We start from the raw sequence: 57,671 nt of genomic DNA on the forward strand, positions 1-57,671 counted from the left end.
AAATAATGATTGATGCGGTCTAAATCGTATCCATTCCACACGGCAAAAACCAATACATGCGAACATTCTGTCAATTGCGATTGGTTGTAAGCTGCTTTTTGCAATTGTGCTTTTACCTTGGGATTGGAAACCACAAAAACCTCAAAGGGCTGAAGACCCGATGAGGTTGGTGCTAATCGAATGGCTTCTAATATCGCTTGAATTTTTTCATTAGCCACCTCTTCTCGATTCATCTTTTTGGTAGCGTATCGCCATTCTAAATCTGGAATGATCGACATATTTTTGTGTTATTTGTTATAAGTTGCTAAAAACGCATTTACATTTTTCTCGATTCGCTCGTGAATATTTGACACATCGGCTTTTTCAAATTTTTCTCCTGAAATATTTTCGTACAATTCGATGTATCTATCCGAAACTGTTGCAATGTATTCGTCGGTCATTTCTGGAATTTGTTGTCCTTCTTTTCCTTGAAATCCGTTAGAAATCAACCATTGACGTACAAATTCTTTCGACAATTGTTTCTGAGCTTCGCCCTTGTCTTGTCTTTCTTGATACCCTTCGCTATAGAAATATCTCGATGAATCTGGAGTGTGAATCTCGTCTATCAATACGATTTTTCCGTCTTTTGTTTTTCCAAATTCGTATTTTGTATCCACCAAAATCAATCCGCGAGAGGCAGCGATTTCTGTTCCTCTTTGAAACAATGCTCTGGTGTATTTTTCCAAAATTTCATAATCCTCTTTCGACACAATTCCCTTTGCCAAAATGTCTTCTCTCGAAATATCTTCGTCGTGAGTTCCCACCTCGGCTTTTGTCGATGGAGTGATGATAGGCTCTGGAAATTTATCGTTTTCTTTCATTCCCTCTGGCAAAGCTACTCCACACAATACGCGTTTTCCAGCAGCATACTCTCTGGCTGCGTGTCCTGACAAGTATCCACGGATAACCATTTCCACTTTGAAAGGTTCGCACAAATGCCCCACAGCTACATTTGGATCTGGAGTTGCCACCAACCAGTTAGGTACGATGTCTTCTGTCAATTGCATAAATTTCGTTGCAATTTGATTTAATATTTGTCCTTTGTAAGGAATTCCCTTAGGCATGATTACATCAAACGCAGATAATCTGTCGGTTGCAATCATTACCAATAAATCGTCGTTTATGTTATAAACTTCGCGTACTTTCCCTTTGTACAATGATTTTTGTCTTGGGAAATTGAAATTTGAGGAAGTAATTGTATTCATTATATTTTTTATTTTAACCACGAATTACACTAATTAACACAAATTATATACTTTGTGTAAAGTAAAGATAATTTACTAAACGCTCACAAACTTCTCAGAAGTTCATACAGGTTTTGTTATTAACTTCTGAGAAGTTGAAAACCTGTAAACTTTAGCGTTTTGATAGAGTTTGACAAAGTTTTGAGACTTTGTCAAACTTTAAAATACTATATATCTATTTGTTTAAAAAGATTAATATTCCATCAACTGGATTAATGCTTGTTCAAATCGTTCTTTTGGCAAATATTGATTTTCCAAATTTTTCATAAAAGGAATAGGCGATTCGATACTTCCTACTCTTTTTACGGGCGCATCTAAATATTCAAAACATTCTTCCATAATAAAAGCAGAAATATCACTTCCTACCCCACCGAAAAGAGTGTCTTCATGTAAAACAATTGCTTTTCCTGTTTTTTGCACCGATTTTTTTATGGCATCGTAATCCAAAGGTTGTAATGTTCGCAAATCTATCAAATCGGCTTTGATGTTTGGATGCTTAGCCAAGGTTTCCATTGCCCAATGTACACCAAATCCAAACGATATAATCGTTACTTGCTCACCTTCACGAATCAAACTCGCTTTTCCAAACGGCGTCGTATAATAGTTGGTCGGTACCTCGCCAGTTATCGAACGATACAAATTTTTATGCTCAAAAAACACCACTGGATTTGGGTCGTTGATAGCAGTATTCAACAATCCTTTGGCATCTGCTGGAAAAGCTGGGTACACCACTTTCAAACCTGGGGTTTTGGTAAACCACGCTTCATTGGTTTGCGAGTGGAAAGGTCCTGCACCTGAACCTGCACCTGATGGCATACGCACCACTACATCGGCTTTTTCGCCCCAACGGTAATGCTGTTTTGCCAAAAGATTGACAATAGGATTGAATCCCGTAGAAACGAAATCTGCAAATTGCATTTCTACAATTGCCTTAGAATTATTGGCAGACAATCCCGCCGCAGTAGAAACAATGATACTTTCGCAAATTGGCGTATTTCTCACGCGTTCTTTACCAAATTTATCCACAAAACCTTCGGTAACTTTAAACGCTCCTCCGTATTCTGCAATATCTTGTCCCATGATTACCAAATTGTTGTGGCGTTCCATAGATTGCGACAATCCTTGCGTAATGGCATCGATAAAACGGATTTTTTCTGTAGTTTCTTTCGCTGGAAAATCCTCAAATTGATACGGAGCATACACATCGTTGAGTTCGCCTTCGTAAGTTGGCACGATGTCTTCCTCTGCTATGGCTTGTTTCCAATCGGTATCAATCCACGCTTTCAATTCTTTGGTAATTTCCTCTTTTTCGTATGGAGACAACCAATTTTTCTCTTCCAAGAATTTTTCATAACGAAGAATTGGGTCTTTTTCTTTCCACAAATCAAACAATTCTTGCGGAACATATTTAGTACCACTCGCTTCTTCGTGTCCTCTCATGCGGAAAGTTTTCATTTCAATCAACACAGGACGAGGATTTTTACGCATACTTTCGGCAATTTCGTTCAATTTTGTAACCACTTCTACAAAATCGTTTCCATCCAAAATATGACTTTCTATGCCATAACCAACACCTCTATCGGCAAGGTTTTCGCATTTATATTGTTCGTTTACAGGAGTTGACAAACCATATCCGTTGTTTTCGATAATAAACAATACAGGCAAATTCCACACAGAAGCCACATTCAAAGCTTCGTGAAAATCCCCCTCCGAAGTTGCCCCTTCGCCTGTAAAAACAGCTGTAATTTTTTCTTCCTTTCTCAGTTTATGAGCCAACGCAATACCATCAGCCACTCCCAATTGAGGACCTAAATGCGAAATCATACCCAAGATTTTATATTCTTGCGTACCAAAGTGAAACGAGCGATCACGACCTTTTGTAAAGCCCGACGCCTTTCCTTGCCACTGAGCAAATAATCTGTGTAATGGAATTTCGCGTGTGGTAAACACTCCTAAGTTTCGGTGCATTGGCAACACATATTCGTCTTGGTGCAAAACAGAAGTAACCCCCACAGCAATAGCCTCTTGACCAATTCCAGAGAACCACTTCGACACCTTTCCTTGACGAATTAAAATCAACATTTTTTCCTCTATCAAACGAGGTAAAATCAATCTTCTATAAAGTTGTAACGCTTGTTGTTTTTCTTGAAAAAAATTCATTGTTTCTAAAGTACTTTTTACAGCCGATAAAGGTACAACATTTTATTAAAATATTCGTACCTTTGTAAAACAAATTAATATGTAAACCATGAACAAAACTCATTTCAAAACCAACCTCAACTGTAGTGGTTGCATTTCTAAAGTGCAAAATGATTTAGATGCTCTATTAGGGAAAGATAATTGGAAAGTTGACACAGAACATTCAGATAAAATTTTGACTGTTTTTTCTGACATATCTACTGAAAAAGTAGAAGAAATAGTAAAAAGTAAAGGATTTTTGATTGAAAAAATATAATTCGTATAAAAATTCAACGATTATCTTACAACCAAATAAAAAATAACGTACTTTTGCAAAAAATTAAATAAAATGGCAACTAACAGAACATTTACAATGATCAAGCCTGACGCTGTAGAAGCTGGGCATATCGGAGGAATCATCAACATGATTACAGAAGCTGGATTTAAAATTGTTTCAATGAAATTGACTCAATTGACTGTAGCTGACGCACAAAAGTTTTATGCAGTACACGCTGAAAGACCTTTCTACGGTGAATTGGTAGAATTTATGTCAAGAGGTCCTATCGTTGCAGCTATCTTGGAAAAAGACAACGCTGTAGAAGATTTCCGTACTTTGATTGGTGCTACAAACCCTGCGGAAGCTGCTGAGGGTACTATCCGTAAAAAATATGCAAAATCTATCGGAGAAAACGCTGTTCACGGTTCTGACTCTGATGAAAATGCTGCAATCGAATCTGCTTTCCACTTTGCTGGTAGAGAACAATTCTAATCATTGCATTTATAAAAAACAAAGGCTGTCCTTTGCAGGACAGCCTTATTTTTTTATCTCTTCTTAAACATTTTAGCATAAATGCTACTACAGCTACTCCTAAATTGATTTGCAATAAAATCAAATAATTACTTTTATCTTTTATCAATAGAAAACTCAAAATGGTTGCAATAATTATCAATAGTGGTAAAATGATGATTTTCCTTTGAAATAAAATCACATATCCTCGTATTATCAATAGTGTACATACTATCAAAAAAGTATAAAACATCCACATTTCCCTACTCCTCTAGCGCATATTGTGCTTCGTGCAATTGATAATAATAGCCTTTTTGAGCAATCAGTTCGTCGTGATTTCCCTGTTCTACTACTTTTCCGCCGTGCATTACCAAAATAATATCGGCGTGAACAATCGTTGCCAATCGGTGGGCAATAATAATCGAAGTTCGTCCTTTGGTAATTACATTTAATGCTTTCTGTATCAATTCTTCCGAATGGGTATCGATACTCGAAGTAGCCTCGTCCAGCACCAAAATACTCGGATTACTAATATAGGCTCTCAAAAATGCAATCAACTGTCGCTGACCTGTGGATAGCATAGCTCCGCGTTCTTTTACCACATAATCAAATCCTTCTGGCAAACTATTGATAAAACTATCAATGCCAATTTGCTGAGCCGCCGTTTGTACTTGCTCTTTGGTAATGGCTGGATTGTACAAGGCTATATTGTTGAAAATGGTATCGTTGAACATAAATACATCTTGTAAAACCACTGAAATTTGTTTTCGCAAACTTTCCAATGTATAATCGTTGATGTTCTGATTGTCGATGCGAATTTCTCCTCCTTGTATATCGTAAAATCTATTCAACAAATTGACAATCGTCGATTTTCCTGCTCCCGAAGCTCCTACAATTGCTACGGTTTTTCCTTTTGGAATGGTCAAATTGAGGTTATTGAGTACTTTTTCGCCTTCTTTGTAACCAAAAACTACATTTTTCAACTGAATATCTCCTTCAAAATCAGGGGCATCAATCGTGCCTTGTGGCTGTGTATGTTCGTCTTTGTTTAAAATTTCAAATACGCGTTCAGCTGCAATGATTCCCATTTGCATGACATTGAATTTGTCAGCAATTTGTCGCAAGGGATTAAACAACATCGAAATCATCATCGTATAGGCAAACAAATCTCCCGTTGTGGTGAGTCCGTCGAATTGTAAAATGCTAAATCCCCCGTAAATAATCACACACCCCAAAGTAATCGACGATAAAATATCGGCTACAGGAAAGAAAATCGAATTGTACAAAATATTCTTTTGCCAAGCGTCGTTGTGCTTTTTGTTGATTTCTTTAAACTTTTGATAATCTGCTTCTTCCTGTGCAAACAACTGTACTACTTGTATCCCCGTTAATCGCTCTTGAATGTAGGTATTGAGATTGGCTACCTGTGTGCGAACTTCCTCAAAAGCGACTTTCATTTTTTGTTGAAAAACACGAGTGGCATAAAGCAAAACAGGCATAAAAATCACCACGATAATGGTCAATTTCGAATTCATATACAACATCATAATCAGGATAATCAGCATACGCAGGGCATCGGCAATAATCATAAACAATCCTTGACTGAAGATACTTGATATGTTTTCTATATCAGAAATATTTCTGGTGATGAGTTTTCCTACGGCTTCGTTGTCGAAATATTTTTGATAAAAGCCCATTAACTTATCAAACAATTGTCGGCGAATATCTCGTATAATATTCTGTCCCAACCAGTTGGAAGTATAGGTAAACAAAAACTGACCTACAACCTCAACCACTAAAACCACAACCATCAACACTGAATACCAAAACAATCCGTCGAGGTCTTTGGTTTCGATATACGAATCTATCACATTTTTGACCATATACGGTCTGATGGCACCGAAAATAGATAATGCCAACAAACTCAAGACCACCGCCAAAATTTTATTTTTGTATGGCAAGGCGTAGTCAAAAACTTGCTTGAGGGTTTTTATGGTGAGAGTTTTCATTTTTTTGAATTATTATTTAATTTACAGGACAAATAATATTTTATCCTTACACATTTTTTTATCTTTTACCACATAAACACATAGTTTTTTTACCTCGGAGAACCAAAGGCACTTCGCTTTTTATAGAAAACAGAAACGCTTCGTTTTAAAAAGAAAACATAGACTGTTGTGTATATTTCAGGGTAAAAAATATTTTAAAAATAATATCATCTGTAAGGACAAAAAATATTTTGTCCCTACGGTTGGATTATGGAATATACGGATATTTCACATCAATCAAATACAAACCGTGGGCGGGTACTGAAAAACCTGCTTTTCCTCGGTTTTTGCTTTGGATAATGTGGTGCATATCTTCGGGCTGTAATTTTCCCATACCAATATTTATCAATGTTCCTACGATAGCTCTGACCATATTTCGCAAAAAACGATTGGCTGAAATGGTAAATATCAATCGGTCGTTTTCTTGTTTCCAATAGGCTTGGTAAATTTCGCAATTGAAGGTAAAAACATCAGTATGTGTTTTACTAAAACATTCAAAATCTGTGTAGTCCAATAAGATTTTCGCTGCTCGATTCATAGCTTCAATATCCAACGAATGAAAATGATAACAGCTCAAGTCTTTGAGAAAACTGTTTTTGAAAGTGTGTATGTGATATTCGTAGGTTCGCTCGGTGGCGTCAAATCGTGCGTGTGCATCTGCTGCGACTTCAAATATTTTGTAAACCGTAATGTCTTCTGGTAAAAACGAATTGATTTTCTTTATACATTTAACATCTGTAACCTCTAAGTCATCTTTTTCCAAATCGAAATGTGCATACATTTTTGTTGCGTGTACACCTGCATCGGTACGCCCTGCTCCTACTATTTCAAAGGACTCACGAAAAAGCGTGTTGAGACAGTACGTCAGAGTTTCCTGCACACTACTCGCATTGGGTTGCACTTGCCAACCGTGGTATTTTGTGCCGTTGTAGGCAAATTGTATGAAATATCGCATTTTTTTTAGTTAGCCACGAATTACACAAATTATCATAAATTATTTAGCATGAATATTACATTTGATATGCATTATGTAGCCCATATTAAAAAGGACAGGTATTTGTAAAATGTATTCTGTAATTTATGGGACAATTATTTACATATTTCATCACAATGAAAAAATTGCACAATGAAATTGAAAAACATTAAACTGGGTAACAATTAGCATTATACAATAACCTGTCCCGAGAGATTCGGACTACAGAAATACATTATACAATATTTCACGGAACATTATTTTCTCAAAATCGCCTGATTAATTTTTTTTATCAACCTTGGTCCTTCATAGATAAACCCTGTATAAATCTGAACCAAATCTGCTCCTGCTTCTAATTTTTCCAATGCATCTTCGGCTGAATGTATTCCTCCTACTCCAATAATTGAGAATGATTTGTTGCTCTTTTCTGCCAAAAAACGAATAACTTCTGTCGAACGGTTTTTCAACGGTTTTCCAGACAATCCTCCTACTTCTTTTTTGTTTTCCGAACGCAACCCTTCTCTCGAAATCGTTGTGTTGGTAGCAATTACCCCAGCAATTTTGGTATCGTTTACAATGTCAATAATATCCAACAATTGACTGTCTGTCAAATCTGGAGCTATTTTCAACAAAATTGGTTTTGCTTTGGGCTTTTCGTTGTTCAACGATTGCAAGGTTGATAACAACTCTGTCAATGGTTCTTTATCTTGCAATTCACGAAGATTTGGCGTATTTGGCGAACTCACATTTACCACAAAATAATCGACATAATCATACAACGCATAGAAACAAATTTTGTAATCTTCCACCGCTTTGTCATTATCCGTTGCTTTGTTTTTACCAATATTTCCACCAATCAACACCCCTTGATTTTTCTTCAATCGCTCTACGGCTACCGCTACTCCTTGGTTGTTAAATCCCATGCGATTGATGATTCCGCTGTCTTCTCTCAAACGAAACAATCTTTTTTTTGGATTTCCGTCTTGAGGTTTGGGAGTCAGCGTACCGATTTCGATAAAACCAAAACCAAAATTTGACAATTCGTTGAAAATCTTTGCATCTTTGTCCAATCCTGCTGCCAATCCCACTGGATTTTTAAATTTCAATCCAAACAATTCTCTTTCCAATCGAGGATCATTTACCTGATAAATAGATTTTATGATGGATTTTACTCCTGGAATTTTATGGATAAATTTTATCATAGAAAAAGTAAAATGATGCACTTTTTCTGGGTCAAATGAAAATAATATAGGTTGAATGAATGATTTGTACATATAGTGTATTTTTTAACAACTGCAAAAGTAGTGAAAAATGTTGAATAGACAGACTTCCAACTTATAGTAAAAAATTAAAAAACTCCGCTAATTATCAATGAACTCATCTTGACTTTTTTTCTCATGCGGATTTCACAGATAATCACAGATTTTTGTGAAATGATTTAAGAAAACTATGAAGTCATCTCGACTTTTTTTGTTTAAATTTTCTGAGTCCTAAGACGATAAAAGCAAGGTAATTAAAACCTATCCAATTACTTAGGGCAGTATCAAAACGATTTAAAACCGAACGAAAACTGTCCATCTAAGCGTTGCTTCTTTCAATGGCGTAACGCTCTCTGTAGAGTTTTTTATCAAAATAATGTTCCGTTTCAGAGGGTGACTTTTGGTTTCTTTTGTTTTCAAAAATATTGGCTATGATACCTTCTGAGGCGGTTATTTTCCGAAGATTTTCACTGTCAAAACCTGCATCAAAATTCACAAATAAACCCTCTGTGGAGATTTCAGCTTTTTTCAAAACGGATGTAATTTCTTGAAAATGAGTCTCTATATTATACAAGTCGTGATGTTCGCCAGATATAGGCTGAGACATTGCTAACATCAAACCTTGCCTGTCGGACAAGAACAAACTATTAGTTGTTTTTGCTTTTTTACGAGATTGATATCCTACTTGTTCGCCTCCTTTTTTTGCTGGTGTTTGGCTACCGTCAAAGTCGCAACTTGAACAATCTATTTTCGATTTGTTTTTCTTTAAAATTTCTACCCAACAAACCTCCCAAGCACTTTCCTTGCACCATTTTCGGTAATGCCCAAACACGGTTTATAGCTCGGAACTACCTCTGAAAATAATTGTTCCATTGGTAAAAGTGCCCATTGAATACCTGTTTTCAATTTGTATAAAATACAGTTAATTATCTCACTAATAGGTGATTTTGGTTTAAACCCTCTTTTTCTTTTAGGTAAATGTAGGATAATTTCTTCTACTATCGTATCTTTGCCCAGTACTACAAACAAGGTCTTAGGTTTTTATGTTTCACACCACAAAAATCATAATTCCTTGTTTGTTTTCAAAAAGTCAAGATAGACTCTTAGATTCATTGTGTAGAGAGCAAATATTATTAACCACTTAAAAAATAAAAGAAATGGGAATCTCCAAATTTTTAAGAATAACTGTTTATTTTGCTATTGCATTAGTAACTTCTATAGTTTTCAGACTGCAACCTTTTGAATTGCCAAAATTCATTTATAGTGATTATGTTTATGGTCTGTTAGGAGGATGTGGTCCATTTTTAGGGGCAATTACAGTATTAGCACTATTTAAAGACCAAATTAAAAGCGAAATGACACACAAAGGTTTCTTTAATTGGAAAACAATATTATTGCTTTTAATTCTTCCATCCTTACTTTTCGGAATAATAGGGAGCACGAGTAAAAGTCATATTGAAGGATTTTTATTGGGGATATATATTGCTATTTATGCTATATTGGAAGAACGAGGATGGAGAGGATATTTGCAATCCGAGTTTAGCAATACTAAACCCATTGTTAAATATTTTATTGTTTCAACCCGTTGTGCATTTTAAATTATACTTGCTTTAATTTTATTTATTTCCTTTTTTAATACAAATTTGTTAATGTATTGAATTAAGGTTAAAGCAGTTATTTTACTGATAATTCGTGTTTTAAAACCGTTGAATGATTTAGCATAATTCCTTTTAATCATAAATTGATCACAAAGTTGAGAAAATAGAGTTTCGATTCTTTTTCTCTTCTTTTTGAATAAATAAAATTGAGGTTTGTAATCTTTTTGATTTATTCTTTTAGGTGTATCTAACTGAATAGTAGCAGTGTTAAACAAATCTAATTGATATTGTGACGATATATAACCTCTATCACCAATCAAAACGCAATTTTGAATTTGAGAACTAACATCTTTTAAATAATGAACATCGTGAACAGATGCTGGAGTCATATCTAAACTTTGTACAATACCTTCTATTGAACAGATTATGTGTAATTTATATCCAAAATAATGTAACTTCTGACTAGCACAAAAACCATAATCAGGATATGAAAAACTTTCGTCTCTACAAATTTTACTTCTCATTGCTCTAGCATTTTCACATATTTTCAAAGGCATACTATCAATTACAAAATAACTCTCCTCTCTATTAAAACACATTGCAAGTTTTTCCCTAATCTGATTTATATAATAAAAAAGATTTCGTTTTCTTTTGTTATAAACACTTCTTTCTATTTTGTTTTTCAAAGAATTAGGTATTTTTCTAAAGAGTTGTAATTCACTATCAATACTTAAATATTCTGCTGTTAAATTTAAACTCACCAATTCTAAATCACTCATTTTTGGCTTTCTCCTTTGATAAGGTAAAAGTTGATGAGGAAAAAAATCTTCTAAAACTTCTAAAATTCTTTCGTATATTTGCTCTAAGTTGTTCATTTTTTATTTGTTTTAGCGAACTAAATATACTGAATTTCAGTTAAATGAACAACTTTTTTTATTTTATTTCATAATGCACAACAGGTTTGTTTCAATATTTTGGTATTTATGGCATTTGACCTTTTTGGGAGGAACTTCTTTACAAAATGAACTAATTATTTTTGGAATTCTGTTTTTAAGTAGTATAGGTATTGGAGTAATTGCGGACAGAACAAAGTCTATTCTTTTTGTAGCATGTTTTCATATGATTGGTAATATATTAGCATTTTCTTCAAAATTGTCTATTCATTTAGAAAAAAGCACCCGAATTTTGACTGTTGCTATTTCTCTTGTAGTTTGGCTGATAGTTTTCTTTATAATTAGAAGAAAAAAAGGAGTCATCGTCAACAGCACATTTTCATTAACTAAATGTAAAAAGGATAACATTTAGCATATAATTTTTTTTCATTTTCTCACATACATTTTCGCTGTTATCAGCGAAGAGTTTATATTCTACAATAGAAACATCGGTCTTTTGTATCGTAATTTTCTTAAAAACTAAACGGTTAATTTGTGTTTTTTAGCAGAACTCATCTCGACTTTTTTTGTTTAAATTTTCTGAGTCCTAATACGATAAAAGCAAAGTAATTAAAACCTATCCAGCTACTTACGGTAGTATCAAAACGATTTAAAACCGAACGAAAACTATCCATCCAAGCGTTGCTTCTTTCAATGGCGTAACGCTCTTTATAGAGTTTTTTATCGAAATAATGTTCCGTTTCAGAAGCGGATTTTTGGTTTCTTTTGTTTTCACAAATATTGGCTATGATACCTTCTGAAGCGGTTATTTTCCGAAGATTTTCACTGTCAAAACCTGCATCAAAATTCACAAATAAACCCTCTGTGGAGATTTCAGCCTTTTTCAAAATAGATGTAATTTCTTGAAAATGAGTCTCTATATTATACAAATCGTGATGTTCGCCAGATATAGGCTGAGACATTGCCAATATCAAACCTTGCCTATCGGATAGGTACAAACTGTTGGTCGTTTTTGCTTTTTTACGAGCTTGATATCCTACTTGTTCGCCTCCTTTTTTTGCTGGTGTTTGGCTACCGTGAAAGTCGCAACTTGAACAATCTATTTTCGATTTGTTTTTCTTCAAAATTTCTACCCAACAAACCTCCCAAGCACCTTCCTTGCACCATTTTCGGTAATGCCCAAACACGGTTTTATAGCTCGAAACTACCTCTGAAAATAATTGTTCCATCGGTAAAAAAGCCCATTGAATACCTGTTTTCAATTTATACAAAATACAGTTAATTATCTCATTAATAGTCGATCTTGGCTTAAACCCTCTTTTCCTTTTAGGTAAATGTGGGATAATTTCTTCTACTATCGTAACTTTGTCCAGTACTACAAACAAGGTCTTAGGTTTTTATGTTTTCCACCACAAAAATCATAATTCCTTGTTTGTTTTCAAAAAGTCAAGATAAGTTCAATATATTAATTTAATTCATAAAAGAAAATTTTATGAATATTAAACAGTTTAAATTTTTCTTTGTGTTCGTAAAGAGAAGAAAAATTTTGTTTCATTTAAGATATGCAGACTTGGAAAACCATTTGGGAGCAAGATGCAACACTGAATCGTGCCTATCAGTACGATTTTGAAGTGTATGGCGAAAAATCACAAAACGGTAGTGAGTCCGAGGTGGAGATTTTTATCAGCGTAAAATAAACACCTACATCACACTTATTAAATGCCTTTATAGCCAGTGTATCATAAAAAAAACCGCACATATATTGAGAAGGCAAATTTAAATTTGTAAAAAGTACCTCCTCATATAAAATATATAAATTGTTTAATTTTTAAAAAGAAGATAGTATGACACACGAAATACAAAACCGAAAGGGAGCAACAAAACTTGAGAATATTCCACAACAAGTGTTGGAATTATTAAACGCAGGTAAAATTGTAAGTGTAAATCTGACCGAGTGGCTTGCCGTTAATCACATTACTTTGGTGGCTTCCACATTTTCTGAAATGGGAATTTCAGATGCATATATTTCTGAAATTCAAAATGTAATAAAAAATCAAAAAAAGCCATCAACGATGAATACCATCAAGTTGATTGGAGCATTTCTTTATGAAAAATACGCTCAATCAACGGATTATTTAGCCGTTTTTGAGAAATTATCCACGCATTTGTCTGATTCGGTGCGTTGTTATGCTACCTATTTTATGGCTCTAAATACCGATTTTTCACTCGAAAAAAAACTCGGTTTGTTACAGCCGTTGGTGGCAGACAAACATTTTGGGGTGCGTGAAGTAGTTTGGATGGCACTCAGACCTGAATTGAGCGAAAATTTGGCATTTTCAATTGATTTTCTATCGGTTTGGGCGGAAAATGAAGATGAAAATATCCGTCGTTTTTGTTCGGAGGCTTTGCGTCCGCGTGGTGTGTGGTGTTCGCATATCGAGACCTTGAAAAATTCACCTGAATTGGCTTTACCTATTTTGGAAAAATTAAAATCGGATTCGGCTAAATATGTACAAGATAGCGTAGGCAATTGGCTGAATGATGCGAGTAAATCTCGTCCCGACTTTGTACAAGAATTGTGTAAGCGTTGGGAAAAAGAAAGCCCTACAAAATCAACAGAGTACATCATTAAAAAAGCTCTAAGAACCATTTTAAAGTAGTGAAATACTGTAAGGCTCAAATATTTTTATCCCAACTACGGACGAGACACATTTCGTCCCTACAATCACCGCAATGGTATATCAAAAAATAATATGAAAGAAATGGACAAAGACTTACAGCAAATGACCCGAGAGCAACTCATCTTGGAGGTCGAAAAACTACGCAATGCCATTCGTAAGCACCGTGATTGTAGCGGACACGATTTGTGTTGGTTTCACCCTGATTTATGGAATTTACTACCCGAAAAATATGAGGTGGATATCTGTGTTCCGCAATGGGATAAGTTTATGCAAGGGTGTATCCAGTACCGAAAATCATTAGACGAACAATTGCCTAATGCCCCCAGAACAACGATTGATTTTGAAGAGACTAAAATAATGGAAACAAACAAAATGCCCCACAGCACCGACATAGAAAACATCTTAAAAGAAACCCCCGAGGCATATGCCGTGTTTCAAAAACTGAGTCCGTCTCACAAAAACGAGTATATCCAATGGATAAATGAAGCCAAAAAGCAAGAAACCAAAGAAAGGCGTTTGGAGAAAATGATAATTATGTTACTAAACAAAAAGGAAAACCAATGAAAAAACTCATCGTTATTTCGGATTTATGGGGTGTAAAACAATCACAATGGTGGCAATATTACACCGAAACCTTATCCAAACATTTTGAGGTTATCTTTTATGACGCTTGTCAGTTAGGGCAGATAGATGTAAGTCAATATACCGAGGTGGCACTGCATCAGCAATTTATGGACGGTGGCGTTCTACAATCTGTACAAAACTTAACCCACAAAGAAAAAGAAACCTTCGCCATACTAGGTTTTAGCATAGGTGGCTATATTGCTTGGAGAGCCTTACACAGCGGATTAAAAGCCCAACATTTGGTAGCCGTATCTTCCACCCGATTGCGGTATGAAACAATACCTCCAAAAGCTCAGCTTCACCTATTTTATGGTAAAGAAGACCATCATCTGCCCAGTACTGCGTGGTATGATACAATGAAAACATCGCCATACCTGTTTGATGAGGCGTATCACAACTTTTACCAAAAAGAACATATCGCACAGCAAATCTGTGAGTATATCCAAAATAAGATGCTATAAGCCCTGATAATTCAAAGATATAAAAATGAAAATCAATGCCGTATAATGTTTAAAAATATTATCTTTGTTAGCCATAGGACATACAAGGTATTCCTTAATAAATGTATCATTTCTAAAAATTTTCAATTATGAGCATCAAGTACAAAGTTATCGAGAAAGGGCAACCGGGCGTTGCCGGAGGCGGAACCAAAAAGTTTTATGCCAATGTAGTAACCGAAGGAGAGCTATCGGTAGATGATTTGGTAAAGCAAATCGAGAAATTTTCCGCTCTTAGTGAGGCGGACATTCGCGGGGTGATTATCGCTTTGGAAAATGTAATTCAGCAAGGATTAGCCGATAGCAAAATCATTCGTTTGGAAAAACTCGGCAGTCTATACCCTACGCTCAGCAGTAATGGAGTAGCTACCGAAAAGGAGTTTACGGCTAACCAGATAAAATCCGTTAGTGTGAATTATCGCCCAGGTACCCGCATTGTAGAAGCAATGAAAGCAGCAGGTTTCGAGAAGAAAAAATAGTTTTCATAAAAACCAGCAGCAGTATTTCTAAAAACCAAGCGTGGTTTCACCTAAAACCACACTTGGTTTCACTCAAAACCTGCGGTGCTTTTGCCCAAAACCTGCGGTGGTTTTTTCCGTAGAGATAGGAGGTTTCCTGTCCTTAGATTAAATATATTACCTAAATTTCAAGAAAATGAAATATTTTTATTTAGCATTATCAATTATTCTAGAAGTTACAGGCTCTGCCTTTTTGAATAAATCGGAAGGGTTTTCTAAACTTGTGCCATCATTGGTTACAATAATAGCTTTTGGAGCGTGTTTTTTCTTCTTTTCTCAATCTCTCAAAGAAATTCCTTTGGGAATAGCCTATGCCATTTGGGCAGGTTCAGGATTGGTGCTTACTGCATTGGTTTCAGTATTTATTTTTAAGCAAAGTTTAGATTTGGCAGGGATTATAGGTATCGCATTTATTTTGGTGGGGGTAATTATTCTGAATGTATTTTCAAAATCATCAGGACATTGAGTAGAGACAGGAAAACATCGTCTCCACACAAAGAAATCTTGGTAGGAGCAAATCACCATTTATCTAAAACTTATGAACCATAAAAGTAAGGGTAAAACATTTTTTACCCCTCAATGTGAGGGCAAAACATTTTTTACCCCAACGAAACTCTGGCTGTATTTTATCATCACAATGTCGGTGTACTTACTGATGGTTTTTATCACCATCCCCACACTGAATCGCCTTGCCAACGGACTGGAAATCATTGATGTCCTCCCCTTTTACGATAGCGAATATGTGGTGCGTCTTTTAGAATATTTAGAAAGTGAGGGCAGACATTACTATCTGTACAAGCAATTGCCTGTGGATATGCTGTATCCGCTATTGTATGCCTTTACTTACAGACAAATATTAAAGCATTTCATTGATAAATTAGATTTTAAAAGAGTAAGATGGGTGGTATTTTTACCCATTGTGGCGGCAGTGTTTGACTACTTGGAAAATATCGGCATCGGCATATCGCTTTACCGCTTTCCGTCACTTTCGGATACCGTTTTATCGGTATTGCCTTTTTTCAGTTTGCTAAAAAATCTCTTTGTAGTGCTGTATCTGTTGGCGTTTTTCGGATTGGGAATTATGGTTTTGGTAAAGAAAATAAAATCTTGATTGCGTCGCCTTTGGTCTTAATCGCACAGTTTATCAACCATTATAAACAAAAGAAGTAAAAAATGTTACAGTTAAAAATTCCTCCAGTTATCGTTCTTGCTGTTTTTGCGAGTATGATTGTCGCCATTCCGTATATTTTTCCATTCGATGCCTTTCAGTCGATGGGTTTATGCATCTTTTTTATTGTGCTAGGTGCAATGATTGCATTATCAGGCGTTTTGGAGTTTAGAAAATTAAGCACCACCGTCAATCCTACCACGCCCGAAAAGAGTAGTCGTATTGTGGATACGGGTATTTATCGGTTCAGCCGAAATCCGATGTATTTGGGAATGGCGACGGTGCTTGTAGGCTTAGTGTTTGGTTTTGGCAATTATTTTTCGTGGTTGGCTGTTGTGGGATTTGTGGTGTATATTACACAATTTCAGATACTCCCAGAAGAGAGGGTTTTAAAACAAATTTTTGGCAAACCTTACGAAGAATATCTGACGAAAGTTCGCCGTTGGTTATAATTTTATTTAGATAATAAAACTTCAACAAATGTGTTAGAATTATATAACTTTGTCCATTAGTAAAGAATTTAACAATGAAACTATCAAACAACACTATTTTAATTACGGGCGGTTCATCAGGTATTGGTTGGGCATTAGCAGAGCGTTTTTATGAACTTGATAATAAGGTAATTATCACAGGAAGAGACCCTAAAAAATTGGCTCAAATCAAAAGCCAATACCCAAACATTGAAACTTTTGCACAAGATTTGACCCAGCCCCAAGCTCTTGATGATTTAGCCGCTTTTATTAAAGAAAATCACCCTGATTTAAACATTTTGATAAACAACGCGGCGGTGCAGTACAATTATTTGTTTACTGAAGAACGTGATTACGCCCAAAAAATAGATTACGAACTGGCTATAAATCTGGCTATTCCGATGAAGTTAAGTGTTAATTTGCTTCCTATTTTGTTGAAAAACAAAAATTCGGCAGTGGTGAATGTCAGTAGTGGACTTTTTATTGCACCGAAAAAAACGGCTTCGGTGTATTGTGCCACCAAATCGGCATTGCATAGTTTTAGCCAAACGCTTCGTTATCAGTTAGAAAACACACCTGTTAAGGTATTTGAAATCGTGCCTTCGCTCATCGATACGCCAATGACTCAAGGGCGTGGCAAATCAAAAATCAGCCCTGAAAAGTTGGTTGATGAATTTATAAAAGGCTTTAAGTCAAATAAATACGAAATTTATATCGGCAAAACCAAATTGCTTAAATTCATACATCGCATTTTTCCGAAAGTGGCTTATAACATAATGAAAAACGGATTGTAATCACTTAAAAATCAAAGATAAAATTCATATGGAAAATCAGTTTAGTAATATGGATATAGAAAACATCTTAAAAGAAACCCCTGAGGCGTACAATGTGTTTCAAAAAATGCCCCTTTCGCACCGAAACGAATACATCAAGTGGATAAACGAAGCCAAAAAGCAAGAAACCAAAGAAAGGCGTTTGGAGAAAATGATAAGTATGTTACTTGATAAAATAAACAAGGAAAAACAATGAAAACACTTTTAAAATTAGAATACATCGCTCTTTTCGTGTTGGGCGTTGTGATGTTTGGGCAATCAGAATACGAATGGTGGTGGTTTTTAGTGCTATTCTTCGTGCCTGATTTGTCTATGGTGGGCTATTTGTCAAATCCTAAAATTGGGGCAATGTTTTATAATTTTGCTCATCACTTCGGGACGGCTGTTATTGCTTTTGTGTTAGGTAAATATCTATCTATAAATGAATTGACACTAGCAGGAGGTATTCTATTGGCTCATTCGGCTTTTGATAGAATCTTAGGCTTTGGACTCAAATACAGCGATGATTTTAAAAACACACATTTGGGAAAAATTGGAAAAGAAAGTAATTAAAAATATTTATTAAATCAAAAATTATGAAGCTAACTATCAACGAAAATCTATACCTCAAATTGGTAAAACTATCTGACGCGACGGATATTTTTAACACAATTGACCACCAACGCGAATATTTGGGCGAATGGTTGCCTTTTGTTCAGTATATCAAAGAGGTTGCTGATGAGGAAAATTTCCTAAAATCAGTTTTGGAAACAATGGAGCAAACGCAAGAATATATTTTTTGTATCCGCAAAGATGAGAAGTTTGTGGGGCTTATCAGTTTTATCAAACCGGATATTGCCAATCAGAAAACGGAAATTGGTTATTGGATTTCAAAGGATTATCAAAAGCAAGGCGTTGTAACTCAGGCTACCAAAAGGCGTGGGAACTTTTGCACGAACGATTTTCGGCAGAAGAAATAGAAGAACATCGCTATTTTTTACGCAATCGTTTTGAAATTGGCGGTTTGCGAAAAGACACGGGCAAAGCCGAAATTATTTTTCATTTTGAAAAAGAATTTAGCGACCTTTGCCACCGAGAACAGAAACAAAAAATCAGTGAATATTTTTTGACCGCCCTTCGTGTTTTTGCCCAAAAACAAAAGAAAATCAATTATAATTTTGAGTTGATGTTGGCTGATTTTGAGCGAATTGTGAAGGATTGGCAAAAATGAATTGAATCAAAACAAACAAGAAAAAAATGTACAAGACATCATTTAAAATATCAAAAATGGATTGCCCTTGCGAAGTGCAAATGATAAAAATGAAGCTTGCAGAGTTGCAAAATATTCATTCAATGGAATTTAGCATAGATAATAGACTGTTAATTGTTTTTCATAGTGGTAACTATCAGCAGATTTTTCAGCACCTTAAAAGCCTACAATTAGACACTTCTCTGATTGATAGCAGTGCTGCAGATGATTACTCAAAAACAAATGACACCAATGAAAGAGTATTGCTCTGGCGTGTTTTATATATCAATTTTTTCTTTTTTATTTTAGAAATGGCAACAGGATTTTTATCTGGTTCTATGGGGCTTATCGCCGATAGTTTGGATATGCTTGCTGATAGCTTAGTGTATGGACTTGCTTTATTAGCTGTTGGTACGAGTATCATTTATAAAAAACGCATTGCAAAAATAGCAGGTTATTTTCAAATATTTCTTGCCATTATCGGACTTGTAGAAGTCATTAAGCGATTTATTGGCAGTGAATCCATTCCTCATTTTCAAACGATGGCTTTTGTTTCGTTGCTGGCACTTATTGGTAACGCTCTTTGCTTGTATTTATTGCAAAAGAACAAAAGCCAAGAAGCTCATATGCAAGCCAGTATGATTTTTACTTCTAATGATGTCATTATCAATATAGGGGTGATTATTGCTAGTGGATTGGTTTATTTGACTAATTCTAAATCTCCTGACCTTATCATCGGAGCCATTGTATTTTGCATTGTTTGGCAAGGGGCAATAAAAATTTTAAAACTCTCAAAATAATGTAAATTAACTTTAATTAAAAAAGGAAATCATATGAAAAACGAATGTAAAATCATCGGCATCGCGGTACGCACAACCAATGCCAACGGACAAGCCGCAACAGATTTGGGCAAACTTTGGGGGCAATTTATGAGCGACACCATTTCAAAAATCCCCAATACCATTTCGGGGGAAATTATCGCGATTTACACCGATTATGAAAGTGATTATCAAGGGGCTTATACCGCGATTATCGGGAAGAAAGTCAGTTCGTTAGATGAAATTCCAAAAGGAATGATTGGGCGAGAATTTCCTGCTACAAAATTTCAGAAATTCATTGCCAAAGGAGAAATGCCCAATGCTGTTATGCAGACTTGGAAAACCATTTGGGAACAAGATGAAGTGCTGAATCGTGCCTACCAGTACGATTTTGAAGTGTATGGTGAAAAATCTCAAAACGGCAATGAATCCGAAGTGGAGATTTTCGTTTCGGTGAAATAAAATAAGCTGAGTAACAAAAATTGTATTTTTCAAAAGAGGAAATCTAAATATATGACAAAACTAGACCCAATCATTGCAGTAAAAAATGTAGAAGCGAGTGCGAAATGGTATCACAAAATATTCGGATTTGGGAATATGCACGGAGGAGACCATTTTGCTGTATTAACGGACAAAAATAATCAAGTGGTACTTTGTTTACACGCTTGGGAAACGGACGATCATCCAACAATGGAAAATCCAAATATTCCCACAGGAAATGGATTACTGCTGTATTTTAGAACAGAAAATTGGCAAGAAATAAGACAAAATATTGAAAAAATTGGTTGGACAATTGAACGAGAAATTCATCAAAATCCAAATTCACGCAAACAGGAATTTTCATTCAGAGACCCAGATGGTTATTACATTACTGTGTCAGAACTTCATTCTTATGAAGGTTAATTTATGAAGTAAGAAAGTGAAAATGTGAAAAACTTGCAAAGTTTGAATACAGTGTAAGTTGTTGAAAATGGTAGAAAAAGCAATTAATTTACACGAAAAAGCTCACGAATTTTGTTTTATTGCCAATTCTATTAATTTTCCTATTGGACTTAATCCGATAATAAAAACCAAAAATATGAAACTCACAATCAACGAAAATCTGTATCTCGAATTGATAAAAGTATCGGATTCTGAAACCATTTTCAATATCATCAACACACAAAGAGAATATTTGGGCGAGTGGTTGCCTTTTGTTCAGTATATTAAGGAGGTTGCCGATGAGGAAAATTTTATAAAATCAGCTTTGGAAACGATGGAACAGACCAAAGAATATGTATTTTGCATTCGGAAAGACGGAAGACTGGTGGGGCTTATTAGTTTTATCAAACCCGATATTGCCAACCAAAAAACAGAAATAGGTTATTGGATTTCAAAGGATTATCAAAAACAAGGCATTGTAACTCAGGCTACCAAAAGGCTGTGCGAATTCGCCTTTAACGAGTTGGGAATGAACCGCGTTCAGTTGCGATGTGCGGTGGGCAATCTGCCGAGTAAAGGCATTCCCAAGCGATTGGGATTTACCTTCGAGGGCATCGAGCGACATGGCGAACGCGTTTCGGAAGGCATTTTCAGAGATTTGGAGGTTTACAGCAAACTGAAAGACAAGTTTTTAACACTGTAAAAAGCAAAAAAAATATCTAAAACAATTTTGTATATTCGTTTTAGCATTAATAAAGTTTAACTATTAAATTTTCTAAAACAATGAAAGTAAAGAATTTATTATCAGCTATATTTGTATTTGTAACGGCAATCCAAATGTTTTAATTTCAACAGTTTCTTTTGATCAAAATGGTAACCAAACAGATAGTAATACAAATATTTGGACGGTTACAAAAACAGGCAACAAGTTAAATGTTGAAGGCATTGGTAAATTACTCTTAGACAAAAAAGGAAGAGTTGTACTTTGGGGTAATGCTATTTTATCGTATGATAACAACGACAATATAGTAAAATTTGACGATTCTGGATTTTTTTATGATACGAAAAAAGCATCACAATTGCATGTAAACCTACCTCAATGGTTTAAATCGTTATTTTTCTTCCAATCATTTATGAGTACAGGAGAAAACAATATCAAAAAAATATCCGACAATAACGATGAATTTACTTTTACACATGTGTACAATGAATTAGGATATGCAACTCTTACTCAATTTGACGCTGTTTTGATAGAATACGAATACATCAAAAAGTAATAATTATTCACAAAAACACTTGAAACCAAGTACTCTTTTCGGTACTTGGTTTTATTTTTTTAACATAAATAAAATTTAAAACAAAAAATTCTTTGATAGCATTGATTTTTTTATTTGATTTGTTGTTTATTTATTTCAAATCGTAATGAGAAAAAATTTATTGTTTTATTTCTTGCTTAGTCAAACGGCTATTTTTGCTCAAAATAGCAATGTTTCTTTGGAATGGAAAGAACATACTACGTATATTTCTGAAAAGCAATACTCTTTTCCAACTGTTGCAAATGCTCCTTTTCATTTTGACAGTGCATTGGGGCTTCCTATCGTTGTAAAAAACATCGACGAATCAAATGAAATCATTCCTGCAACAGTGAGAATTTCTAATCTCAAAACCAAACGTTTACAAAAAAAATACAAAGACCTCAACATCGCAAACATTCCTTCTCAATTAAACTATCAGCTTTCAATAGGAAAAAGCGAACGTGGAATTGTGAATCAACTGAATTATATCCCATTTGTAAAAATAGGTAAAGAAATTCATCAAATAGTATCATTTGACATACAGTATCAAACAAGTAACTACACAGCTTTCTCTACTGTTACATGGCCTACTCAGTCTGTGTTAGCATCGGGTAACTGGTACAAAATAAAAATCGACGAAACGGGAATTTATAAATTAGATAAAAACGCCCTAACACAAATGGGGATTCCATCTAATGTAGATCCACGTACCATAAAAATTTATGGATACGGCGGTCGTCCATTGCCAAAACTCAACAAAAACAATAAATATTTTGATCTTCCACAAACAGCTATTTATTTTCATGGAGAAAATGACGGCGTTTTAAATGACAATGATTACCTACTCTTTTACGGAGTCGGAACAAAAAAATGGGACACCGAATACGCCTCGCATATCAACCCATATAGCGACGATGCGTACTATTTTGTAACCTATGGTGGTAATCAAGGAAAACGCGTACAAACAATGGTTCAACCCTCTGAGGATGCTACGATTACAATAGATGATAGCAACGAACGTGTATTTCTTGAAGCAGATAACATCAACGTGGCTCATTTGAGTAGAAAATGGTTTATGGATACCTTTTCTACGAGTTTTACTCAAACGTACCAACTGACTTTGACCCAACCAAAACTGACCAAACCAGTCATTTTGAGTGGGAATCTGGCTTCGTCATCTTCTTCTCCTGCTACGATGACCATCAGCAACAACAATCAAACATTGGGTTCGCTTGACATCAGAGAACGCACATCTGAAAATATTGCTTACGAACGACATTTTCAATACACGCTAAGCAATCCAACTGCTACGAACCAAGTGGCAATTACTTTTGGAAACAACGGAGTGCCTTCTGCCAAAGGTTATGTAGATTTTGTTGCAATTAATTATCACAAAAACCTCGTTGGATATGGTAAACAATTTGGCTTTAGAAACAATGAGGCAACCAACTCTACAGGTGTAGTACAATATAGAATCACTAACACTCAGGCTATTGCGCAAATTTGGAACGTTTCTGACCCACATCAAGCGACCGTTCTTAGCAATAATGCAAATGTATTGCAATTCAAAGCCAACGGAGGTGTAGCTCAAGAATATGTTGCTGTAGATTTTTCTGACACCTATACACCTCAATACGTTGGAACTGTTACCAATCAAAATTTGAAAGGCTCTATTTTTAACGAAGGAGCCGTAGATTATCTCATCATTACCCGCGAAGATTTGGTTCCTGCTGCTGAGAGGTTGGCTACTTTTCACAAAGAAAAAAACTATTATACAGTAAAAGTTGTTTCTACAAAGCATATCTATGAAGAATTTTCAACGGGGCAACAAGACGTTTCGGCTATTAGAAATTTCATTAGATTTATGTATTTCAATTCGCCAGATGCCAATAGAAAATTGAAATACATCAATTTCTTTGGTGAAACCTCGTTTGACTATAAAAATCGTATTGAAAATAACAACAATGTCGTTCCGATTTACTTTCAATTAAATCCATTTTTGACAGGAAATAACATTGGAGCAAATTTCAACGACCAGAGTTCGTTTAGCACTGACGATTTTTATGGTTTGTTAGACGAAAATGAAGGAAATTTCATCACTCAAAATTACATAGGAATTGATGTAGCTGTAGGTAGAATGCTCGCAAATAATCTCACAGAAGCTCACGCTATGGTGGACAAGGTGATTCGGTATCATGACAATATTCACAACCATCAATGGACGCTCAACGGTGTAGCAATTGCTGATGACGTGGACAAAATCCAAGATGAGATTTTACAACAAATGATGGATACGGGGATGAATACTATTATGGGTTATAGACCAGAAATCAACATCAAAAAAATCATGTTGGATGCTTACAAACAGGAAGTTTCTACTGGTGGACCTCGTTATCCTTTAGCTAAAAAAGACATTTATCAAGCAATCGACAAAGGGACACTGTTTGTCAATTATTTAGGACATGGTGCAGAGAGAATACTCTCGGGCGAACGCATTATGGAAATCAGCGATATAAACGCTATGAACAATGGTGACCGCATGCCACTATTCATCATCATTACGTGTGAATTTACACGATTTGACAATCCTGCGGTGCTATCAGGAGGAGAAGTTTTATGGTTGAAAAAAGATGGTGGTGCTATAGGTTTATTGGCAACTTCGAGAAAAATAGGTATTAGTAGTGCAGGAGAGTTTACCAAAAAACTATCTGAATACCTTTTTAATCCTGAAAACACAAGTGCTGGGGAAATATCAATTGCAGAAGCACTCAGACAAAGTAAAAATTTAGGATTGTCAGAAAAAGCTGTTGTCAACTTTTTAGGAGACCCTGCGATGAAATTACCTATTTCAAAACCAAAAATCTCTTTGACAAAAATCAATGGAGAAAATATTGCCAATTTCACAGGCATTATGAAAGCGTTGGAAATGATAAAAATCGAAGGGGAAGTACAAAATGAAAATGGAGTACTACTCAACAGTTTCAACGGAGATGTTCTTATACAAATTTTTGATAAAGACCTTGAAAAAACTACTTTGAGAAATGACAAAGTAGGAGCTGCTTTTACATTCAATGCCCAAGGGGAAAACGTTTTTAGAGGAAGTGCAAAAGCGACGAATGGAAAATTTGAATTAGAGTTTATGTTGCCTAAAGACATACGAATGCCTGTTGGCAAAGGAAAAATCAATCTATACGCAACAAAAACTGCCCATTTCCCTCAGTCAAAAGTTGGAACCAATCTCGACATCAATATAGGTGGAATCAACGCAAATGCAGCAGAGGACAACAAAGCACCAGAAATCAAAGTGTTTATGAACACCGAAACTTTTGTAAACGGTGGTACAACGGACGCCTCACCTACCTTTTTAGGTTTATTGTCAGACGAAAATGGTATCAACACTGCAAGTGGTATAGGTCATGATATGGTGTTGATTCTCGATGGAGACGAAAACAATCCGATTGTAGTCAATGAATATTACCTTGCAGAAAGCAATAATTTTAGAAAAGGAACTATCAAATTTCCTTTCAAAAACCTAAGTGCAGGTACTCATCATCTAAAATTGAGAGTGTGGGATTCATACAACAATTTAGCCGAAGGCGAATTGACCTTTGTGGTAGATTTGCAAGACGATATTATGCTAAACAATGTTTTGAATTATCCAAATCCATTTATCGATTATACAGAATTTTGGTTTGAACACAACAAAACCAATGAACCTTTAGAAGTACAAGTCCAAATTTTTACCATAACAGGAAAAGTAGTAAAAACCATCAATGAATCTATCTTGCCTTTGAGTAGTCAATCGAGAGACATCAAATGGGATGGAAAAGATGATTTTGGAAACAAAATTGGAAAAGGTACATATATTTACAAGTTGAAAGTAAAATCAACATTGTCAGGTAAACAAACAGAAAAAATTGAAAAACTCGTAATTTTATAATATCTTTGTAAAAGAGTAAAGTGTAATAATGAAAAAAGTAATTTTAACCATAAGCGGATTATTGTTGGCAAATACAACAATCGCACAAAACAATTTACGTACAATACGTACAGGTGTACCATTCCTTACAATCACTGGAGACGCACGTGCTTCAGGTATGGGAGATATAGGTGTTGCAACCTCTTCGGATGTCTTTTCACAAAACCACAATGCTGCAAAATATGCCTTTGCTGATCAGGCACAAGGATTGGCAATTGGATACACACCTTATATGGCAAAAATCGCCAATGACATTTCGTTGGCTCAGCTCAACTATTATAACAAATTCAACGACCGTAATGCGGTGGGGGCAAGTTTGAAATACTTTGGTTTAGGTGATATTCAATACACAGGATTGGACGGTTCGGCATTAGGAACTTTCTCTCCTAACGAATTTGCTGTGGACGTATCGTATTCTATCAAATTGTCTAACACCTTTTCTGGAGGGATTACAGCAAGATACATCAGCTCTAACCTTCAGGCAGCTAACGACAGAGAAGGCAAAGCAAACTCTGTTGCTGTGGACATTTCAGGATATTATCAATCAGATTTTATTTCAAATGCAAATGGTACAGACGGACGTTTCAAAGCTGGTTTTGCGATTCAAAACATCGGACCTAAAATTTCTTATACAGAAGATGCTTTGTCTGAAAGTTTTTTGCCTACCAATATGAGATTAGGTGCTGGATATGATTTTATCTTTGACAGATACAACACGCTTTCTATATATGGAGAAACTACTAAATTGTTAGTTCCAACTCCACCAGAAGGAAATTCTGCTGACGACTGGAAAAACTACAGAAATATTGGTTGGATGCAAGGAATGTTTAAATCATTTGGAGATGCACCAGGAGGAATGTCTGAAGAATTTAAAGAATTTACTTGGTCATTGGGTGCAGAATATTTGTACCAAGATTCTTTTGCTTTTAGAGGTGGGTATTTCCATGAATCTAAAGAAAAAGGTGCAAGACAATTTGCTACTTTGGGGGCTGGTTTTAAATACAATACTGTAAAAGTAGATTTGTCGTACTTGTTCTCGATGGGTGCCATCCAAAATCCTTTGGACAACACATTGCGTTTTTCTTTGACGTTTAACTTTGGAAACAAATACTAATTATATATAAATAAAAAAAGGAAGATTTCTCTCGAAATCTTCCTTTTTTTATTGATTAATTTACTTTATGCCAAGTTTGTGTACGTCCTAAAGCTGATATTCCAACATATCCACGAACGTTTATTTTATTAGTTCCATTGGGTTTGATAGTACATTTGTACTCTTTTCCAGAATTTGGATCTAAAATTTTTCCACCTGTAAACTCATCCCCTTTCTTTTGAATACCTTTGATTACTACCATTCCTTTGATAGGTTTTCCTTTGCGTTCGTCCGTACATTTTTCACAAACTGCATTTTTTTTCTCTGTAAGAATTTCTATTACTTTTCCTGTATAAACTCCTTTATTTTCTGTAATCTCAACTATTGACTTTGCTTTACCTGTTTCATCGTCAATTGTTTTCCATCTTCCTACGATGTTTTGAGCATGTCCTACATAAGCGATAGCACTCAAAACCATTGTTGCTAATACCTTTTTCATAATTTCTTAAATTGATTAAACTTATTTCTCTTTTGCTAATATACCTTTTTTTTGTTTTAGTTTGAAAATTGTAGCATTTAAATCAAATCCCAATAACAAAATCAAGCAATTGAGCCATATATAAATCATAATCACTAAAAGCGTTCCTATCGATCCATACAGCTCATTGTATTTAGAAAAATAAATTACATAAATTCCAAAACCATAAGAGGATGCTCCTACCAAAAGAGTAGTAAAAATAGATCCTGACGAAATAAATGCCAATTGCATGGTTTCCTTTGCACTAAATTTATACAAAGTGGAAATTCCTATCAAAAACATAATCATCAAAAAGGCATAGCGGAATAAATTCAACAAGATTTTATATTCGGAAAATTCCTGCAATATAAACCCAACTGAAAAATATAATGCCAAAGACAATACAAAAAAGAAACACAGTACCACAGATAATATGGCTGCTACTAAATATTGCTTGAAAAAATTGCGTGTTATAGACAAGTGATAGGAAGATTCAAATCCGCCGATGATAGTATTCATACCATTTGCCATGAAAAAAATAGTCATAATTCCCCCCCAAGAAAGCAAAGGTTGATACGAATTGTTCATAATATCGACCAAAATACTTTCGATTGCTCCAAAAGTTGTTGGCGGAACGTTTTCTTCTACAAAATGCAAAAATTCATCTTGAAAATTATCGACAGGAATATAAGGAATCAAGTTAAGCAAAAAAAGTGCAAAGGGAAATAACGCCAAGAAGAAACTAAATGCAATAGCACCTGCTCGATACGAGAAGGTGCCTTTTATTATACCATAAATGTACAATTCTAACAAGTCATACAACTTCAATCCTTTCATTCCAGGTAAGTTAATGTTCTTTGTTAGAGCTACTACATTTTTGATAATTGGTAGTTTTTCAATTGGTTTGTTTCCTCTTTGAGTCATATTACAAAACGGCTTTTAGACTTAAATCCATATTGTAAACAGAGTGTGTCAATGCTCCACTTGAAATGAAATCAACTCCACATTCTGCATAATTTCTCAAAGTCTTTTCATTGATATTTCCAGAACTTTCCGCAAAACATTTTCCATTGATAAGGGCTACTGCTTCACGTGTTTGTTGGTAGTCAAAATTGTCTAACAAGATTTGATAGACTCCATCGTTTTTTAAAATTTCTTTTACCTCGGCTATATCTCTTGCTTCTACAATGATTTTCAAATCTTTGTTTTTTTCTTTCAAATACTTTTGAGTTTGTTGAATCGCTTGAGTGATTCCACCTGCAAAATCGATGTGATTGTCTTTGAGCATAATCATATCGTATAAAGCAAAACGGTGGTTTTCTCCTCCTCCAATTTTCACAGCCCATTTTTCAATGGCACGAATACCTGGAGTGGTTTTACGAGTATCTAATATTTTGGCTTTAGTTCCTTCGAGCAATTTTACAAACGACTGTGTTTTAGTTGCTATTGCACTCATACGTTGCATACTATTTAGCACTATGCGTTCGGCTCTCAAAATCGCTTGAGAATTTCCGGTTACGTAAAATGCAATATCTCCATATTTTACAGGAGTTCCATCGTTGACAAGGACTTCTATTTGCAATTGTGGATCAACAGTAGTAAAAATTTGCTTTGCAAACTCGACCCCTGCCAAAATTCCTTCAGCTTTTACCAATAGTTTGGCTTTTCCAGTTGCAGTTGCAGGAATACAAGCCAGGGAGCTATGGTCACCATCGCCTACGTCTTCACGCAAGGCATTGGCGATGATTAGTTCTAATTCTTTATCGAATTGATGTTGTGAAATCATAATTTTTCTTTTTAAAAAAATCTACTGTGCCAACTCTCCGCAGCGGATACTTCCCAATATTCTTCAAACTCTTCGATAGTATTTACCAAATTGTTGAATACAATGGTATTGGCATTTACAGCTTTTTCTTTAGCCATTTTTTTGAAATCAATCAATGATTTGTGAGCGATAAATTCACCCGATTTGAATGTTACATTCATTTTATCGAGCAAATCCACGCCGTATTTAGCTTGTAAATCCAAAATCATTCGCACTGATGCGTCTATCGAGCAGCCCGATGCAGGATGATAATCTTGATCTACCGCCAATACGATAAATCTATTGTAAACGATTTTGTACGACGCTTTCAATGGCGTACTATGAGCTACCCATTGTTCTACAAAATCTTTTACCACTATTTCTATTTCTGCCACCTCTGCGTCTGATAATTTTCTATCGGCTTGATAAATCCAGATACGAGAGTTTTTTGGCATTTCTTCAAAGGGGATGTACATGATTAATTTGAAAATTAGTTGATTTGAAAATTTGGATCCCTCATAAGGCGGAACAGGAATTGCTAAATTTTAAAATATAAAGATTTCTCCTTTCGTTGAAATGACTTTTTTAAATTATCACATTATTCCCCCTTCGGGAGTTAGAAGACATTTATAAATCCTCCGCATTGGCAATCATTTCAGCTACATCGAGTACTTGGATTTCACCTTCTTTGTGGTTGAATTTGACACCGTCGGTAAGCATCGTATTGCAGAAAGGACAACCTGTTGCAATGATATTTGGTTGAGTAGCCAACGTATCTTCGGTACGCTCCATATTGATATCTTTGTTTCCTTTTTCAGGTTCTTTAAACATCTGAGCACCACCTGCACCACAACACAAACCGTTTTTCTTAGCTCGTTTCATTTCCACCAATTCAGCGTCTAATTTCTGAATCAAATCTCTTGGAGCTTCGTATATTTTATTGGCACGACCTAAATAACAAGGGTCGTGGAATGTAATTCTTTTCCCTTTAAATTGTCCACCTTCGATAGTCAAACGACCTTCTTCCAAAAGAGATTTTAAAAATTCCGTATGGTGTACCACTTCATAGTTTCCGCCCAACTCTGGATATTCGTTTTTCAAAGTATTGAAACAGTGAGGACAAGCAGTAACGATTTTTTTTACACCGTAGCCGTCAAACACTTGAATATTCATCATGGCTTGCATTTGAAACAAAAATTCGTTTCCAGCTCTTTTGGCAGGGTCGCCAGTACAACCTTCTTCTGTTCCTAACACGGCAAATTTTACATTGGCTTTATTCAATAACTTCACAAAAGCCTTGGTTATTTTTTTTGCTCTATCGTCAAAACTTCCAGAACATCCCACCCAAAAAAGTACTTCAGGACTTGTTCCCTCTGCGGCATATTCTGCCATTGTTTTAATTTCCATACTTATTGTCTTGTTGTTATTGAATTTAGGTATTCGATTGCTTTTTCATTGATTTCTTGAGGCAAAATATTGAAAAAATCTTCACCATTGTATTCAAACATAAATTTCCAATCTCCCTCTGTTGCTTTGTCTTTAATAGCAATAATCACTTTTTGATCATACACCTCAAATTCATGTTCATTATGTTTGAATACACTCATTCCCATCTCCAAAAAAGCATCTGCTAAATTTACTCCTTTGATATCTGGTGCATTTGGATTAAGGACTTGAACTTTCATTTTGTCTGGAAAATTCAAGAAAACATATTCATCCCCAGCATTTCCTTTGATTATATCTGAATAAGATAGTTTTGAAAAATCTCTTGGTTCAAATTTTATAGTAAAATTTGACGAATTTTGAATTTCAAATGCATAATTCATACCATTGATATAATCAGCTTTGTTTATATAAGTAAAATGTCCAGGGTGCATCAAATCTGACATTACCTGAGTATTTTTATTATCAAAAGCTTCGAAATAATCAGCTACTTTCATGATTACTTGATCATGTGCTGGTGATTGTGCTGTTACTATGTACGAACAAATTATTGTTACTGCAATGATTATTTTTTTCATAATTATATTTTATTAGTTTTCGTCTTTCCAATTTAAGCGATCCATTTGGTTGTACTGCCACGGTGCACCATTGTTTTCGATATTTGCCATCATAGCATTCAATTCCATTGGTGCTGCCGATTGCTCCATCACCAAATATCTACGCATATCCATAATGATAGACAACGGACTGATGTCGATAGGACATTCTTCTACACATGCGTTGCAAGAAGTACACGCCCACAATTCTTCTGGTGTGATGTAATCGTTGAGCAATGATTTTCCGTCTTCTACAAAAGTCCCTTTGTTTGCATCGATATTGCGACCTACCTCTTCCAAACGGTCTCTGGTTTTCATCATAATAGCACGAGGCGACAATTTTTTTCCTGTGATATTGGCAGGACACGAAGAAGTACAACGACCACATTCTGTACACGAATATGCATTGAGTAATTGTACCCAATTCAAATCTTGTACATCCGAAGCTCCAAATTTTGCTGGAACTGCATCTGCATCTGGTGCCGGTGCTGCAAATGGGTCTGCATTCGGATCCATCATCAATTTTACCTCATTGGTTACACTCGCCAAGTTGTCGAACTGACCGTAAGGATTCAAATTTGCAAAATAAGTATTTGGGAACGCCAATAAAATGTGTAAGTGTTTTGAATAGTACAAATAATTCATAAAACACAATACCATAACAAAGTGTCCCCACCATCCGATTCTTTCCAAAATGTGCAAAACACCATCACTCAACCCACCAAAAATTGCTGGTCCGATGATTTGAGAGATTGAAAAGTTAAACGATCCTTGTCCTGCAAAGTGCGATGCACCTCTGTTGAACAATACTTCGTCAGTTCCGTTCATAGTAAATATACAAACCACCAAGACAAATTCCATAATAAGGATTAGGTTCGCATCTTTTTTAGGCCACCCCAAAAGTTCTTCTTTGTTTAATCGAGGTAATTTCAACAAATTTCTTCTCGACATAAAAGCGATGGTTGCCACCAAAGCACCCACTGATAAAATTTCGATTAAACTGATTGTAAATGTATAAAATCCACCCAAAAACGGTTTGAATACACGGTGTGTGCCAAAAATACCGTCGATAATAATTTCGATTAATTCAATTTGTGTAACGATAAATGCCAAATAAATAGCAAAGTGGAGCAAAGCTGGTATCGGTCTGTTGAACATTTTCTTTTGACCAAAAGCAATCAACAGCATATTTTTCCATCGAGCTGTTGGATTGTCTGTACGATTGACAGCCTGTCCTAATTTGATGTTACGAATGAGCTTTTTTACATTTACTGCAAAAAAGCCAAATCCTGCAATGAGCAATCCAAGAAATAGAATACTACTTACGATTTGCATAGTTGTAATTGTTTATTGTTGTTAGTTTGTTTTAGTTTTTTTTGTCATTCCGACGGCAGGAGGAATGTATATTAAATTTCATCATTTAAAAATTTCCAATCTTTATTGAATTCAAAAATTAATTTTTCTTTTTTTCACGACTCCAAGATTTAATTTGTTTCTCTCTTGAAATTGCTTGTTCTACATCATTAAACCATTCATAATAAATCAAGTAAAAACATTTATACTATAATGTAAATGATTTACTAAAAGGTAATTGATTACGATGATAGTATAATCTTTCTTTCAAATTATTGGTTACTCCTGTATATAATACTGTTTTATTTTTATTTGTGAGTATGTAAACATAGTAGTTATGTGTGCCAAATGTTTTCATATTCAAAACTTATTTATCAAAAAAGATTATTCTTCAGTTTCAGACAAGCCCTCTAATTTTCACTTCGTTCGTACCTCAATCGCTCTGAATAACAGATTGTTTGTCATTCCAACGACAGGAGGAATCTTTTACAGAAAAAATTAATTCTGCACAGGCTCTGTATAAGGAATATTTTTCTTTCCGAAAACCGACAAATTGATGTATCGTTTAGGATTTAATTTCAAATCTTCCAACAATTGTCCTAATTCTTTTGATGCTTTTTCCAAATTGTTGTACAATTTTTCGTCTTTCAACAATTTTCCTGCACTACCTGATCCGCTATTCAAATCACTAATCATTTTGTTTAGACTAACCGAAGTTGCCTCTAAATTATTAATGATTTTTTGCAATTTTTCGATTTCAATTTTTTCTAATTGTGTTGAAAACTGAGCTAAATTGTTTGACGATTTATTAAAATCCGCCATGATATTATTCAATTTTGGTTGATTAGACGCTACCATATTATCTACTTTTGAAGTCATCGCATTTACATTTTGCATACTTTGGTTCAAATTAGCAATAGCATCTTGCAAATTCTTTTGAGTAGTGGGGGTTAAAATATTATTTACATTGAACAACAAACTGTTTACATTAGTCATCACTTGATCCAATTTTGCCATTAATGGATCGGCTTTTGCACCTAAATTGTCTATCAACCCATTTTGAGAACCATTGGCAAAGAAATCTCCACTTTGTGCCAATTCTTTACTTGTACGATCTATATCCAAAAAGATTTGTTTGTCGCCCAACATCGATGGAGCATACATTACAGCTTTGGTGTTTTTTGTGATTTCCATAGGATTGTTTACTGCTAATTCTACTACCAACGAACCATCATTGGGTTGTAAATCAATTTTGCTCACACGACCAACGACCAATCCGTTTACTGTAACTTTTGATGCCGTGGTCAATCCTTCTACATTGTCATATTTAACATAAAATTTTCGAGTGGAGCTAAATAAATCATTTCCTCTCAAAAATGAAATTCCCCATAATAATAACGCAAAAGATACAACGACTAATATTCCTGTTTTTAATTCTTTACTTACTTTCATTATTTTGTTTTTGTTTTTTTATTTCAACGCATCTTGTACACTTACTTTCTTACCATTTTTAAACGCGACTAAAAAAGCAGAAGAATGTCCTGCGTTTTTAGCTTCTTCTAACGCTTTTCGGGTATAATTGATGTCTGTTGACTCTCCGTAATAATATTTATACATATTACCTTCCTTCTCAGATTTTACATCTCTCAAGCCTTTGAAGTTTTGAGGTGAAGTTTCCGTTTGCTTACTTGATGCTGCCAATTGCACTTTGAAAATCACACCAACTTTTGTAACCTCAGCAGGTTTAGTCAACTCAATAGATGTTTTTTTTGCTTCTTGAACTTTTTCTTCTTCTGGTTTTACCACAATATTATCAAGATTGCTTACTACTACTTCACGCCTTGCCGCTGCATCTCTTATTTCTTTGTCTGAAATTGTAGCTGTATGATGGTTCTGACGTTTATATTCCAATATAGCCAATGCGATGGCTTGAGCAATTTCATTTTGACCTACTTCTGAATTTAGATATTCTCCTTCTTCTCTATTGGAAATAAATCCTATTTCTACCAATACACTCGGCATAAATGCACCATGTAACACCCAAAAAGGTCCTTGTTTTACTCCTCTATTTTTTCTTCCAATATCATCGGTAGATTTTCTTTGAATTTTTGCTGCCAATTCAATGCTTTGAGCCATGTTCAACTCTTGTTGTAATGTCAATCCTAAAACCGAAGAAGGGTTGTTAGGGTCAAAGCCTGCATAGGTAGTTTTATAATCTTTTTCTAATACAATTACAGCATTTTCTTTCTTTGCAACTTCCATATTAGATTTATTTTTGTCTGTACCCATTACAAAGGTTTCGGTACCATAAGGTTCGGTGTTGTTTACAGCATTTGCGTGAATAGATACAAATACATCTGCCTTTTCTCTATTGGCAAGCTGGCTACGTTCGTACAATTCTACAAACACATCGTTTCTACGCGTACAAACCACCGTAATACTCTTGTCTTTTTTCAACAATTGTTCAACTTTTAAGGCAACTTTCAAGACTATATTTTTTTCAATCAAATGACCACGGGTAGCTCCAAAATCTTTACCTCCATGTCCAGGATCTAAAACTACTTTGAAATTTTGAGCATTTGCCTCTATACACAAAAGACACAATGCACCTCCCAATATTCCTTTTATTTTTCTAAATATCATCTGTTGTAAATTTTGGTATTATTTTATTGTTAGAATAACTGATTTTTGACGTAACTTTGAACCCACAAAAGTTCAAAAAATACATTTTACAAAAATACTATTTAATATCTTGCAAACAAAAGTAATATATATCGTTTTTTATATCCTTATGATGTTTTTTTCACTTTTCAAAAGTTTTGGACAAGTGAAAAACGACTCTTTAAAAGCGTTTACAGCTGAAAGTAAGAAAGATACAATTGCTATTTTTTCTTCAAATGATTCTACACAAGCTAAAAATATTAACAAAAACAAACAAAAATTAACAGATTTAGTCTATCGAAAAGCCAAAGGCTATGAGAAATTGAATCAGAAAAAAAAGCAAGTAACCTTATTTGATGAAGCTGTATTCAAGTATCAAGAATATGAATTGAACGCAGGTATCATTGTTTATGACTACGCAAAAGAAGAATTATATGCTGGGAGAATTCCCGATTCTTTGGGTAAAATGACGCAACACCCAGTTTTTAAACAAGGAAATCAAGTTGTAGAACCTGATTCTATTCGTTTTAATATGAAATCAAAGCGTGCTATGGTATGGAATACTCGTACGCAATATGGCGAATTTAACATCAAAGCCGAACGTTCAAAACGAATGAATGACTCATTAATTTTTATGAAAAATATCCGATTTACTACGTCTGAAGACGTGGACAATCCGGAATATTATTTTAAAACCAATAAATTAAAAATGATTCCTGGAGACAAAGTGGTTACTGGAGCTACTCAAATGGTTGTAGCTGATGTACCTACTCCTGCAGTCTTACCTTTTGCCTTCTTCCCTATTTCTACTCAAGCGGTTTCTGGTTTTATTATGCCAGCGTTTGGTGATGCCAATGGTAGAGGTTACTATCTGCAAAACGCTGGTTATTATTTGTCTTTTGGCGATAAAGCGGATGCTACCATTACTGGAGATTTTTATACCAATGGAAGTTATGCTGTTGGGGTACAATCCTCTTATGCTCAACGTTACCGCTACAATGGTAATGTGAATATTCGATACGAAAACATTATCAATTCGGAACTGGGTATGCCTGACTATACCAAGATGAAAAACTATAACATCCAATGGTCACACTCTCAAGACCAAAAAGCAAATCCTACCTCGAGATTTCAAGCTTCGGTAAACTTGGGAAGTTCTAACTATTTTAGAAATTCGATGAATCAACGAAATTTAGGTTCGAATATGAACAATACCCTTTCGTCATCAATTACTTACAATAAAACATTTGAAACGACTCCGCAAGTAAATTTTACTGCGAGTATGAACCATCAACAAAATACCAATACACAACAAATCTCCATAGGATTGCCAAAAATCCAAGCCAATGTAGATCGTGTCTTTCCTTTTGCTCCAAAAAGTGGTACAAAAAAAGGTGCTATTCAAAATATCAACTTGCAATATACGCTGAGAGGAGAAAACAATATTCAAACCACGGATTCTCTATTCTTTAAGCGTGCCATGTTTGATAATTTGAGAAGTGGTTTCAGTCATTCGATTCCTATTTCTACCAACTTTAAACTCTTGAAATATTTATCAATGAGTATGGCGGGAAATTTTACCGAAAACTGGGTATTTCATACGACAAAAAAGTATTTCAATGAAAACGAAAATCGTGTAGTAGAAGAAAGAATCAACGGATTTGATGCTTTTCGTCAATACAACCTTTCTGCCTCAATGGGTACTACTATTTACGGTACATTTTTGTTTAAAAAAGGTAGAAAATTCGAAGCCATTCGCCACGTGATTCGTCCACAACTTTCGTACTCATACACTCCGAGTTTTGACCAATATTATGATACCTATGCCATAGATGCCAATGGTACTACTATGGAAGAATATACGCGTTTTCAAGGGGGATTGTTTGGCACTCCTAACAAAACAATGTCTAATATTGTGTCGATGAATATCGGAAATAATATCGAAGCCAAAGTACGTGATGACAAATCTCCTGAGGGAAAATCTAAGAAAGTTCCGTTGCTCAATTCTTTGAATTTTAGCACGAGTTATAATATGACTTCCGATTCGCTGAAATTAGCTCCAATTCGTGTAAGTACAACTAACAATTTCTTTGACAACAAGTTACAATTGACCATGAGTACTACGATGGATGCTTACGGAATCAATAACCAAGGGCAGAGAATCAATACGCTCAATATCAAAAATGGTGGTAGTTTGTTTCGTATGACAAGTGCCAATGCTACGGTAAACTATAGCTTATCAAGCAACGATCCTTTGTTTGGTGGTAACTCTACCAAAGCCAATGACAACAACCAAAATGTACAAAACGGAGGACGTGGAGACGACCTTTTTGGACAATCTGTTGACTTGGCTGATCGACGTACTTCGATGTTTGACAATAATAAAAATGAGAATGACGAACCCACTCAATTTTATAAAAGTAGTATCCCATGGGATATAAATTTGGCATATTCTGTAACCTATTCCAACAATAATAGAACAGGAGATTTTACCAACAATTCATTGATGTTTTCTGGAAACATCAATCTGACACCAGCTTGGAAAGTTGGCTTTTCAAGTGGATATGACTTTAAAAACAAAGGTGTTACCTACACACAATTGCGTTTTGAACGAGATTTGAAATCATGGCGTATGGATTTTTCATGGATTCCAACAGGATATTACAAACAGTGGACATTCTTTATCGGAATCAAATCAACTGTGCTTCAAGACATCAAATACGAAAAACGAAATACAGCAGATAGGAGGTATAATTAACTCCCATAAAAGTGAAATAAGTACAAAATATTAAGAAATGTGCTAATGCGATGATTTGGAAATTTGAAAATGTCAATTCGACGAAAGGAGAAATCTTTATATTTCCATATTATCAAATCTCTAAATCCCTGCCCCATCTAATAAGGGGTCTAAATGCCGTAAGACACCAAATATTTATATAGTATGAAAAAAATCATCAATTCAGACAAAGCTCCAAGTCCGATTGGACCGTACAATCACTCAGTACAAGTAGGAGATTTTTTATTTATCTCAGGACAAATTCCTTTCAACCAAGCGAAAAACGAATTGGTTACTTCGGGGATTCAAGATGAAACAAAACAAGTAATGGAAAACCTCAGTGCTATCATTGGAGAGGCTGGTTTTACTTTTGAACAAGCGGTAAAAGCGACCATTTTTATCCGTGATATGGACAATTTTTCTCTAATAAACGAAGTATATGGAAGTTATTTTACATCTGAAACAGCTCCAGCTCGTGAATGTGTACAAGTAGAAAAATTGCCAAGAAATGTTAATGTAGAAATTTCAATGATTTTGCACAAATAATCAGTTTTTTATATTAATTCATAAAAAAGACCGTCCGAGAGGACGGTCTTTTTTTACTATTAAAACTTCAACGAAACTCCTGCTAAGAAGTTGAATTGTGCTTGTGGATAATATCCCGAAACTCTTTTGGTTTCAATTGTTCCAGGATTTGACCAGTCGTCATCAAATGTGTAGAAATATCCGTTGGAAATGTATTTTCTACCCAAAAGATTGTTGAACATCAAATTAAAATCTACTTGTTTGATGTAGCGTTCTGGCTTCCACGAATAATTAAACACCAAATCATTGGTAAAATAATTATTCAATACTGATTTATCATCTTTGGTATTGCTCATGTATTGTTTTCCAACATACTTTGGTATCCAAGTGATTTGCCAATTGTCTTTTTTATAGGCTATGCTACCTCCTGCAATCACATTTGGTGAAAAAGCAATCGGTGTATTTCCTAAATGCTGAATCACTCCATCAATCGAAGCCTTGAAATCGATATTTTTGTTGTCGCTTATCGCTACATTCGGTGCAAAAATCCAATTTTCTGCTAAAGGAATATAGGCATCGATTTCTACACCCAAACGGTAACTGTCTCCACTGTTTTGACGAATCGGTGCACCTGTATCGCTCAATGCCCCTGTCAGTACCAGTTGGTTTTTGTACCTCATATAATACACATTGACATTCACAGCTTGTTGTCTGTCGTTTTGGAAACGGTATCCTACCTCAAAATCGTTCAATCGTTCTGGTACTGGATTTCCATTTTTATAATCCTCACGGTTGGGTTCGCGATTGGCCCTTGCAAACGACGCATATACTTGTTGTGTATTGTCAATTGTATAAGTCGCCCCAACTTTTGGATTGAAAAAACGGAATGTATCATTTACATTTCCTGTTTCTTTTCCATTGGCTGTATAACCTACTTTTCGATATTGCAAATCTCCGTAAAATACAAAATCATTGACAAACCAAGTGGCTTTTACAAAAGTATTGAAATCATTTTTAGTAGAATTGTCAAAATAATATTGTTGTTTGTAATCCAATTCCACTGGTTCTTTTACCCACAACACCTCTCCAAAGTGATCGCCTTTGTATCTATTGGCAGCAGCACCTACAATTACTTCAACATCTTGAGTAGTGTATTGAGCCGATGATGTAAATCCGTAAAAATCATTGTCGAGGTATTTTCTCTGAATCAAATCACTTCGTTTTACCTCTTCCCCATTGATTGTCAACCCTTGAATACCGTAATTAGACAATTTTCGGTCTAATTTATAATTTTCATAATATCCATAACCTTTGGTATAGTGCAAAGCAAAGTTTGTACGCCAATTGCTCGACCATTTTTCACTCCAATGCAATTGATAATGATCTTGCCAATAGTTGTCGGTTTCGTTGTCGTAAAACTTCATAGTTCCATCCGCGTCATAATATACCCCACCCGAATTGAATGTACGACCGTGTTTATCAATTTCCTTTTGAGTAGCACCATTCCATGCTTGGTAGGTTTGTTGTTTTCCACCAAAAGTCAAGGCTTTGATCAATGTACCTTTGTTGATAAAAGTTCCCTGCAAGAAATAAGATGACATATCTGCCCACGCACGGTCTATATAACCATCTGAGTTCAATTTTGAGATTCGTCCTTGAAATTCTATGGTATTATTGAGCAATCCAGACGAAAATTTCAAAGTGTGTTTTCTAGTATTGAAACTACCAAATGAATTACTAATTTCGGCATATGGGTCATACGAAAACCCATCTGTCAATAAATTTAAACTCGCACCAAAAGCACCAGCTCCATTAGTCGAAGTACCTACTCCTCTTTGCAACTGAATGTTTTGTACAGAAGAAACAAAATCTGGCATATTTACCCAAAAAGTTCCATGAGATTCCGAATCATTGTAGGCAATACCGTTGAGTGTAACATTGACACGCGTAGCATCACTACCTCTCACACGGATTCCTGTATATCCCACGCCATTACCAGCATCAGTAGTCGTTACCACCGACGGCAATACATTAAGCAACACAGGTATATCTTGTCCCAAATTGCGTTTTTCGAGTTCTTTTTTGTCAAGGTTGGAATATGCAATAGGTGTATTTTTATCTGCTCGTACAGCTTTTACGATGATTTCTTCAAGCACTTCAACTTCATCATCTTTTTCTACCTCTTGAGCATAAAAATTACTTTGAGCTATCATACATAAGACAGCTAGAAAAATGTACTTTTTATTCATTATATAAATGTTAAATTAAAAGAAAAGAAGTTACCTAAATATTAGGAAAGATGAAAAATAATTGTAGTATTATTATCCCAAATAAAATAAACGTTTTTCCCTTGACAGCATTACCTGCCCAGGTTCATTGGGTATCATCTCAGCCAATAAATTAGCACCCCTTTTTAAATTGGTGCAAAGATAGAAGTTTTGATAATATTTTGAAAGAATAATTAAGAATAATTTTAGATTTAGTAGAAAAACGTTTTTACTCCTCAAAAGAGTTTTTAAATAATTGTTCTATAGCACCAATACCAAAAATATTGATTTTACGAGTACCAATACCTGCAAAAGCATTTTCAGTAATTTTCACTTTATCTTTACAAAGTACAAATTGAAACTTTTTATAGTCATATTCAAACCATTGCATTTCTTTTTGCTCATAAAAATAGATTGGTAGCATTTGAATTTTTGCCATTTCTACTGCCCATGCAGTACCTCCTTTTATTTCGATTGGTCGATGAGATGAACGTACAAATTCGCCAATGGCAAACACCTGCTTGACATACTTGATTTGAAACCAATTGCGGGCAAGTAATCGATAATATTTTTGGATATGACTACGTTTTAAAACTTCGTTTACTTTGACCACCATTGCTACGCCTTCGTGGTATTCGTCTTCTGTCAATTCGCGTTTGTGTTCGGAATTGTGAAATTTGGTCTTGTATGAAAATGGCACAACAGCTAATTGGTGAAGTAAAGAAAAGTATTCAAAATACGAATCAGCCCCTTCTGCTCCACCGGAATAACAAGTTATTTTATTTTTTTTTTTATCCATTTTCAAAAAAATATTGGTCAGTAAAAATATTTGTCGTATATTTGCATCAAATATCGCGGGATAGAGCAGTAGGTAGCTCGTCGGGCTCATAACCCGAAGGTCACAGGTTCGAGTCCTGTTCCCGCTACTATGGCTACTCTCCTTTTATAGTTGAGTAGTTTTTTTATCTCCATTTTTTCAAGAGATCCTTTTCAAAAATAATAAAAAAAGAGGTTAAGTAAAACACTAAACCTCTTTTTTTTATATAAAATCAATTTACAAACTCTTGTAAATTATATCAATATCTCCTACTTTGATATCTCCTGTTTCATAACCTTTCAAGAACCAGTATTTACGCTGTGCCGAAGTACCATGTGTAAAAGTTTCCGGTTGTACATGTCCATGCATTTTTGATTGGATGGCATCGTCACCAACCGCTTCTGCTGCACTGATGGCTTCTTCTATATCTCCTGCCTCTAACAAATGCTTATTTCTACTCGCCCAAACGCCTGCATAAAAATCGGCTTGAAGTTCTTGAGCAACAGACAATTTATTGGCTTGTGCTTTTGAAACACCTTGCTGTGCTTGACGGATTTTTTGATTGATTCCCACCAAAGTTTGCACATGATGTCCTACTTCGTGAGCAATCACATACGCAATGGTAAAATCTCCTCTTTTCGCACCAAATCTCGTATGCAATTCTTCAAAAAATCTCAAATCCATATACACCTTATAGTCACCAGGACAATAAAATGGACCTGCTGCTGAAGTAGCCGAACCACAGGCAGTGTGTACACCGTCATCAAATAAGACCATTCCTGGTTCTTTGTAGGTTTGACCATTTTCTTTAAAAATTTCTATCCAAGTTTCGTTGTTGTACACAAAAACGGCTTCAGAAAACTGTCCCAAAGTGATTTCCTCACTCGACAATTCTCGTGTTTTTACGGTTTCGTTGTTTGCTCCCCCTTGCGTTTGTTGAAGAATATTCCCTACCACTTGTCCTGTTTCACCTCCAAATAAAGTGAGTAGTAAGGCTACAATTCCGATGATTCCACCACCCATGATGGCTTTTCCACCTGTTGAAGTACCTCTACGGTCTTCAAAATTTTTACTTGTTTTTCTTTCCCATTTCATAACTTCACTAGTTAAAAAAAGACTGCTCTTATCAAGCAGTCTTTGAGTTATTGAATAATATTATCTTTCGTTGATTTCTTTGAAAGCTCTGAACGATTCACCGATGTATAATTGTCTTGGACGACCAATTGGTTCTTTGTTTTCTCTCATTTCTTTCCATTGAGCTACCCATCCTGGCAAACGTCCGATTGCAAACATTACGGTAAACATTTCTGTAGGAATACCCAAAGCTCTGTAAATGATTCCAGAATAGAAATCTACATTTGGATACAAGTTTCTCGCTACGAAATATTCGTCTTTCAAGGCTTTTTCTTCCAAATCTTTCGCGATTTTCAAGATTGGGTCATTTACTCCCAAATCTGCCAACACCTCTTCTGCTGCTTTTTTGATAATACGTGCACGCGGGTCAAAGTTTTTATATACTCTGTGTCCGAATCCCATCAAACGGAATGGATCGTTTTTGTCTTTTGCTTTTGCTAAATATTTGTCTGCATCTCCTCCGTCTTTTTGGATTTCTTCCAACATTTCCAAAACTGCTTGGTTCGCTCCACCATGTAGCGGTCCCCACAATGCTGAAACTCCTGCTGAAATTGAAGCAAACAAACCTGCATGAGACGATCCTACCATACGCACTGTTGAAGTCGAACAGTTTTGCTCGTGGTCTGCGTGTAAGATAAACAATTTATCAATGGCATTTTGTACCACAGGATTTACTTTGTATGGCTCTGTTGGTAATTGGAACATCAAACGCAAGAAGTTTTCTACATACGATTTTGTATTGTCGTAGTAATTCAATGGATAACCTTTTGCTTTTCTGTATGTCCAAGTAGCCAAAACCAAGAATTTACCCATGATTTTACAGATGGCATCGTACATTTGTTTTTCATTGGCAACATTTACCACACTTGGGTTAAATGCCGTCAACGCACAAGTAAGCGAAGACAACACGCCCATTGGGTGAGCATGCTTTGGGAAACCGTCAATAATCGATTTCATTTCCTCGTTTACCAAAGTATGCTTACGAATATCATTTTCAAACTGCTCAATTTGAGTTTTAGTAGGGAGTTCCCCAAAAATAATCAAATAAGCTACTTCTAAAAAGTTTGATTTTTCAGCCAAATCTTCAATAGAATATCCTCTATATCTCAAAATTCCTTTTTCTCCATCGAGATAAGTGATTGCACTTTTACAAGCTCCTGTATTTTTGTACCCTGGATCTAAAGTAACCAAACCAGTAGCTGCTCTAAGTTTTTCTATATCAATGGCATTTTCATTATCTGTCCCCTCAATTAAAGGCAAATCTACCTTTAAATCATCTATTGTAACTGTAGCTATTTTTGACATATTATTATAAAGTGAATAGATTGTTATTTTATACTTTTGGCGAATGTACTAATTTTCTAAAAAAACAGCAAATTTATTGTGTTATTTTTTATTTAAGAGGGATTGATATTATCTAATATTTTTTTTATAACTATTTGCTATCATTGCAATATGTCCCAAGTACTTGATTCCAACCATATCGTTATACAATAGAATAAGTATTTTAAATGATTGTATAGAGAAACATAATAACTCATACCCGTGGCTTGGTCTAGTTCTTTAGCGTTGAACTTGTAGCCGTTGTTGAAGTTAGTGGTTTGATTATGCTCCACAGCAAATTATCTCATTCGAGTTGTATTGTTTTGGTATTCGATGAATCTCCACTTCGTTTCGATTTCGCCAAAAGGCAAATAATCATAATACGCAACTGGTCTTCCGATATCATCTGTAACGTAAGCACTTGAATTTAAGTGGTCACCGTGGTAGTAATACACTCTATCGAGCGAGGGCTGTACGGGTTCAAAACCGTGTACAGGGGCTTTGCCACCTCGCCTCCTGGCTCGTTCGCTAAAAACAGCCACTGGCTGTTTTCTTAACGCTCCGCCCGGTGTTGGAACTGGCTCTTGGATTGTTGGCGTAGGTTCACACGGTAAAAATTGTTGTAAATACTCCCAAAACTCACAAGGATCCATTCGTTGTGGTTCTGGTGTTATAAAATATTTCATGATTATACCTTTTATTTGGCTATAACAGCGTTTTACATCTGCATTCAACCAATAGGTACTACTACTTTTATATACAGACAAATAAAACAATTGATATATCGCATTAATACAATCCAACTCACTGATTTCCTCTGGGGTGTACACAGGGTCGGTAATCACCACATCAATCACATCTGCGGGTGAGCAGTTTAATGCGTTTACGGCATAGAGTTTATCACAAGCATTTTGATAAGATGGGTCTGCATTGATGTTTTGTACCGCTGTCAAACAATCTGCCAAGTTTAAAACGAGGCGGATAGTGTCTTTAATTTTTCAAAAACAAATCTAATTTTGGAAATTGTTTATTTATTTCTTTATTGTTAATTCTTGAATTTACTCCATATTCTAACCCTATATTTACATATGCTTCAACAAGATGTTTTTGCTTCTCATTTAATCCTTCAATTGCTTTAATATAGTTATTTTCACCAATATGTAATATCAGTTCTACAACAATAATTCCATGTTCGTAAGCAACAGCATTATAAAACTCTAATAGAGATATTTCTTTTATTGCTTCATCGTCTCCATTGAGAGCTAGTTCCAATAATTCACAATAATAGATAGATTTATTATAAGATACAGAATAAAGTAATTCGTCTACTTTAATTCCATTAATTTCACAATTTGTTTTGCATGAAGCAACTAATAAAAACATTATGAATTTTGTATAAACAACACTTTTCATTTCTTAACATTTTTAGTTTCAATATTGTCTTTACCTATTACTTCAACCGTCCCATATTTAATTCGTTTTGAAAATATATTCCACCTTTGCCTTCCCCTTTTTTCAGGAACTGTTGAAGTTGTTGTACTGTCTAATATTTTTGTTAAAACTTCCCACTCTTCATATCTATTTTCTTTAGATGTATCACAAGTTATACACCCCCAACTTTCTGTACCTAAATGAAGTCTAAAACCGTCTCTTCCTGTATCATCATCTCTATCATTATATAAAGAAGAGTCTTGTTTATCAAGCCTATACCATCCTATATGTTTTGTATCTGAATTATTATCTAATAAATCGTAATTTCCATTTGGTAGTGGCTTTTGTTGAGGTCTCTTAGGATCTCTTTCTACTATACCATTTACTGACTTACCTCCACTAAAAACATTTTCTATAACTAAAACTTGATTATGAGTTAACTTTCCATTTTTATCTCTAATCCCTCCTTGAACATAATCTTTAGCTGAAACATATTTAGTGGGTAAGTATTTCTTATAATGATCTAAATCTATGATTAACAATTTTCTAGTACTCTTGTTAAATGTTATTTTCACCTCCTCTCCATCAGGATCAATAAAGTTTATTGGATTATTAGCAGTATAAACATAACCTCCAATATTCCTGTATTTCTCCGCCAACGGATCCACACTCACAAAAACCGACAACCTCGAATCATAATACCTCGCTCCATAGTAACTCATCCCTGTCGCTTCATCGAGTTCTTTAGCGTTGAATTTATACCCATTGTTGAAATTCGTCGTTTGGTTGTGTTCTACCATTGTTTCACCAAAAGGCAAATAATCATAATATGCTACTGGTCGTTCGATATCATCTGTAACGTAAGTACTTGAATTTAAGTGGTCGCCGTGGTAGTAATAAACTCTGTCCAACGATGGTTGTACGGGTTCGAGACTTATAAACTTATCTTTCACAAACTTTTTATTTTATCTAAACAACGAGGTAAATGTAATGATTTTTAGCAAAATAAAAAATGTTTAAAAAAAAATGAAAGGCAAACGGCTAACATCCTACCGATATTCAAAGAAATTCACTCCGCCAGGTTTACAGCTTGGCGGATTTTGGGGTTAATTACATCTCTTAGTTTTTTTAGCCATTTCTACCATTCTTTGATAAACACGACCACTGTTTGTATATTTTTCTTGTAGTATTTTATTTGATTTTAAACAAATTACATATATTGCTCCTTTTTCTTTATCGTCATAAATATCCTTTCCATCTAAAGGAGACAAATCTTCAAATTTTATCATACCTTTTTCTAATTTATAAAATGTTGAGTCTATCAAATTGTGTTTTTTCAACATTGTATAAACATCGTTTTTTGGGGTATTTGTAAATTTACTACCAATAAAAAACAAATCATCACCATACAAATAATATTTTTCAGGATACATACCGTACCCATCGTCATCAAGAATAACCTTATTAATATATCTATTTACAAAAAACATTTCTACATTTTCTTGAGTTTTGTAATTTGATACATCAAAAATATTGTCTTTTATTTTTGGTTTATATTTTTTAATAAAATGTTCTACTGCTTTTAAATGAGGTTCTTGAATATTATCTTTTCCTCTTGTTGATACACAACTATACAATAATAATGTGAAAACTATTATAGTCATTTTAAAACTAGTTTCTTTTGTATCTTTTTTCGACTCCATATTGATTGTATAAAAAATTTAATGTTTTTCCAAAAACATAATGAGGAATTATTTTATGCCTAGCCCTTTCTCTATCTTGACTACTAGGATCGTCATCATTTGGATGAGTATGAAAATGAATTTTAGTGTATCTACCTCTTCCTACAAAACCGTTCAAAAACTCATCCCTTACTCTAGTATTTTTATTCATTCGAATTGAATAAGAAAGATCTTTCTCATTTTTTAAATGTGGTTCTATCAAATAGTTCTTAACTTCTTCTTCCAATCTATTACCCAATCCATATCCAGAAATTTCTACTCCGACTACTTTCGAATAATTTTGAATAAAGTTTTGAATCTGAGTTTCACTTAAATTAGGATTTTCATTATTCTCTAAGCTAATTACATTATAATTCTCCTTAAAGTTTATACCATCTTATAATATTCCTTTTGGCACATTATCAATTGCTACTTCATTTTCTCCTCTTTTATTTGTTATCAAAAGTCTATCAAAATCGTCATCGGTCAATTGATGTAATGTAATTTCTCCTGTATCTTTATTAATCCTATAGTCATGGTCAGCCATTCCAGTAGGATCAACTTTATTAATGGGATTGTTACTACAATACTGATAAGGCGTCATTGTTTCCTCCGCCAAGGGATCAACCGAAATCCAAACACTCAACCTCGAATCATAATACCTCGCTCCGTAATAATGCTTATAAGAATGTATATCATCATCTTACCCTTTTACAATTGTCTCCACCGTCTGTTTTAGTAAAATCTTATGAGTATCGGTTTCGAGAAATTGATTGATAAAATAGACCGCCTTAGGTTTTTCATATTTTGACAAATCGCTAAAAATATCTTCTGAAATCGAATATTCATCGCCTTCGATAATCAAAACTACTTTTTCTCCTAACAGCTCATCTGGAATTCCTGCTACAAAAAATCTACGATGGATGTATTTTGACAATTTATCCTCTACCGCCTCGGGATTGATTTTCACTCCCCCACTGTTTATGATAAAATCGGCTCTTCCTTTCCAATGAAAACTGTTGTCGCCTATCAAATCTACTACATCATTGGTAGTGATTTTCCCATCGGGTAAAAATTCATTGGCAATCACTAAACAATTGCGATGGTCTGTTGAAATGTTCACATGAGGCAAACTACGAAAAACAGTGTCATCAATCGATTTTATAGCAATATGCGTGGCAGTTTCTGTCATTCCGTAGGTTTCAAAGGCTTGGACATTTTTCGATAACAATTGTTCTCGTAGTTTGTCGGATAATTTGGCTCCTCCGATGATAATTTTTCTACATTTTTCTATTTCGTGTAACGAATGTTCTACTTGCATAGGTACCATTGCTACAAAATCAAATACTGAATCTTGATTTTGCAAAGGCGTACTCGACGCTGGTTGCACCACAAGATGCCAACCGTTGACCATTGCTCTGACTACCATCATCTTTCCTGCAATATATCGAGAAGAAAGGCATAACAAGACTTGACTTTTTTCGCCTAATTGAAAAAATTCTGCCGTTGCCCTTGCAGACTGAAACATAGCTTTTTTAGACAATAATATTTCTTTAGGTGTACCCGTCGAACCAGAAGTATGAATACTGACAAATTCTTCCTCAGACAACCATTCTTTGACTGATTCTGAAAATTCTATCCAATGAGTATCAGTTGAATGTTGCCAAAAGTAGCCATCCTTTTTCCATTTATCCAATGAAAAAAGTTCGTCGTTTATTGAAAAATTGGAGTTTAATTGCATAATTATTATTTGGGAAAGCAATTCGTATATTTTTTACCACATAAAAACATAGCTTTCTTACCACTGAGAACCTAAGATTTTTTTAGATAGCAAAAACACTACGCTTTTTTTTACCCTTCTCGTTCATTTCTCTATTTTACTCAGATATTTCTAATATGATAAAAAAACAGTATTTAAAACCAATTAAATACAGTGTATTTAAAGCTGATTATCAACGAGATTGTTTTTTGATACTTTATAAAAAAATAACTCATTAGTAATATCATCCTCTAAACGATAGCAATTTCCCAAACGACAATTTAAACTTAAATCGCTTGTGAAAGAAATACAGCAGTAAAGGAAAGATGACAAATACTGGAATAAATATTTCAAATGTAGAATTTAAACCATTTTCGTAAATAAATACCGATGGTACTTGAAACACAGAGTCTGAAGAAGTTACCAACAAACTTCCTATCAAATTGTTTGCTGCATGAAAACCTATTGCCAATTCGCTTCCTTCGTCCAAAAGTGTCAACGCTCCTAAAAACAATCCAGTACCTATGTAATATATCATTACGGTTACACCCATCGCCTGAGCCTCTGGGTTGGAAATATGCATCAATCCAAACAATACCGATGGAATAATCCACGCCAAAATCCTGACACCTGTCAAAGCAAATACTCCTTGCGTCATATATGAGCGAAACATCAATTCTTCACAAGTAGTCTGAATCGGTACTAAAATGATTGCTATGAGAAACAAAGGAAAAAATTTATTTATATCAAATTGAATAATAAACTTTTCAGGGTCTAAAACATATTCTATTCCCAACATACAAATCATTAATACTGCCCAAGTGAAAAATGCGGTAAATATCCTTTTGAAATCTATGTTCTCTCTCGAAGTAATCAGTTGTGTAATTGATTGTTTGTGAACCAAAATCGACCAAATCAACAATCCAATCAATAGGAAAACAAAGGGAATCAACATAAAGAAAAATGTCATATTCTGCCCCATTTGCTTTGCCATAGTAGCAATCATATCGGCTGTGTCCATACCCCTAGAAGCCAATAAATTTGCTCCAAAAAATAAACAAATTGCAATAATACCTATTGCATATAAAATTTTTGAGTTTCCGTCTTTTTTAACTTGATTTAAAAACATTTTTTCTTATTTTTGGGCTAAATTACAAAAAAATATGATACAAATTATTCACAATCCTCGTTGCAGCAAATCTCGAGACGGTTTGAACTTTTTATGCGAACAAAATCTCTCTCACGAAGTAGTAGAATATCTAAATAATCCATTGTCTGTTGATGAAATCAAAGATATTTTGAAAAAACTAAACCTTTCTCCTATCCAATTGGTAAGAAAAAATGAGGCGATATGGAAAGAAAACTTCAAAGACAAAAATCTCTCTGACGAAGAAATTGTCGAAGCTTTGTACGAACACCCTAAATTGATCGAACGCCCTATTTTCATCAAAGGAGACAAAGCTGTGATTGGTCGTCCGTTGGAAAATATCAACACATTATTGTAGATAAAAATAAACAGGAATTCAATATCTTTGCAAAAAAATCAAGAGATTATGAGTGATGTAAAAATTACGATTATCGACCGCAATGGAACAGAACATACCGTAGATGCTCCTACCGATATGAGCATGAATATTATGGAGTTAGTTCGTGCGTATGAATTGGCAGAAGAAGGTACAATTGGGATATGTGGCGGAATGGCTATGTGTGCTTCGTGTCAGTGTTATGTGCTCAACGAAGACGAAATAACGCTACCTGAAAAAAATCCAGATGAAGAGGCTATGCTTTGGGAAGCGTTTAATGTGCAAGAAAATAGTCGATTGGGTTGTCAAATCCATATTACCAACGAAATCGATGGATTGAAAGTGCAACTGGCACCTGAAAGTTAGAATACAAAACAAAGGAAAATATTTATTATGTTACAATTACAATATATAAGAGAAAATCAACAGCGTGTCATCAAAGCACTTGAAAAAAGAAATATCAACGCTACTGAATTGATTGAAAAAGTAGTAGAATTGGACGAAATCCGTCGTGCTACTCAAGTAGAATTAGACAATATTTTGGGCGAATCAAACAAAATTTCTAAGGAAATTGGTCTTTTGATGAAAAATGGCGAAAAAGCCAAAGCCGAATTGTTGAAAGAAAAAACCGTTCAACTAAAAGAGCAAAGTAAAAATTTAACTGAAAAATTGAACGAAACTACTGCGGAGTTGACGGAAGAATTGTATAAAATTCCGAATGTTCCTGCGGATAATGTTCCAGAAGGAAAAAATGCCGATGATAATTTGACGGTTTTTGTAGCAGGTGAAGTTCCAACACTTCACGAAGGTGCATTACCTCACTGGGAATTGGCAAAAAAATACGACATCATCGACTTTGATTTGGGAGCAAAAATCACAGGAGCTGGTTTTCCTGTTTACAAAGGAAAAGGTGCAAAATTGCAAAGAGCTTTGATTTCGTATTTCCTCGACAAAAATACAGAGGTAGGATATAGAGAATTTCAAGTACCGCATTTAATCAACGAAGCATCGGGGTATGGTACTGGGCAATTGCCAGACAAAGAAGGGCAAATGTATCATTGCCAAGTGGATGATTTGTATTTGATTCCAACTGCAGAAGTACCTGTTACCAACCTATACCGCGATGTGATTTTACAAGAAAGCGAATTGCCTATTTGTGCTACAGGTTACACCCCTTGTTTCCGTAGAGAGGCAGGTTCGTACGGAGCACATGTAAGAGGATTGAACCGCTTGCACCAATTCGACAAAGTAGAAATCGTACGCATCGAGCATCCAGAAAAATCGTACGAAGCATTGGACGGAATGGTAGAACATGTAAAAACGATTTTGAACGAATTGAAATTGCCTTACCGTATTTTGCGTTTGTGCGGAGGAGACATGGGCTTCACATCGGCATTGACGTATGATTTTGAGGTATTTTCAACAGCTCAAAACCGCTGGTTGGAAATTTCGTCTGTATCAAACTTTGAAACATATCAAGCCAACCGCTTGAAATTAAGATTTAAAGGAAAAGACGGTAAAACACAATTGGCACATACATTAAACGGAAGTTCATTGGCATTGCCGAGAGTTATAGCAGGTATTTTAGAAAACTATCAGACGCCAGAAGGAATTGTTATTCCAGAAGTATTGCGTCCGTACTGTGGTTTTGATATTATTGATTAGTTTTTTATTCAATACATAGACACATAGTTTTTTACCACAGAGTACCAGATATTTTTTAAAAATTAGAGACGCTTTTCTTTTGAAAAAAGCATCGTTCGATATTTCGTAAAGCAACTCGGGGAGTTGAACCATTCGTAACCCAATGCGTCAGCTTTGGGACAAAAAAACAAAGAAAAAAATGATTATATACAATGTAACATTAAACATAGACGAAAGCATACACGACGCCTGGCTACAATGGATGCAAGAAAAACACATTCAAGAAGTAGTGGACACAGGATGCTTTGTTTCAGCGAGATTGGTCAGAGTATTGGTTGATGAAGAAATGGGTGGAATCACCTATTCTGTGCAATACTATGCCAATACAAAAGAAGATTTAGAAAGATATAGAAAGGAATTTGCTCCAGCCTTGCAACAAGAAGGAATGCAACTATTTGGAGATAAAATGCTGGCGTTTCGTACAGATTTGGAAGTAATCAAAGAATTTTATTCAATTCATGAGATTCCTCATTAAAATTAAAAAGCTGTCTGAAAAAATCAGACAGCTTTACTTTTTCTTAAAATCTATATCCTACAGAAATACCTCCTTTTTTGTAAAAATCATTAAAACTATCAGAAGAGAAATTTCTTCCTATACCTAAGTGTAAATCTAATATTATTCCTTTAGAATTTACCCATTTCCAGCCCAATCCAAATCCTATTCCTACATTTGTTTCTGTTTTTTCAGAGTAATCAAGAGGCACATTGGGATTTCTATTGATATAAACTCGTTGTGTAGCTCTAATAATATCTAAAGATCCATCAACAAAAAATCCACGTGATTCCAAACTTTTTTCTTTTGAAAAATAAAAGCGATAAAAAGGACTAATTACAATATCATTTCTCTTTGTGTCCTCATAATAGCTCTGCTTTTTCATCTGACTGTTAAAATCCTTAAATCCCATTCTGATATATACTCCATAGCCTGCACTATCATCGCCAACATATTCATAAGTAAATCGCGCTTCGCTATCTGCAATCATTCTTATAGCATCGAATCTCACTTCATGCTTTCTATTTTCTATGGGAGTATAATCAGTACTTTGGGCAAATAATCCTTGTGAAATTACAATGGCAATTAATCCTATTTTTCTCATATCTATTTCTTTAAATTAAAATCTATACCCTATAGAAAATCCACCTTTAAAATATGCTGGTGACAAATCTGGATGTATTATATTTCTTCCAGCTCCTAAATAAAATCTAAAACAAAACCTACTGAATTTACTATTTCCCATCCAATTGTAAAACTCATTCCTGCATCGAAATAGTTATCTACTTTTTTAACTGGTTTTCCTATCCCATTTTCTTCAACTACAGCATGAGTAGTAATGTCTTTTGCATATTGCAAATCAATAGCTCTTTACACAAACAATCCTTTGTTTTTATGCCTTTGTCTTTCTAATATATAGTATCGAATATAAGGCGATGTTGAAAACATAAGAATATTATCTTCATATATCCCATAATCTCTTTCTATATGCCATAAGCAACATTTACACCGTATGTGATAGATTGTGTAGTAATTCTTTCGTAAGCAACATCAATAGAATGTCCCACCAAAAGGCTTGAAACATCCCACTTTTACTCGTGCGTTTTACTGATATCTATTTCCTGAGCTGTAGTCGTCATTCCCAATGACAAAATGTATGGTAAAATTATTTTTCTCAAACGTTGAATTTATTAAAATCTATATCCTAATGACACACCGCCTTTGAAAAAAGCATTTTTTAAATTTGGATGTAATATATTTCTTGCAACTCCGGTGCTTAAATCCAATACAAAACCTTCGCTATTTATTATTTTCCATCCTAAGGCAAAACTCATCGCTAAATCAAACTTTGTAGATTCTACAATAGTTGTTTTTACTGGATAATGATGACTTTCTGAATAGATTCTATTAATATTTATATAATCTGTAGAATGTAAAACAATAGCTCCTTCTATAAACATTCCTCTGTTTTGTTTGCGTTGGTTTTCTAAAATATAATAACGAACATAAGGATTTATTGTAAAATTCATTGACGAAGACATATCGTAAACATCTTTTTCCAAACTTCCTAAACCGTATGAAGCTCCGATTCCGAAAGTTAGTGAATTATGAGTTATTTTTTCATAGGCAAAATCAACAGAATGCCCTGCCAAAAGCCTTGAAACATCCCATCTAAATTCATGATTTCTAGATGATAAAACTTCTTTTTTGTCTTGTGCAGTTGCCGATATTCCCAAAACTATTGCTACTGCTGTGATGATTTTTTTCATAATTTATTTTGTGTTGATTTACTTTTATTATTTTTCAAATATATAACTTATTTTCCTATTTTTCACAAGTCTTTTCGTTGTGATAATATCCTAAAAAATCTAATCACACTATACACCCACAAAATGATTCCAAACCACAATCGTTGGTTATAGCTCAAATCGAAATAAGGCATATCTTTCCAAAAGATAAAAATTCCCCCCAACACAATGTACAACAACAAAAACAATATGCCTACAAAAAACACAAAACGTTTTACCCAAGATTTTTGTTGTACTATTTGTTGATTTTCTTCTTTACTATTCATTAGTTATTTCTATTTTTTTAAATATAAGGCACTAAGGTACGCTTCCCTCATTCTTCTTTTGCTTCATATTCCAATTCTATGATAAAAGGTTCTACCACATTATATCTTGCTGGCACCCCATTGATATATGCAGGTTCCCATATTGGTAGTTTTTTTATTATTTTTTGAAACTGAAGCGTTAATTTCTGTGTGTCAGTCAATATCGTAATATTTGACAACGAACCGACTTTTTCTACTACAAACGACAACAAAACTTCATGCTTCCTTTGTCCAATTGTTTCATATCTATTGCATACAAAACTTTGACATACCAATCTTTTGGCATTTTAGGTTTTGAATTAAATTCTTGTTTTTCCTCTTGATGATGCAAACAAATCACAATGGGTTGTACAACACGCGAACGCACAATTTCTCCTTTATGTTGTGATGGAGACCAATTGGGTAAACGATACAAAACTCTTTGAACTTCGCCAGTCAATTGATATTCATCATTCAAAACTTTTAGATCTGTCAAAGCACCATTTCGTTCTATCACAAAAGCAACTCTAATATTGATTTGCTCAATAGAAGTATCCTTTATAAGTGAAACAAATTCTTACACAAAACTTTGTTGCCAACCATCAGGCATTTGAGCTTTGGTTTCAACTACACGATACACTTTTTCGATTGTATCTTTAGACTGAAAAAAATCATTACTCGTCAAATGAATCTTTATTGGTTTTACTTCTATTCGAACTGAGAAAAAACAAAACAATAGCACCAAAAAATAAAATAGTTTTGACATTCTTTTTATTAAAAATATTACTGATAAACGTTTCTTTTTCACTACCAATTGATTCATTAGTTACTGGGATATATATATCTATAAACTCCAATGAAGATACAGCTTTTCCTTCTTTTAATGCAGGTTGCCATTTGGGTAATGTTTCAATAACTCGTAGTACTTCGTCTTTGATTTCATAAGGATCATTGGACAATTCAACGTCTGTAAGACTTCCGTCTTCTGTAATTGTGGCTGAAATAATAAAATGCCAATCTCTTTCTAATCCCAACAATTGAATTTCCTTTACAAATTTCTCTTTCCAATACAATGGCATCTCTGCTAAAGCATCTAAAACTACAATATCTCTTGGTTCATCAGAGGTAGCTACATTTAAAATTTCTTCTTCTACATCCTGAAAAGTCTTTTCTTCCAAATTTTTATTCTCCATTTCTTTTACAGAGGCACTTTTCATTATGCCTTCTATTTTATCTAAATTGAAAAAAGAAAGATCTGTAGGAAAATCTTTTTCAAAAAGATAAGTGATTGCCAATGCAATTATCAACACTACAATAAATGTAATACCTCTATTACTACCATCATTGCGTTGAATGACTGGTTTATTATCTTTCATATTTTATTTCAACTATTAAAAGTGCGTTTTTATCGTCATTACTTGAATAAAATGAGAGCGAACCGTTTCACCATTCAAAAACAGCTGGGACAACCTTTGGCATCTTGAGAAACAATTCTTTCACTTTTGGTGTCATATTATATTTGTCATTTTTTATATACGCATCCGATATTCGTCCGTCTGATTCGATAGTTAGGACAATTTGTATGTTGATAGCTTTTTCTTTGATCTCTTGAGGTATACGATATTCTTGTAAAAATTTTCGTACAGTATCAATAGGTAAAATTGCTTTAGTATCTACTTCATGACTACCATATATTTTATCTCCAACAAAATCTGTTATGCTATTTATTTATGTTTCTTGTACAAGACTTACTGCTTGTATTCCCATCAATAATGATATTACAACTATAATATTTTTCATTATTTCTATCAGTCTTTCATATAAGACAAAGTTACATCAGATATTCTATATCTCATAGAAAAAACAACAAAAATCGCCTTGTGGGCGATTTTTGTTGTTATTAATAAACCATCATGAAAGATTAGTTAATTCTAATTGTAATTGGCTGAACGAACTGTGATCTTACTTTCACACCGTTGTGTTCTGCCGGTGTCCAAGATGGAAGACTTTTGATTACTCTTTCAGCTTCACGAGACAGTCCGTATTGATCATTTAAAATTTTAATGTCTGTCAATGAACCATCTTTTTCTACTACGAAAGACAATCTTAAAGTGATTTGCTTCACATCTCCACCTACTTCTGGTACTTTAAAATCTTTTACGAATCTTTGTTGCCAGTTACCAGGCATCACAGCTTTTTGTTGTACTGCACGGTGAATCTTGTTAGGATCTACAGCTGGTTCTTTCTGTTTTTCCTCAACATACTGATTGGTATTTTCAGTTCCTTTTGAACCTTTTGATGCTTGACCGGTATTTTCTCCGTCTTTTTTCAAATCACCATCTTTTTTATCACCTTCTTGAGATTTCTGTCCAGATGTTGTATTGTCGTCAAATTGTTGTTGCGTAGTTTTTTGTTCATTTTTCACTTCGTTGTCTTTCTTTACAACGGTTTCTTTAAACTCAACTTCGTCTTGAACATTTTTCGACGCCCCCGCTGGTGGCGGTGGTGGTGGTTCTGGATCTGGTATCACTTCCGGTTTTGGTTCTGGCGGAGGAAGTGGCATTTTTATCACTGTCATTTCGATTCCT

Annotated in this window: 66 protein-coding genes, 1 tRNA gene, 2 pseudogenes and 1 riboswitch (2 of these 70 only partly in view); of the genes and pseudogenes, 30 read left to right on the forward strand and 39 right to left on the reverse strand. The window is 34.6% G+C overall.

Going from position 1 to position 57,671, the window contains the following annotated elements; all coding sequences use genetic code 11:
• The 3 genes from AB4865_RS11305 to AB4865_RS11315 form a co-directional block, all read right to left on the reverse strand.
• Positions 1 to 278 carry the 5' portion of a nitroreductase family protein gene (locus AB4865_RS11305; protein ID WP_372473407.1) on the reverse strand. It extends 355 nt beyond the left edge of the window, so only the first 278 of its 633 coding nucleotides appear in the window; it begins with the start codon at positions 276 to 278; its stop codon lies off the left edge, out of view.
• A 9-nt stretch (positions 279 to 287) separates the two neighbouring features.
• Complete coding sequence (locus AB4865_RS11310; protein WP_372473408.1) at positions 288 to 1,244, reverse strand: phosphoribosylaminoimidazolesuccinocarboxamide synthase; 957 nt, start codon at positions 1,242 to 1,244, stop codon at positions 288 to 290.
• Between the two features lie 231 nt (positions 1,245 to 1,475).
• Entirely contained in the window at positions 1,476 to 3,443 is a 1,968-nt protein-coding gene (locus AB4865_RS11315) for a thiamine pyrophosphate-dependent enzyme (protein WP_372473409.1), read from the reverse strand.
• 88 nt (positions 3,444 to 3,531) lie between these two features.
• Here AB4865_RS11315 and AB4865_RS11320 point away from each other — a divergent pair, with 88 nt between their 5' ends.
• A complete protein-coding gene (locus AB4865_RS11320) occupies positions 3,532 to 3,738 on the forward strand; it encodes a heavy-metal-associated domain-containing protein (protein ID WP_372473410.1) in 207 nt (68 codons plus the stop codon).
• Positions 3,739 to 3,810: 72 nt separating this feature from the next.
• Entirely contained in the window at positions 3,811 to 4,230 is a 420-nt protein-coding gene (locus tag AB4865_RS11325; protein WP_372473411.1) for a nucleoside-diphosphate kinase, read from the forward strand.
• 281 nt (positions 4,231 to 4,511) lie between these two features.
• On the opposite strand, the gene AB4865_RS11330 is transcribed toward AB4865_RS11325, so the two are convergent.
• The 4 genes and pseudogenes from AB4865_RS11330 to AB4865_RS11345 form a co-directional block, all read right to left on the reverse strand.
• Positions 4,512 to 6,257, reverse strand: a complete 1,746-nt coding sequence (locus AB4865_RS11330; RefSeq protein WP_372473412.1) for an ABC transporter ATP-binding protein — start codon at positions 6,255 to 6,257, stop codon at positions 4,512 to 4,514.
• Positions 6,258 to 6,504: 247 nt separating this feature from the next.
• Entirely contained in the window at positions 6,505 to 7,251 is a 747-nt protein-coding gene (truA, locus tag AB4865_RS11335) for a tRNA pseudouridine(38-40) synthase TruA (protein WP_372473413.1), read from the reverse strand.
• Positions 7,252 to 7,526: 275 nt separating this feature from the next.
• On the reverse strand, positions 7,527 to 8,543 hold the full coding sequence (locus AB4865_RS11340) for a quinone-dependent dihydroorotate dehydrogenase (protein WP_372473414.1): 1,017 nt from the start codon (positions 8,541 to 8,543) through the stop codon (positions 7,527 to 7,529).
• Positions 8,544 to 8,724: 181 nt separating this feature from the next.
• Positions 8,725 to 9,557: pseudogene (locus tag AB4865_RS11345) on the reverse strand (transposase).
• Positions 9,558 to 9,685: 128 nt separating this feature from the next.
• Here AB4865_RS11345 and AB4865_RS11350 point away from each other — a divergent pair.
• Positions 9,686 to 10,126, forward strand: a complete 441-nt coding sequence (locus AB4865_RS11350) for a hypothetical protein (RefSeq protein WP_372473415.1) — start codon at positions 9,686 to 9,688, stop codon at positions 10,124 to 10,126.
• Here AB4865_RS11350 and AB4865_RS11355 read toward each other — a convergent pair.
• Complete coding sequence (locus AB4865_RS11355) at positions 10,123 to 11,001, reverse strand: IS982 family transposase (protein WP_372472445.1); 879 nt, start codon at positions 10,999 to 11,001, stop codon at positions 10,123 to 10,125. The two genes, AB4865_RS11350 and AB4865_RS11355, sit on opposite strands and share 4 nt — an antisense overlap.
• A gap of 569 nt (positions 11,002 to 11,570) precedes the next feature.
• Positions 11,571 to 12,404 carry an IS5 family transposase gene (locus AB4865_RS11360; RefSeq protein WP_372473416.1) on the reverse strand — a complete coding sequence of 278 codons (834 nt, stop codon included), beginning with the start codon at positions 12,402 to 12,404 and terminating at the stop codon, positions 11,571 to 11,573.
• Between the two features lie 177 nt (positions 12,405 to 12,581).
• Here AB4865_RS11360 and AB4865_RS11365 point away from each other — a divergent pair, with 177 nt between their 5' ends.
• The 20 genes from AB4865_RS11365 to porV all read left to right on the forward strand — a co-directional run bounded on the left by AB4865_RS11365 (position 12,582) and on the right by porV (position 27,165).
• Positions 12,582 to 12,716, forward strand: a complete 135-nt coding sequence (locus AB4865_RS11365; RefSeq protein ID WP_372473417.1) for a hypothetical protein — start codon at positions 12,582 to 12,584, stop codon at positions 12,714 to 12,716.
• A gap of 147 nt (positions 12,717 to 12,863) precedes the next feature.
• Positions 12,864 to 13,679, forward strand: coding sequence for a DNA alkylation repair protein (locus tag AB4865_RS11370; RefSeq protein WP_372473418.1), 816 nt, complete (start codon positions 12,864 to 12,866; stop codon positions 13,677 to 13,679).
• Between the two features lie 102 nt (positions 13,680 to 13,781).
• Complete coding sequence (locus AB4865_RS11375) at positions 13,782 to 14,264, forward strand: YdeI/OmpD-associated family protein (protein WP_372473420.1); 483 nt, start codon at positions 13,782 to 13,784, stop codon at positions 14,262 to 14,264.
• The gene (locus AB4865_RS11380) at positions 14,261 to 14,785 is read left to right on the forward strand and encodes an alpha/beta hydrolase (RefSeq protein ID WP_372473421.1); all 525 of its coding nucleotides are present in this window, start codon (positions 14,261 to 14,263) and stop codon (positions 14,783 to 14,785) included. The genes AB4865_RS11375 and AB4865_RS11380 overlap by 4 nt, the downstream gene beginning before the upstream one ends.
• Positions 14,786 to 14,913: 128 nt before the next feature.
• Complete coding sequence (locus AB4865_RS11385; RefSeq protein ID WP_002664579.1) at positions 14,914 to 15,300, forward strand: HU family DNA-binding protein; 387 nt, start codon at positions 14,914 to 14,916, stop codon at positions 15,298 to 15,300.
• 175 nt (positions 15,301 to 15,475) lie between these two features.
• Positions 15,476 to 15,805 carry a multidrug efflux SMR transporter gene (locus AB4865_RS11390; protein WP_372473422.1) on the forward strand — a complete coding sequence of 110 codons (330 nt, stop codon included), beginning with the start codon at positions 15,476 to 15,478 and terminating at the stop codon, positions 15,803 to 15,805.
• Positions 15,806 to 15,877: 72 nt separating this feature from the next.
• A complete protein-coding gene (locus AB4865_RS11395) occupies positions 15,878 to 16,450 on the forward strand; it encodes a hypothetical protein (protein WP_372473423.1) in 573 nt (190 codons plus the stop codon).
• Between the two features lie 62 nt (positions 16,451 to 16,512).
• Positions 16,513 to 16,959, forward strand: coding sequence for an isoprenylcysteine carboxylmethyltransferase family protein (locus AB4865_RS11400; RefSeq protein WP_002687308.1), 447 nt, complete (start codon positions 16,513 to 16,515; stop codon positions 16,957 to 16,959).
• 74 nt (positions 16,960 to 17,033) lie between these two features.
• Positions 17,034 to 17,771 (forward strand): SDR family oxidoreductase, encoded by a 738-nt coding sequence (locus AB4865_RS11405; protein WP_372473424.1) that lies wholly within the window; start codon positions 17,034 to 17,036, stop codon positions 17,769 to 17,771.
• Positions 17,772 to 17,799: 28 nt separating this feature from the next.
• Positions 17,800 to 18,006 carry a YdeI/OmpD-associated family protein gene (locus AB4865_RS11410; protein WP_002664571.1) on the forward strand — a complete coding sequence of 69 codons (207 nt, stop codon included), beginning with the start codon at positions 17,800 to 17,802 and terminating at the stop codon, positions 18,004 to 18,006.
• Entirely contained in the window at positions 18,003 to 18,362 is a 360-nt protein-coding gene (locus tag AB4865_RS11415; protein ID WP_002664569.1) for a DUF4260 domain-containing protein, read from the forward strand. Before AB4865_RS11410 ends, AB4865_RS11415 begins: the two co-directional genes overlap by 4 nt.
• 23 nt (positions 18,363 to 18,385) lie before the next feature.
• Positions 18,386 to 18,769, forward strand: a complete 384-nt coding sequence (locus AB4865_RS11420; RefSeq protein WP_002664568.1) for a GNAT family N-acetyltransferase — start codon at positions 18,386 to 18,388, stop codon at positions 18,767 to 18,769.
• On the forward strand, positions 18,739 to 19,020 hold the full coding sequence (locus AB4865_RS11425) for a hypothetical protein (RefSeq protein WP_095917179.1): 282 nt from the start codon (positions 18,739 to 18,741) through the stop codon (positions 19,018 to 19,020). Before AB4865_RS11420 ends, AB4865_RS11425 begins: the two co-directional genes overlap by 31 nt.
• Positions 19,021 to 19,046: 26 nt before the next feature.
• Positions 19,047 to 19,838, forward strand: coding sequence for a cation transporter (locus AB4865_RS11430; protein WP_002664567.1), 792 nt, complete (start codon positions 19,047 to 19,049; stop codon positions 19,836 to 19,838).
• Between the two features lie 33 nt (positions 19,839 to 19,871).
• Positions 19,872 to 20,318 carry a GyrI-like domain-containing protein gene (locus tag AB4865_RS11435; protein ID WP_372473426.1) on the forward strand — a complete coding sequence of 149 codons (447 nt, stop codon included), beginning with the start codon at positions 19,872 to 19,874 and terminating at the stop codon, positions 20,316 to 20,318.
• A gap of 51 nt (positions 20,319 to 20,369) precedes the next feature.
• Entirely contained in the window at positions 20,370 to 20,759 is a 390-nt protein-coding gene (locus tag AB4865_RS11440) for a VOC family protein (RefSeq protein ID WP_372473427.1), read from the forward strand.
• Positions 20,760 to 20,934: 175 nt separating this feature from the next.
• Positions 20,935 to 21,480 (forward strand): GNAT family N-acetyltransferase, encoded by a 546-nt coding sequence (locus tag AB4865_RS11445; protein WP_372473428.1) that lies wholly within the window; start codon positions 20,935 to 20,937, stop codon positions 21,478 to 21,480.
• 376 nt (positions 21,481 to 21,856) lie between these two features.
• On the forward strand, positions 21,857 to 22,054 hold the full coding sequence (locus AB4865_RS11450; protein ID WP_372473429.1) for a hypothetical protein: 198 nt from the start codon (positions 21,857 to 21,859) through the stop codon (positions 22,052 to 22,054).
• A gap of 145 nt (positions 22,055 to 22,199) precedes the next feature.
• Positions 22,200 to 26,012 carry a type IX secretion system sortase PorU gene (gene porU / locus AB4865_RS11455; RefSeq protein ID WP_372473430.1) on the forward strand — a complete coding sequence of 1,271 codons (3,813 nt, stop codon included), beginning with the start codon at positions 22,200 to 22,202 and terminating at the stop codon, positions 26,010 to 26,012.
• 28 nt (positions 26,013 to 26,040) lie between these two features.
• Complete coding sequence (gene porV, locus AB4865_RS11460) at positions 26,041 to 27,165, forward strand: type IX secretion system outer membrane channel protein PorV (protein WP_372473431.1); 1,125 nt, start codon at positions 26,041 to 26,043, stop codon at positions 27,163 to 27,165.
• A gap of 55 nt (positions 27,166 to 27,220) precedes the next feature.
• On the opposite strand, the gene AB4865_RS11465 is transcribed toward porV, so the two are convergent.
• From AB4865_RS11465 to AB4865_RS11510, 10 genes and pseudogenes are all read right to left on the reverse strand, one after another.
• Entirely contained in the window at positions 27,221 to 27,643 is a 423-nt protein-coding gene (locus AB4865_RS11465; protein WP_372473432.1) for a DUF2147 domain-containing protein, read from the reverse strand.
• A 21-nt stretch (positions 27,644 to 27,664) separates the two neighbouring features.
• A complete protein-coding gene (locus AB4865_RS11470; protein WP_372473433.1) occupies positions 27,665 to 28,585 on the reverse strand; it encodes a YihY/virulence factor BrkB family protein in 921 nt (306 codons plus the stop codon).
• 1 nt (position 28,586) lies between these two features.
• On the reverse strand, positions 28,587 to 29,447 hold the full coding sequence (gene nadC / locus AB4865_RS11475; RefSeq protein WP_372473434.1) for a carboxylating nicotinate-nucleotide diphosphorylase: 861 nt from the start codon (positions 29,445 to 29,447) through the stop codon (positions 28,587 to 28,589).
• A gap of 11 nt (positions 29,448 to 29,458) precedes the next feature.
• A complete protein-coding gene (locus tag AB4865_RS11480) occupies positions 29,459 to 29,941 on the reverse strand; it encodes an ABC transporter ATPase (protein ID WP_372473435.1) in 483 nt (160 codons plus the stop codon).
• Positions 29,942 to 30,092: 151 nt separating this feature from the next.
• Positions 30,093 to 30,872 carry a (Fe-S)-binding protein gene (locus AB4865_RS11485; RefSeq protein WP_372473436.1) on the reverse strand — a complete coding sequence of 260 codons (780 nt, stop codon included), beginning with the start codon at positions 30,870 to 30,872 and terminating at the stop codon, positions 30,093 to 30,095.
• Between the two features lie 2 nt (positions 30,873 to 30,874).
• Positions 30,875 to 31,486, reverse strand: coding sequence for a hypothetical protein (locus AB4865_RS11490; protein WP_372473437.1), 612 nt, complete (start codon positions 31,484 to 31,486; stop codon positions 30,875 to 30,877).
• Between the two features lie 12 nt (positions 31,487 to 31,498).
• Entirely contained in the window at positions 31,499 to 32,839 is a 1,341-nt protein-coding gene (locus tag AB4865_RS11495) for a 4Fe-4S dicluster domain-containing protein (protein ID WP_372473438.1), read from the reverse strand.
• Between the two features lie 118 nt (positions 32,840 to 32,957).
• Positions 32,958 to 33,215: pseudogene (locus AB4865_RS11500) on the reverse strand (GIY-YIG nuclease family protein).
• A 140-nt stretch (positions 33,216 to 33,355) separates the two neighbouring features.
• Entirely contained in the window at positions 33,356 to 34,309 is a 954-nt protein-coding gene (locus AB4865_RS11505) for an MlaD family protein (protein ID WP_372473439.1), read from the reverse strand.
• 18 nt (positions 34,310 to 34,327) lie between these two features.
• Positions 34,328 to 35,500, reverse strand: a complete 1,173-nt coding sequence (locus AB4865_RS11510; RefSeq protein WP_372473440.1) for an N-acetylmuramoyl-L-alanine amidase — start codon at positions 35,498 to 35,500, stop codon at positions 34,328 to 34,330.
• Between the two features lie 151 nt (positions 35,501 to 35,651).
• Here AB4865_RS11510 and AB4865_RS11515 point away from each other — a divergent pair, with 151 nt between their 5' ends.
• Both AB4865_RS11515 and AB4865_RS11520 read left to right on the forward strand, forming a co-directional pair.
• The gene (locus AB4865_RS11515) at positions 35,652 to 38,276 is read left to right on the forward strand and encodes a putative LPS assembly protein LptD (protein WP_372474911.1); all 2,625 of its coding nucleotides are present in this window, start codon (positions 35,652 to 35,654) and stop codon (positions 38,274 to 38,276) included.
• 183 nt (positions 38,277 to 38,459) lie between these two features.
• Positions 38,460 to 38,840, forward strand: a complete 381-nt coding sequence (locus AB4865_RS11520) for a Rid family detoxifying hydrolase (protein ID WP_372473441.1) — start codon at positions 38,460 to 38,462, stop codon at positions 38,838 to 38,840.
• A 59-nt stretch (positions 38,841 to 38,899) separates the two neighbouring features.
• Here AB4865_RS11520 and AB4865_RS11525 read toward each other — a convergent pair whose 3' ends face one another.
• Positions 38,900 to 41,068 (reverse strand): TonB-dependent receptor, encoded by a 2,169-nt coding sequence (locus tag AB4865_RS11525; protein WP_372473442.1) that lies wholly within the window; start codon positions 41,066 to 41,068, stop codon positions 38,900 to 38,902.
• Between the two features lie 80 nt (positions 41,069 to 41,148).
• A riboswitch (TPP riboswitch) is annotated at positions 41,149 to 41,240 on the reverse strand.
• Between the two features lie 75 nt (positions 41,241 to 41,315).
• Entirely contained in the window at positions 41,316 to 41,885 is a 570-nt protein-coding gene (locus AB4865_RS11530) for a hypothetical protein (protein WP_372473443.1), read from the reverse strand.
• 54 nt (positions 41,886 to 41,939) lie between these two features.
• Here AB4865_RS11530 and AB4865_RS11535 point away from each other — a divergent pair.
• Positions 41,940 to 42,012, forward strand: a tRNA-Met gene (locus AB4865_RS11535).
• 128 nt (positions 42,013 to 42,140) lie between these two features.
• Here the strand turns inward: AB4865_RS11535 and AB4865_RS11540 are convergent.
• The 10 genes from AB4865_RS11540 to AB4865_RS11585 all read right to left on the reverse strand — a co-directional run bounded on the left by AB4865_RS11540 (position 42,141) and on the right by AB4865_RS11585 (position 50,400).
• Entirely contained in the window at positions 42,141 to 42,998 is an 858-nt protein-coding gene (locus AB4865_RS11540) for a neutral zinc metallopeptidase (protein WP_372473444.1), read from the reverse strand.
• Between the two features lie 60 nt (positions 42,999 to 43,058).
• A complete protein-coding gene (locus AB4865_RS11545) occupies positions 43,059 to 44,342 on the reverse strand; it encodes a citrate synthase (protein WP_372473445.1) in 1,284 nt (427 codons plus the stop codon).
• Between the two features lie 317 nt (positions 44,343 to 44,659).
• Positions 44,660 to 45,325 carry a hypothetical protein gene (locus AB4865_RS11550; RefSeq protein ID WP_372473446.1) on the reverse strand — a complete coding sequence of 222 codons (666 nt, stop codon included), beginning with the start codon at positions 45,323 to 45,325 and terminating at the stop codon, positions 44,660 to 44,662.
• 25 nt (positions 45,326 to 45,350) lie between these two features.
• A complete protein-coding gene (locus tag AB4865_RS11555; protein ID WP_372473447.1) occupies positions 45,351 to 45,773 on the reverse strand; it encodes a hypothetical protein in 423 nt (140 codons plus the stop codon).
• The gene (locus AB4865_RS11560) at positions 45,770 to 46,744 is read right to left on the reverse strand and encodes an RHS repeat domain-containing protein (RefSeq protein ID WP_372473448.1); all 975 of its coding nucleotides are present in this window, start codon (positions 46,742 to 46,744) and stop codon (positions 45,770 to 45,772) included. Before AB4865_RS11560 ends, AB4865_RS11555 begins: the two co-directional genes overlap by 4 nt.
• 153 nt (positions 46,745 to 46,897) lie before the next feature.
• Positions 46,898 to 47,494, reverse strand: coding sequence for a hypothetical protein (locus tag AB4865_RS11565; protein WP_372473449.1), 597 nt, complete (start codon positions 47,492 to 47,494; stop codon positions 46,898 to 46,900).
• Positions 47,463 to 47,759: a hypothetical protein gene (locus AB4865_RS11570; RefSeq protein ID WP_372473450.1), complete on the reverse strand. Its 297-nt coding sequence runs from the start codon at positions 47,757 to 47,759 to the stop codon at positions 47,463 to 47,465. The genes AB4865_RS11565 and AB4865_RS11570 overlap by 32 nt, the downstream gene beginning before the upstream one ends.
• A 150-nt stretch (positions 47,760 to 47,909) precedes the next feature.
• On the reverse strand, positions 47,910 to 48,158 hold the full coding sequence (locus AB4865_RS11575; RefSeq protein WP_372473451.1) for an RHS repeat-associated core domain-containing protein: 249 nt from the start codon (positions 48,156 to 48,158) through the stop codon (positions 47,910 to 47,912).
• A 57-nt stretch (positions 48,159 to 48,215) separates the two neighbouring features.
• Complete coding sequence (locus AB4865_RS11580; RefSeq protein WP_372473452.1) at positions 48,216 to 49,253, reverse strand: AMP-binding protein; 1,038 nt, start codon at positions 49,251 to 49,253, stop codon at positions 48,216 to 48,218.
• Positions 49,254 to 49,515: 262 nt separating this feature from the next.
• Entirely contained in the window at positions 49,516 to 50,400 is an 885-nt protein-coding gene (locus tag AB4865_RS11585) for a lysostaphin resistance A-like protein (protein ID WP_372473453.1), read from the reverse strand.
• Between the two features lie 34 nt (positions 50,401 to 50,434).
• Between AB4865_RS11585 and arsC the strand changes: the two genes are divergently transcribed.
• The 4 genes from arsC to AB4865_RS11605 all read left to right on the forward strand — a co-directional run bounded on the left by arsC (position 50,435) and on the right by AB4865_RS11605 (position 52,973).
• On the forward strand, positions 50,435 to 50,776 hold the full coding sequence (gene arsC, locus AB4865_RS11590) for an arsenate reductase (glutaredoxin) (protein WP_372473454.1): 342 nt from the start codon (positions 50,435 to 50,437) through the stop codon (positions 50,774 to 50,776).
• Between the two features lie 48 nt (positions 50,777 to 50,824).
• Positions 50,825 to 51,160 carry a ferredoxin gene (locus AB4865_RS11595; RefSeq protein ID WP_372473455.1) on the forward strand — a complete coding sequence of 112 codons (336 nt, stop codon included), beginning with the start codon at positions 50,825 to 50,827 and terminating at the stop codon, positions 51,158 to 51,160.
• Positions 51,161 to 51,187: 27 nt separating this feature from the next.
• Positions 51,188 to 52,459, forward strand: coding sequence for a serine--tRNA ligase (gene serS, locus AB4865_RS11600; protein WP_372473456.1), 1,272 nt, complete (start codon positions 51,188 to 51,190; stop codon positions 52,457 to 52,459).
• A 178-nt stretch (positions 52,460 to 52,637) separates the two neighbouring features.
• Positions 52,638 to 52,973, forward strand: a complete 336-nt coding sequence (locus AB4865_RS11605) for a DUF4286 family protein (protein ID WP_372473457.1) — start codon at positions 52,638 to 52,640, stop codon at positions 52,971 to 52,973.
• A 43-nt stretch (positions 52,974 to 53,016) separates the two neighbouring features.
• Here the strand turns inward: AB4865_RS11605 and AB4865_RS11610 are convergent, their stop codons facing one another.
• The 8 genes from AB4865_RS11610 to AB4865_RS11645 form a co-directional block, all read right to left on the reverse strand.
• Complete coding sequence (locus AB4865_RS11610) at positions 53,017 to 53,595, reverse strand: hypothetical protein (protein ID WP_372473458.1); 579 nt, start codon at positions 53,593 to 53,595, stop codon at positions 53,017 to 53,019.
• Positions 53,596 to 53,690: 95 nt separating this feature from the next.
• Positions 53,691 to 53,849, reverse strand: coding sequence for a hypothetical protein (locus tag AB4865_RS11615; protein ID WP_372473459.1), 159 nt, complete (start codon positions 53,847 to 53,849; stop codon positions 53,691 to 53,693).
• 332 nt (positions 53,850 to 54,181) lie between these two features.
• A complete protein-coding gene (locus AB4865_RS11620; RefSeq protein ID WP_372473460.1) occupies positions 54,182 to 54,760 on the reverse strand; it encodes a hypothetical protein in 579 nt (192 codons plus the stop codon).
• Positions 54,761 to 54,822: 62 nt separating this feature from the next.
• Positions 54,823 to 55,065 (reverse strand): hypothetical protein, encoded by a 243-nt coding sequence (locus AB4865_RS11625; RefSeq protein WP_372473461.1) that lies wholly within the window; start codon positions 55,063 to 55,065, stop codon positions 54,823 to 54,825.
• A gap of 47 nt (positions 55,066 to 55,112) precedes the next feature.
• The gene (locus tag AB4865_RS11630; RefSeq protein ID WP_372473462.1) at positions 55,113 to 55,313 is read right to left on the reverse strand and encodes a hypothetical protein; all 201 of its coding nucleotides are present in this window, start codon (positions 55,311 to 55,313) and stop codon (positions 55,113 to 55,115) included.
• Complete coding sequence (locus tag AB4865_RS11635; RefSeq protein WP_372473463.1) at positions 55,301 to 55,600, reverse strand: hypothetical protein; 300 nt, start codon at positions 55,598 to 55,600, stop codon at positions 55,301 to 55,303. Before AB4865_RS11635 ends, AB4865_RS11630 begins: the two co-directional genes overlap by 13 nt.
• Before the next feature lie 157 nt (positions 55,601 to 55,757).
• On the reverse strand, positions 55,758 to 56,459 hold the full coding sequence (locus AB4865_RS11640) for an energy transducer TonB (protein WP_372473464.1): 702 nt from the start codon (positions 56,457 to 56,459) through the stop codon (positions 55,758 to 55,760).
• 545 nt (positions 56,460 to 57,004) lie between these two features.
• On the reverse strand, positions 57,005 to 57,671 hold the 3' portion of the coding sequence (locus AB4865_RS11645; protein ID WP_372473465.1) for an energy transducer TonB. It continues 212 nt past the right edge of the window; the window shows 667 of its 879 coding nt (coding positions 213-879); its start codon lies beyond the right edge, outside the window; it ends in the stop codon at positions 57,005 to 57,007.

It is taken from the genome of Capnocytophaga sp. ARDL2, from assembly GCF_041530365.1.
Lineage (GTDB): Bacteria > Bacteroidota > Bacteroidia > Flavobacteriales > Flavobacteriaceae > Flavobacterium.

Coding starts and splice junctions, on each gene's coding strand:
- AB4865_RS11340 (WP_372473414.1), bottom strand. CDS start 8,543: ATGTACAAATCATTCATTCAACCTATATTATTTTCATTTGACCCAGAA.
- AB4865_RS11380 (WP_372473421.1), top strand. CDS start 14,261: ATGAAAAAACTCATCGTTATTTCGGATTTATGGGGTGTAAAACAATCA.
- AB4865_RS11585 (WP_372473453.1), bottom strand. CDS start 50,400: ATGTTTTTAAATCAAGTTAAAAAAGACGGAAACTCAAAAATTTTATAT.
- AB4865_RS11375 (WP_372473420.1), top strand. CDS start 13,782: ATGGACAAAGACTTACAGCAAATGACCCGAGAGCAACTCATCTTGGAG.
- AB4865_RS11495 (WP_372473438.1), bottom strand. CDS start 32,839: ATGCAAATCGTAAGTAGTATTCTATTTCTTGGATTGCTCATTGCAGGA.
- AB4865_RS11470 (WP_372473433.1), bottom strand. CDS start 28,585: ATGACTCAAAGAGGAAACAAACCAATTGAAAAACTACCAATTATCAAA.
- AB4865_RS11320 (WP_372473410.1), top strand. CDS start 3,532: ATGAACAAAACTCATTTCAAAACCAACCTCAACTGTAGTGGTTGCATT.
- AB4865_RS11415 (WP_002664569.1), top strand. CDS start 18,003: ATGAAAACACTTTTAAAATTAGAATACATCGCTCTTTTCGTGTTGGGC.
- AB4865_RS11370 (WP_372473418.1), top strand. CDS start 12,864: ATGACACACGAAATACAAAACCGAAAGGGAGCAACAAAACTTGAGAAT.
- AB4865_RS11385 (WP_002664579.1), top strand. CDS start 14,914: ATGAGCATCAAGTACAAAGTTATCGAGAAAGGGCAACCGGGCGTTGCC.
- AB4865_RS11595 (WP_372473455.1), top strand. CDS start 50,825: ATGAGTGATGTAAAAATTACGATTATCGACCGCAATGGAACAGAACAT.
- AB4865_RS11420 (WP_002664568.1), top strand. CDS start 18,386: ATGAAGCTAACTATCAACGAAAATCTATACCTCAAATTGGTAAAACTA.
- AB4865_RS11350 (WP_372473415.1), top strand. CDS start 9,686: ATGGGAATCTCCAAATTTTTAAGAATAACTGTTTATTTTGCTATTGCA.
- AB4865_RS11430 (WP_002664567.1), top strand. CDS start 19,047: ATGTACAAGACATCATTTAAAATATCAAAAATGGATTGCCCTTGCGAA.
- AB4865_RS11490 (WP_372473437.1), bottom strand. CDS start 31,486: ATGAAAAAAATAATCATTGCAGTAACAATAATTTGTTCGTACATAGTA.
- AB4865_RS11540 (WP_372473444.1), bottom strand. CDS start 42,998: ATGAAATGGGAAAGAAAAACAAGTAAAAATTTTGAAGACCGTAGAGGT.
- AB4865_RS11530 (WP_372473443.1), bottom strand. CDS start 41,885: ATGGATAAAAAAAAAAATAAAATAACTTGTTATTCCGGTGGAGCAGAA.
- AB4865_RS11505 (WP_372473439.1), bottom strand. CDS start 34,309: ATGAAAGTAAGTAAAGAATTAAAAACAGGAATATTAGTCGTTGTATCT.
- AB4865_RS11555 (WP_372473447.1), bottom strand. CDS start 45,773: ATGAAAAGTGTTGTTTATACAAAATTCATAATGTTTTTATTAGTTGCT.
- AB4865_RS11390 (WP_372473422.1), top strand. CDS start 15,476: ATGAAATATTTTTATTTAGCATTATCAATTATTCTAGAAGTTACAGGC.
- AB4865_RS11525 (WP_372473442.1), bottom strand. CDS start 41,068: ATGAATAAAAAGTACATTTTTCTAGCTGTCTTATGTATGATAGCTCAA.
- AB4865_RS11620 (WP_372473460.1), bottom strand. CDS start 54,760: ATGAAAAAAATCATCACAGCAGTAGCAATAGTTTTGGGAATATCGGCA.
- serS (WP_372473456.1), top strand. CDS start 51,188: ATGTTACAATTACAATATATAAGAGAAAATCAACAGCGTGTCATCAAA.
- AB4865_RS11365 (WP_372473417.1), top strand. CDS start 12,582: ATGCAGACTTGGAAAACCATTTGGGAGCAAGATGCAACACTGAATCGT.
- AB4865_RS11485 (WP_372473436.1), bottom strand. CDS start 30,872: ATGGAAATTAAAACAATGGCAGAATATGCCGCAGAGGGAACAAGTCCT.
- AB4865_RS11465 (WP_372473432.1), bottom strand. CDS start 27,643: ATGAAAAAGGTATTAGCAACAATGGTTTTGAGTGCTATCGCTTATGTA.
- AB4865_RS11395 (WP_372473423.1), top strand. CDS start 15,878: ATGAACCATAAAAGTAAGGGTAAAACATTTTTTACCCCTCAATGTGAG.
- truA (WP_372473413.1), bottom strand. CDS start 7,251: ATGCGATATTTCATACAATTTGCCTACAACGGCACAAAATACCACGGT.
- AB4865_RS11405 (WP_372473424.1), top strand. CDS start 17,034: ATGAAACTATCAAACAACACTATTTTAATTACGGGCGGTTCATCAGGT.
- AB4865_RS11510 (WP_372473440.1), bottom strand. CDS start 35,500: ATGATATTTAGAAAAATAAAAGGAATATTGGGAGGTGCATTGTGTCTT.
- AB4865_RS11605 (WP_372473457.1), top strand. CDS start 52,638: ATGATTATATACAATGTAACATTAAACATAGACGAAAGCATACACGAC.
- AB4865_RS11580 (WP_372473452.1), bottom strand. CDS start 49,253: ATGCAATTAAACTCCAATTTTTCAATAAACGACGAACTTTTTTCATTG.
- AB4865_RS11545 (WP_372473445.1), bottom strand. CDS start 44,342: ATGTCAAAAATAGCTACAGTTACAATAGATGATTTAAAGGTAGATTTG.
- AB4865_RS11480 (WP_372473435.1), bottom strand. CDS start 29,941: ATGTACATCCCCTTTGAAGAAATGCCAAAAAACTCTCGTATCTGGATT.
- AB4865_RS11515 (WP_372474911.1), top strand. CDS start 35,652: ATGTTTTTTTCACTTTTCAAAAGTTTTGGACAAGTGAAAAACGACTCT.
- AB4865_RS11445 (WP_372473428.1), top strand. CDS start 20,935: ATGAAACTCACAATCAACGAAAATCTGTATCTCGAATTGATAAAAGTA.
- AB4865_RS11435 (WP_372473426.1), top strand. CDS start 19,872: ATGAAAAACGAATGTAAAATCATCGGCATCGCGGTACGCACAACCAAT.
- arsC (WP_372473454.1), top strand. CDS start 50,435: ATGATACAAATTATTCACAATCCTCGTTGCAGCAAATCTCGAGACGGT.
- AB4865_RS11315 (WP_372473409.1), bottom strand. CDS start 3,443: ATGAATTTTTTTCAAGAAAAACAACAAGCGTTACAACTTTATAGAAGA.
- AB4865_RS11565 (WP_372473449.1), bottom strand. CDS start 47,494: ATGGAGTCGAAAAAAGATACAAAAGAAACTAGTTTTAAAATGACTATA.
- AB4865_RS11400 (WP_002687308.1), top strand. CDS start 16,513: ATGTTACAGTTAAAAATTCCTCCAGTTATCGTTCTTGCTGTTTTTGCG.
- AB4865_RS11310 (WP_372473408.1), bottom strand. CDS start 1,244: ATGAATACAATTACTTCCTCAAATTTCAATTTCCCAAGACAAAAATCA.
- AB4865_RS11330 (WP_372473412.1), bottom strand. CDS start 6,257: ATGAAAACTCTCACCATAAAAACCCTCAAGCAAGTTTTTGACTACGCC.
- AB4865_RS11520 (WP_372473441.1), top strand. CDS start 38,460: ATGAAAAAAATCATCAATTCAGACAAAGCTCCAAGTCCGATTGGACCG.
- porU (WP_372473430.1), top strand. CDS start 22,200: ATGAGAAAAAATTTATTGTTTTATTTCTTGCTTAGTCAAACGGCTATT.
- AB4865_RS11640 (WP_372473464.1), bottom strand. CDS start 56,459: ATGAAAGATAATAAACCAGTCATTCAACGCAATGATGGTAGTAATAGA.
- AB4865_RS11355 (WP_372472445.1), bottom strand. CDS start 11,001: ATGAACAACTTAGAGCAAATATACGAAAGAATTTTAGAAGTTTTAGAA.
- AB4865_RS11325 (WP_372473411.1), top strand. CDS start 3,811: ATGGCAACTAACAGAACATTTACAATGATCAAGCCTGACGCTGTAGAA.
- AB4865_RS11610 (WP_372473458.1), bottom strand. CDS start 53,595: ATGAGAAAAATAGGATTAATTGCCATTGTAATTTCACAAGGATTATTT.
- porV (WP_372473431.1), top strand. CDS start 26,041: ATGAAAAAAGTAATTTTAACCATAAGCGGATTATTGTTGGCAAATACA.
- AB4865_RS11440 (WP_372473427.1), top strand. CDS start 20,370: ATGACAAAACTAGACCCAATCATTGCAGTAAAAAATGTAGAAGCGAGT.
- AB4865_RS11625 (WP_372473461.1), bottom strand. CDS start 55,065: ATGAATAGTAAAGAAGAAAATCAACAAATAGTACAACAAAAATCTTGG.
- nadC (WP_372473434.1), bottom strand. CDS start 29,447: ATGATTTCACAACATCAATTCGATAAAGAATTAGAACTAATCATCGCC.
- AB4865_RS11410 (WP_002664571.1), top strand. CDS start 17,800: ATGGAAAATCAGTTTAGTAATATGGATATAGAAAACATCTTAAAAGAA.